The sequence below is a fragment of the Flavobacterium melibiosi genome, from assembly GCF_048158545.1.
GTDB lineage: Bacteria > Bacteroidota > Bacteroidia > Flavobacteriales > Flavobacteriaceae > Flavobacterium > Flavobacterium melibiosi.
In genome coordinates this window covers 288,356-346,026 of the sequence record NZ_JBLNKU010000003.1, presented here as the reverse complement: position 1 = coordinate 346,026, position 57,671 = coordinate 288,356, and the positions used below count along the sequence as shown (strand labels likewise).

General features: G+C 33.5%; 40 protein-coding genes (1 of these 40 cut by a window edge). 31 read left to right on the top strand and 9 right to left on the bottom strand.

Annotated elements, in window-relative coordinates:
* Positions 1 to 59: the 5' end (the start) of an SIMPL domain-containing protein gene (locus ACM55F_RS05510; RefSeq protein WP_416852746.1), read on the bottom strand. It extends 631 nt beyond the left edge of the window; the window shows 59 of its 690 coding nt (coding positions 1-59); it begins with the start codon at positions 57 to 59; the stop codon falls past the left edge of the window.
* Between the two features lie 50 nt (positions 60 to 109).
* A complete protein-coding gene (locus tag ACM55F_RS05505; RefSeq protein ID WP_416852745.1) occupies positions 110 to 748 on the bottom strand; it encodes a rhomboid family intramembrane serine protease in 639 nt (212 codons plus the stop codon).
* Between the two features lie 115 nt (positions 749 to 863).
* Here ACM55F_RS05505 and ACM55F_RS05500 point away from each other — a divergent pair, with 115 nt between their 5' ends.
* A complete protein-coding gene (locus ACM55F_RS05500; RefSeq protein WP_416852744.1) occupies positions 864 to 1,733 on the top strand; it encodes a lysophospholipid acyltransferase family protein in 870 nt (289 codons plus the stop codon).
* Positions 1,734 to 1,849: 116 nt separating this feature from the next.
* Here ACM55F_RS05500 and ACM55F_RS05495 read toward each other — a convergent pair whose 3' ends face one another.
* Positions 1,850 to 3,337, bottom strand: a complete 1,488-nt coding sequence (locus ACM55F_RS05495; RefSeq protein WP_416852743.1) for an aminotransferase class V-fold PLP-dependent enzyme — start codon at positions 3,335 to 3,337, stop codon at positions 1,850 to 1,852.
* 210 nt (positions 3,338 to 3,547) lie between these two features.
* Between ACM55F_RS05495 and ACM55F_RS05490 the strand changes: the two genes are divergently transcribed.
* Positions 3,548 to 4,141: a hypothetical protein gene (locus ACM55F_RS05490; protein WP_416852742.1), complete on the top strand. Its 594-nt coding sequence runs from the start codon at positions 3,548 to 3,550 to the stop codon at positions 4,139 to 4,141.
* A 360-nt stretch (positions 4,142 to 4,501) separates the two neighbouring features.
* Here ACM55F_RS05490 and ACM55F_RS05485 read toward each other — a convergent pair whose 3' ends face one another.
* The 3 genes from ACM55F_RS05485 to glmM all read right to left on the bottom strand — a co-directional run bounded on the left by ACM55F_RS05485 (position 4,502) and on the right by glmM (position 7,681).
* Entirely contained in the window at positions 4,502 to 5,083 is a 582-nt protein-coding gene (locus tag ACM55F_RS05485; protein WP_416852741.1) for a porin family protein, read from the bottom strand.
* A gap of 32 nt (positions 5,084 to 5,115) precedes the next feature.
* Complete coding sequence (locus ACM55F_RS05480; RefSeq protein ID WP_416852740.1) at positions 5,116 to 5,889, bottom strand: zinc metalloprotease; 774 nt, start codon at positions 5,887 to 5,889, stop codon at positions 5,116 to 5,118.
* Between the two features lie 403 nt (positions 5,890 to 6,292).
* The gene (gene glmM / locus ACM55F_RS05475; protein WP_416852738.1) at positions 6,293 to 7,681 is read right to left on the bottom strand and encodes a phosphoglucosamine mutase; all 1,389 of its coding nucleotides are present in this window, start codon (positions 7,679 to 7,681) and stop codon (positions 6,293 to 6,295) included.
* A 272-nt stretch (positions 7,682 to 7,953) separates the two neighbouring features.
* On the opposite strand from glmM, the gene ACM55F_RS05470 reads away from it, so the two are divergent.
* The 7 genes from ACM55F_RS05470 to ACM55F_RS05440 all read left to right on the top strand — a co-directional run bounded on the left by ACM55F_RS05470 (position 7,954) and on the right by ACM55F_RS05440 (position 15,745).
* On the top strand, positions 7,954 to 8,538 hold the full coding sequence (locus tag ACM55F_RS05470; protein WP_416852737.1) for an acyl carrier protein phosphodiesterase: 585 nt from the start codon (positions 7,954 to 7,956) through the stop codon (positions 8,536 to 8,538).
* Entirely contained in the window at positions 8,535 to 10,220 is a 1,686-nt protein-coding gene (ggt, locus tag ACM55F_RS05465) for a gamma-glutamyltransferase (protein ID WP_416852736.1), read from the top strand. The genes ACM55F_RS05470 and ggt (ACM55F_RS05465) overlap by 4 nt, the downstream gene beginning before the upstream one ends.
* A gap of 14 nt (positions 10,221 to 10,234) precedes the next feature.
* Positions 10,235 to 11,920, top strand: coding sequence for a gamma-glutamyltransferase (gene ggt, locus ACM55F_RS05460; protein WP_416852735.1), 1,686 nt, complete (start codon positions 10,235 to 10,237; stop codon positions 11,918 to 11,920).
* Between the two features lie 75 nt (positions 11,921 to 11,995).
* On the top strand, positions 11,996 to 12,664 hold the full coding sequence (locus ACM55F_RS05455) for a DNA alkylation repair protein (RefSeq protein ID WP_416852734.1): 669 nt from the start codon (positions 11,996 to 11,998) through the stop codon (positions 12,662 to 12,664).
* A 42-nt stretch (positions 12,665 to 12,706) separates the two neighbouring features.
* Positions 12,707 to 14,491 carry a chloride channel protein gene (locus ACM55F_RS05450; RefSeq protein ID WP_416852732.1) on the top strand — a complete coding sequence of 595 codons (1,785 nt, stop codon included), beginning with the start codon at positions 12,707 to 12,709 and terminating at the stop codon, positions 14,489 to 14,491.
* 61 nt (positions 14,492 to 14,552) lie between these two features.
* Positions 14,553 to 15,506 (top strand): Fic family protein, encoded by a 954-nt coding sequence (locus ACM55F_RS05445; protein ID WP_416852731.1) that lies wholly within the window; start codon positions 14,553 to 14,555, stop codon positions 15,504 to 15,506.
* A 101-nt stretch (positions 15,507 to 15,607) separates the two neighbouring features.
* Positions 15,608 to 15,745: a hypothetical protein gene (locus ACM55F_RS05440; protein ID WP_416852804.1), complete on the top strand. Its 138-nt coding sequence runs from the start codon at positions 15,608 to 15,610 to the stop codon at positions 15,743 to 15,745.
* Between the two features lie 10 nt (positions 15,746 to 15,755).
* Here ACM55F_RS05440 and ACM55F_RS05435 read toward each other — a convergent pair whose 3' ends face one another.
* Complete coding sequence (locus tag ACM55F_RS05435; RefSeq protein WP_416852730.1) at positions 15,756 to 16,520, bottom strand: HEPN domain-containing protein; 765 nt, start codon at positions 16,518 to 16,520, stop codon at positions 15,756 to 15,758.
* A 67-nt stretch (positions 16,521 to 16,587) separates the two neighbouring features.
* Complete coding sequence (locus tag ACM55F_RS05430; RefSeq protein WP_416852729.1) at positions 16,588 to 18,126, bottom strand: MORN repeat-containing protein; 1,539 nt, start codon at positions 18,124 to 18,126, stop codon at positions 16,588 to 16,590.
* A gap of 265 nt (positions 18,127 to 18,391) precedes the next feature.
* Here ACM55F_RS05430 and uvrA point away from each other — a divergent pair, with 265 nt between their 5' ends.
* The 5 genes from uvrA (at position 18,392) to ACM55F_RS05405 (ending at position 28,377) form a co-directional block, all read left to right on the top strand.
* Positions 18,392 to 21,223: an excinuclease ABC subunit UvrA gene (uvrA, locus tag ACM55F_RS05425; protein WP_416852728.1), complete on the top strand. Its 2,832-nt coding sequence runs from the start codon at positions 18,392 to 18,394 to the stop codon at positions 21,221 to 21,223.
* A 154-nt stretch (positions 21,224 to 21,377) separates the two neighbouring features.
* Entirely contained in the window at positions 21,378 to 21,818 is a 441-nt protein-coding gene (locus ACM55F_RS05420) for a DUF559 domain-containing protein (RefSeq protein WP_416852727.1), read from the top strand.
* Positions 21,819 to 22,114: 296 nt separating this feature from the next.
* Positions 22,115 to 22,843 carry an LOG family protein gene (locus tag ACM55F_RS05415; protein WP_416852725.1) on the top strand — a complete coding sequence of 243 codons (729 nt, stop codon included), beginning with the start codon at positions 22,115 to 22,117 and terminating at the stop codon, positions 22,841 to 22,843.
* A gap of 192 nt (positions 22,844 to 23,035) precedes the next feature.
* Complete coding sequence (locus ACM55F_RS05410) at positions 23,036 to 25,783, top strand: gluzincin family metallopeptidase (protein ID WP_416852802.1); 2,748 nt, start codon at positions 23,036 to 23,038, stop codon at positions 25,781 to 25,783.
* 185 nt (positions 25,784 to 25,968) lie between these two features.
* A complete protein-coding gene (locus tag ACM55F_RS05405) occupies positions 25,969 to 28,377 on the top strand; it encodes an alpha-ketoacid dehydrogenase subunit alpha/beta (protein WP_416852724.1) in 2,409 nt (802 codons plus the stop codon).
* A gap of 135 nt (positions 28,378 to 28,512) precedes the next feature.
* On the opposite strand, the gene ACM55F_RS05400 is transcribed toward ACM55F_RS05405, so the two are convergent.
* Positions 28,513 to 33,420, bottom strand: coding sequence for an HYR domain-containing protein (locus ACM55F_RS05400; protein WP_416852723.1), 4,908 nt, complete (start codon positions 33,418 to 33,420; stop codon positions 28,513 to 28,515).
* A gap of 1,170 nt (positions 33,421 to 34,590) precedes the next feature.
* On the opposite strand from ACM55F_RS05400, the gene ACM55F_RS05395 reads away from it, so the two are divergent.
* From ACM55F_RS05395 to ACM55F_RS05315, 17 genes are all read left to right on the top strand, one after another.
* Complete coding sequence (locus ACM55F_RS05395; RefSeq protein ID WP_416852722.1) at positions 34,591 to 34,854, top strand: hypothetical protein; 264 nt, start codon at positions 34,591 to 34,593, stop codon at positions 34,852 to 34,854.
* 99 nt (positions 34,855 to 34,953) lie between these two features.
* On the top strand, positions 34,954 to 35,631 hold the full coding sequence (locus tag ACM55F_RS05390) for a peptidoglycan DD-metalloendopeptidase family protein (protein ID WP_416852721.1): 678 nt from the start codon (positions 34,954 to 34,956) through the stop codon (positions 35,629 to 35,631).
* Between the two features lie 3 nt (positions 35,632 to 35,634).
* The gene (locus ACM55F_RS05385; RefSeq protein ID WP_416852720.1) at positions 35,635 to 36,111 is read left to right on the top strand and encodes a hypothetical protein; all 477 of its coding nucleotides are present in this window, start codon (positions 35,635 to 35,637) and stop codon (positions 36,109 to 36,111) included.
* A 23-nt stretch (positions 36,112 to 36,134) separates the two neighbouring features.
* Positions 36,135 to 36,665, top strand: coding sequence for a hypothetical protein (locus ACM55F_RS05380; protein WP_416852719.1), 531 nt, complete (start codon positions 36,135 to 36,137; stop codon positions 36,663 to 36,665).
* A gap of 399 nt (positions 36,666 to 37,064) precedes the next feature.
* On the top strand, positions 37,065 to 37,619 hold the full coding sequence (locus tag ACM55F_RS05375) for a helix-turn-helix domain-containing protein (protein ID WP_416852800.1): 555 nt from the start codon (positions 37,065 to 37,067) through the stop codon (positions 37,617 to 37,619).
* A 16-nt stretch (positions 37,620 to 37,635) separates the two neighbouring features.
* Positions 37,636 to 40,902 carry a PAS domain S-box protein gene (locus ACM55F_RS05370; protein ID WP_416852718.1) on the top strand — a complete coding sequence of 1,089 codons (3,267 nt, stop codon included), beginning with the start codon at positions 37,636 to 37,638 and terminating at the stop codon, positions 40,900 to 40,902.
* Entirely contained in the window at positions 40,902 to 41,339 is a 438-nt protein-coding gene (locus tag ACM55F_RS05365) for a response regulator (protein ID WP_416852717.1), read from the top strand. The genes ACM55F_RS05370 and ACM55F_RS05365 overlap by 1 nt, the downstream gene beginning before the upstream one ends.
* Positions 41,340 to 41,432: 93 nt before the next feature.
* Positions 41,433 to 42,257, top strand: coding sequence for a CheR family methyltransferase (locus tag ACM55F_RS05360; protein WP_416852716.1), 825 nt, complete (start codon positions 41,433 to 41,435; stop codon positions 42,255 to 42,257).
* A gap of 2 nt (positions 42,258 to 42,259) precedes the next feature.
* Positions 42,260 to 42,832: a chemotaxis protein CheB gene (locus ACM55F_RS05355; protein ID WP_416852715.1), complete on the top strand. Its 573-nt coding sequence runs from the start codon at positions 42,260 to 42,262 to the stop codon at positions 42,830 to 42,832.
* A gap of 28 nt (positions 42,833 to 42,860) precedes the next feature.
* The gene (locus tag ACM55F_RS05350) at positions 42,861 to 46,574 is read left to right on the top strand and encodes a response regulator (protein ID WP_416852714.1); all 3,714 of its coding nucleotides are present in this window, start codon (positions 42,861 to 42,863) and stop codon (positions 46,572 to 46,574) included.
* A 51-nt stretch (positions 46,575 to 46,625) separates the two neighbouring features.
* The gene (locus ACM55F_RS05345; RefSeq protein WP_416852713.1) at positions 46,626 to 49,049 is read left to right on the top strand and encodes a response regulator; all 2,424 of its coding nucleotides are present in this window, start codon (positions 46,626 to 46,628) and stop codon (positions 49,047 to 49,049) included.
* 132 nt (positions 49,050 to 49,181) lie between these two features.
* Entirely contained in the window at positions 49,182 to 53,372 is a 4,191-nt protein-coding gene (locus tag ACM55F_RS05340) for a CheR family methyltransferase (RefSeq protein ID WP_416852712.1), read from the top strand.
* 230 nt (positions 53,373 to 53,602) lie between these two features.
* Positions 53,603 to 54,436: an ice-binding protein gene (locus ACM55F_RS05335; protein WP_416852711.1), complete on the top strand. Its 834-nt coding sequence runs from the start codon at positions 53,603 to 53,605 to the stop codon at positions 54,434 to 54,436.
* Between the two features lie 320 nt (positions 54,437 to 54,756).
* The gene (locus tag ACM55F_RS05330) at positions 54,757 to 54,951 is read left to right on the top strand and encodes a hypothetical protein (RefSeq protein ID WP_416845900.1); all 195 of its coding nucleotides are present in this window, start codon (positions 54,757 to 54,759) and stop codon (positions 54,949 to 54,951) included.
* Positions 54,952 to 55,330: 379 nt separating this feature from the next.
* On the top strand, positions 55,331 to 55,510 hold the full coding sequence (locus ACM55F_RS05325; RefSeq protein ID WP_416852710.1) for a hypothetical protein: 180 nt from the start codon (positions 55,331 to 55,333) through the stop codon (positions 55,508 to 55,510).
* A gap of 82 nt (positions 55,511 to 55,592) precedes the next feature.
* Positions 55,593 to 56,585, top strand: coding sequence for a 2-hydroxyacid dehydrogenase (locus ACM55F_RS05320; protein WP_416852709.1), 993 nt, complete (start codon positions 55,593 to 55,595; stop codon positions 56,583 to 56,585).
* A gap of 336 nt (positions 56,586 to 56,921) precedes the next feature.
* Complete coding sequence (locus ACM55F_RS05315; protein ID WP_416852708.1) at positions 56,922 to 57,257, top strand: DUF892 family protein; 336 nt, start codon at positions 56,922 to 56,924, stop codon at positions 57,255 to 57,257.
* The last annotated feature ends 414 nt before the right edge of the window (positions 57,258 to 57,671 follow it).

The following is a 57,671-nucleotide window of genomic DNA, read 5'->3' as shown; positions in this document are numbered from 1 at the left end:
TCTTGTCCATAAGACATCGAAATAAATAGAACAGACAGAATCAATAGTGCTTTTTTCATTTTTATATAATTTAATTGTTTGTACTAATTTCTTTTCAAAAGTTATGCCATTATAATTTTCCCATTTTTTCCATCACAAAAAGAATAACTATTGGAATTGCTAGTAATATAACCATTAAAGTGTGATCTACTAACAATTGAGGTTCTTTGATCAGTGTAATCAAATAACCGCCAACAGCACCTCCAAAATGGGCTGTGTGGCCAATATTATCATTCTTGGCTTTCATACCATAAATAGAATACAATAAATAAAGGATTCCAAAAATATAAGCTGGCATTGGGATGATAAAAAAGATTCCCAACATCATATTTGGCTGCAATAATATTGCCGAATACAAAACTCCTGTTACTGCTCCCGATGCGCCAACCGCTCTGTAATTATATTGATTCTTATGGAAAACCATAGTCAATAAGCTTCCAAAAACTAAACTTCCAAAATAAACCAATCCAAACGAAAAATCGCCTAAATAACTAATTACTACAGGTGCAAAAAAATAAAGAGTCAGCATATTGAAAATCAAATGGGTCATATCAGCATGAAGAAAACCCGAAGACACCATTCTTATATGTTCCCCTGCTCGAATACTTCCAACATGGAATTCATATTTTCTAAAAAAAGAAAGGTCATTAAACCCTTTGTAACTAATTAAAACATTTACTACAATTATTGCTATTAAAACGGTATTCATAAAGTCTATTTATTGTGAAATGTAAAGATAGTCATTCTCAAATACCGATACAGTAAGCGGTCAAAATTTATATCAGTCTACATTTTTGACTTATATTTGCAAGAAAAATAACGGCATGCAATTTCTTGTTTTTATCTTAACCTTTCCGTTTTTATGGATTATTTCCATTCTTCCATTCAGGGTTTTCTATTGGTTTTCTGATTTCATCTATTTAATTGTTTATTATATCATTGGCTATCGCAAAAAAACTGTAAAGGAAAATTTAGCTTTAGCATTACCTCATCTTAGTGCCGAAGAGCGTCTTGTAATCGAAAAGAAATCCTATCATCATCTCTGTGATATGTTTTTAGAAATGATAAAAACCATGACAATTTCAGCGGATGAGATGAATAAAAGATTTGTGGTTACCAATATTGAATTGGTAAAAGAATATGAAAAAAAAGGAAAAAGTGCTGTTTTATTAGCCTCTCATTACGCGAGTTGGGAGTGGTTATTGTCTATTAACGAAAAGACAAAATTTAAAGGAATTGGTGTTTATAAAAAAATTGCTAATAAATACTTTGATAAACTAATACGAGATATCCGATCCAAATATAATGCTGAATTAGTGGAAACTAAAAAGGCAATTCCGTTGATGGCAGAAAATCAAAAAAATGGGATTCTTAGTATGTACGGACTTGCCAGTGATCAATCTCCAAAATTAAATAGAGCCTTTCATTGGGATAAATTCATGGGCGTTGAAGTTCCCGTTCATACCGGTGCCGAAATGCTTGCCAAAAAACACGATTTGAATGTTCTTTTTGTAAAAGTAAAAAAAGTAAAAAGAGGTTTTTACGAAGCTACTTTTGTACCTATTACTGATAACCCTAAATCTATTCCTGATTTTGAAATCACCAACACATTTTTACGAGAAGTAGAAAAACAAATTCTTGAAGCTCCTGAATATTATTTCTGGACCCATAAAAGATGGAAACACAGAAGATAGTGATCCGTTAATAGTACTTAGTCACAGTGTTCAGTAAAAAAACAAAAATCACTTATCATAAACAATAGCGTTTATGATAAGTGATTTTTGTTTTAATTCTTTTAAAACCTCAACTTTTATAAAGAAAACCAGTTTTTTACCATTTCATCTTCTAAAGGTTGTACGTTCTTATTAACAAACTCATTCGTAGCCGAATTATAATTATAATCCAAAGCCCAAGTTTTATGATTTTCAGCCAATGCTTTAATTCCGTTACAAACAAATTCAATTTCAGCATTTGTAGTTGTAGGATGAATAGACATTCTAATCCAGCCTGGTTTTCTGATTAAATCCCCCAGCGTAATTTCGTCAATTAATTTATGGGATGTTTCCTGGTCTACGTGCAATAAAAAGTGTCCATAGGTTCCAGCACAACTGCAACCGCCACGAGTTTGAATTCCGAATTTATCATTCAATAATTTCACGCCCAAGTTAAAATGTAAATCTTCAACAAAAAAAGAAATCACCCCTAACCTATCCTGATGCTGTCCTGCAAGGATTTTTATATTGGAAACATTTCCTAATTCAAAGAAAATATAATCTACTATTTCGTGCTCTCTTTTTAAGATATTTTCAATTCCCATTTGCTCTTTCAACTGAATAGCCAATGCGGTTTTTATTACCTGAAGAAACCCCGGAGTACCACCATCTTCCCTATCTTCGATATTATCGATGTATTTGTGTTCTCCCCAAGGATTCGTCCAACTTACTGTTCCTCCACCCGGATTATCGGGAACCAAATTTTGATATAATTTTTTATTAAAAACCAAAACACCACAAGTTCCAGGTCCGCCAAGGAATTTATGTGGCGAAAAGAAAATGGCGTCCAAATAACTTTCAGCATCTTCAGGATGCATATCAATTTTCACGTAAGGTCCTGAACAAGCAAAATCCACGAAACAAAGTCCGTTGTTTTGATGCATTATTTTTGCCACTTCATGATATGGAGTTCTGATTCCTGTAACATTCGAACAAGATGTGATAGAAGCTATTTTAAAAGGTCGTTCTTTATATTTTTCCAATAACAATTCAAGATTTTCTATGCTGAACAATCCGTCTTCTGAAGAAGGAATAACTTCAACATCAGCAATAGTTTCTAACCAAGACGTTTGATTGGAATGGTGTTCCATGTGCGAAATAAAAACAATTGGTTTCTTTTCGGCTGGAATAGTGATGAAATTTTTTAAGTTTTCAGGTACTTTTAAGCCCAAAATTCGTTGAAATTTATTGACAACACCTGTCATTCCTGTTCCATCAGTAATCAAAACATCGTCAGCACTGGCATTTACATGATGCTTGATAATATGTCGTGCCTGATGATACGCTTTAGTCATTGCAGTTCCCGAAACCGTTGTTTCTGTATGCGTATTGGCCACAAAAGGACCAAATTGATTCATTAATTTTTCTTCAATAGGACGATACAAACGACCACTGGCTGTCCAATCCGTATAAATAATTTGTTTTTGTCCGTAAGGTGATTGAAACTCTTGGTTAATTCCTATTATGTTATCGCGAAACTGCTGAAAGTATTGCTCTAATTGTGTTGGCTTTTCGATTGTAGTCATTGCAATTTAATTTGAATCAAAGATATTATTATTTTATGAAATTGAGAATTTGCCAGTTTGTTATTTCTTAGAGCATTTATTTTTTTATGAATTTTTAATGATTTTCACCCCCATTGAGGTTTCCCGTAAAGTAATGCCAAACAAAGGAAATACTTTTGTAAATGATATAGAAATATTTATCTCATTTATAAATTAATACCACATTTTATCATGGATGACAGTATCATTCTAGAAGAAAAATTACATTCCTTCTCTGAAGAAGAATTAACGCAATATATTTATAAAAATGTTGATTCTTTGACAACAATATCCTTTAGTGCTTTAAAAAAGGAAATTGCTATCAGAAAAGATTTACCCAATGAAGTAAAAATGTTGATTGGAAACATTCAAGATTTAAGAAATCAAAATTTTATCAATGAGATATTCCCTTACCTCTATTCTAAAAACAAGAAAATAAAAACTGTTGAAGATTTGATTGCTGATTTGAAAAAAAATGAAATTTGTGAACCCGATATTTATTCATTATTAAGCCAATTACCTAAAATTATTGAAATTAATACTGCCCAATCGAATCCTGAAAATTCATTAAAGATATTTGGACTCTTATTTTGTATTGTTATCACTATAATATCCTTCAATCTTTTCGCAACATCAGGTGTGGTTATTTACATAATTTCTGCTCTTACCGTACTTTACATCATTTTTAATGGAAATGATTATTCTCGTATCAATAAATTAAAAATTAACATCGAATTCTATTTAGCGAGTATAAAACACATTCCCAAAATAGAGTCCGAAGCATAAAACAGTACTGAAAATCTGGGTAAACCATACATTATAAAAGTTTTCTAAAAAATACATTTCAAAAACAAAACCCTTTCAAAGTATTATGCTCTGAAAGGGTTATTAATGACGAGGGTTTAAAGTCTTTTTTTGTGCCGTTAGGCACTAAATATAGGTAGTAATTAGGTTTAAAATTCGTTAGCGTGCCGTAGGTAGGCAACAAAACGATAAATGTTGCGTACCTACGGCACGCTAAATTTGTTCCAATTCATGTTTTCTACCTATATTTAGTTCCTAACGGCACATTCCAACCCTTGATTCGCATTAGTAAGTAAAAAATAGGGGACTATATAACTTACGCTTTTTATTGTATTATCAAGTTTATAAATCAAACCCTAATGAGAATTGCCAAACTCTGTTTTTTGCTTTCCCGTCATCATATAAATCTCCTAAACCTAAATGATAACGCACACCTAAACTGATACCGGAATCCGTTTTAAATCCTCCTCCAAAATTCATTCCCCAATCAAAATTATTAGGATCATACTCTTGTGAACCACTAAAAAGTCCATCATATTCTTCTTTATGCGAAATAGCCAGTCCAATTTGTGGACCCGCTTCCAAAAAGAAATTTTTAGAAGGATAGGCTTTAAGCATTAATGGCAAGTTTATATAATCTAATTTTTGGGTAAAAGTCCCACTGCTATTTGTTATTTTGTATCCTTGCTGTGAATACATTAATTCAGGTTGAATAGAAAAGCTTTCGCTAATAAAAGATTCGCCATAAACTCCTATATGAAAACCGTGTCGTTGTTCAGTTTCTCCATCACCGTCAAAACTTACGGCTGCTAAATTATAACCTCCTTTTATCCCTACATTCGATTTAGGAATAGTATTGTCTTGTGCATTCATTGTTGTTATTACACCAAGGAATAAAGCTATTGTTATCTGTTTTATTTTCATCTTTTTTGTTTTTGATTATTCAAATTATACTTTTATTTTCCTCCATTTGCCCGAAGGTCTGTAATACATTGGTCATCTAATTGTGGAGCTGAACCTCCGGAAACCATATTTGCAATTCCCTTTCCACTTTCAGATGACCAATACATTAGGCAACTTTCTACATTGCAATGTTTGGGATGGGTGCTATCTTCGTGATTGCTTTGTAATGCTGTACCAAGGTTCGTCAATCCTAATATATGTCCAAATTCATGGGTAATTACTGTTGTTTCTAATAAACTTCTGTTGGGTTCAAATGGACTGTCGCTTAAACCTTGAATAGTTTGTTCGAAAATAACAAAAGAAGTATTTCTGTAAGCCGTTCCAAGAATAACTGATGTATCAGTGTCTTTTGAAGATTTCCCATCTGCAAAAAATGCCCAAACAGCTATCTCATCAGAAGTGTTGTATTTTGTTCTGTTAGCATCTTCAATACTTACAATCTCCTCATTGGTATAAGGCGAAATTCCTGGTGATGGTATAGAACGTTTTATAACATTTATGCCATTTGGTTTGTATGTTCTTGCTGTAAGAAAGTTTACAAAATTATTGATAGCAGTACTGCTTGGTTCAAAACCGGCTACATACACTACTTCAATCACCATGCTCTTGAACTTTTTATCAGATAATAAATCGTTAGAAGAACTTCCTGTTTGCTGTTTATTCGTATTAGGATTTACTGCAACTGAGTTATCTATGGGATCATCTTCTTTTGAACAGGATACAAATAGGACAAACCCAACTGTTAGCATTGTAATTATTTTTTTCAAATTTTTATTGTTTATTATTAATTCATTCTTCAGTTTAAAACTCAAATAATTTCATCGGCTAACGCTATCACTTTTTTGACAACACAATGCAACTAAACACCCGTAATTGATTTACGAAAAAAGGCGCTTATTGGATTTAAATCCCAAAAAGTATTTAGAAAATTATTAATTTTCATTACTAGTCAAACTTCAATTTAAAGGAATTAGTATGCTTATGAAGGAATTTTTAAACAAATAATCTCTAATCTACTGACTAAAAATCATTTAGAAATAAGCACGAAACAACTATTCTTTTATTGAATGAATCCTGTTAATTCATTTTCAATAAGTAATCAAGTTTGATAAAACAAAACCCTTTCAAATTCTATTTTGAAAGGGTTCTTTAATATAAAAAATCGTGGTCTTAAATTCCAGCCACCGCTTTTATTTCATCAATGATTCGTAATGCCAAAGCATCTGCTTTTTCTTGAGAAGCCGCTTCGGTATAAATACGAATGATTGGCTCTGTATTTGATTTTCTCAGGTGAACCCAATTTTCAGCAAAGTCAATTTTTACACCGTCAATGGTTGTAATATCTTCATTTTTGTATTTCTCCGTCATGGCAACAAGAATCGCATCCACATCAATTTGTGGCGTCAATTCAATTTTGTTTTTGCTCATGTAATATTCCGGATACGAAGCGCGCAAAGCAGAAACTGTCATTTTTTTGTTGGCCAAATGCGTTAAAAATAGCGCCACTCCCACCAAACTATCACGTCCGTAATGCAGTTCCGGATAAATGATTCCTCCGTTTCCTTCGCCACCAATTACGGCATTATTCTTCTTCATCAATTCCACTACATTCACCTCACCTACCGCACTGGCTTCATAGCTTCCGTTATGCATATTAGTTACATCACGCAACGCACGGGAAGATGACATATTCGAAACAGTGTTTCCTGGTGTTTTACTCAAAACATAATCGGCGCAAGCCACCAAAGTGTATTCTTCACCAAACATTTCTCCGTCTTCGCAAATGAAAGCCAAACGATCCACATCAGGATCAACAACAATCCCTAAATCAGCTTTTTCTTTTACTACCAATTCTGAAATATCAGTCAAATGTTCTTTTAAAGGTTCTGGATTATGAGGAAAATGTCCGTTTGGTTCACAATATAATTCTACTACTTCAACGCCCATTAATTCCAGTAACCTTGGGATAATAATTCCACCCGAAGAATTTACACCATCAACAACCACTTTAAATTTAGCTGCTTTTACAGCATCAACATCTACCAAAGGCAAATTCAATACTTCATCAATATGAATATCCATGTACGCATCGTTAATCATAATGGCGCCTAAATCATCCACATCCGAGAAATCGAAAGCTTCTGCTTCCGCAATTTCAAGAATTTTTAACCCTTCTGCACCATTCAGGAATTCTCCTTTTTCATTCAATAATTTCAAGGCATTCCATTGTTTTGGATTGTGAGAAGCGGTAAGGATAATTCCACCTTCGGCTTTTTCTAACGGAACAGCAACTTCAACAGTTGGCGTTGTCGAAAGACCCAAATCAATCACGTCAATTCCTAAACCAATTAAAGTATTTACCACCAAATTGTGAATCATTGGTCCCGAAATACGGGCGTCACGACCTACAACAACAGTGATTTTTTCTTTTCCAATATATTTTTTCAACCAAGTTCCATACGCTGAAGCAAATTTTACCGCATCAACCGGTGTAAGATTATCACCAACTTTACCTCCTATTGTTCCACGAATTCCTGATATTGATTTTATTAGAGTCATTATGAATTATGATTTTTGATTAACGATTTTTGATTGCAGATTTCCATTTGCAATTTATATCTTGATTTTTTTTATGATGACAAATATAAAAAAGTTTCTGTCTTTATTAAAAAGTAAATTGCAAAAAGGAATTGGATTTTGAGTTGCTAATTGTTTCAATAAAAGGTTTGGTGTTTTTTTATATCTTTATCAAACGAAGACAGACACAAACATCTTCAGACTTGATTTCAAATCAAAAATCAAAAATCGTTAATCTTCAATCTAAAATCCCAATGAATTTCCTAGCCCACATCTATCTTTCCGGTGACAATGATTTAATCAAAATTGGCAATTTCATGGCCGATGGAATTCGTGGAAAACATTTTGAAAGTTATCCTTTAGAAATTCAAAAAGGTATCATTCTGCATCGTGCCATTGACACTTTTACCGATGCACATCCCATTTTTAGACAAAGCACCAAAAAACTGCATGAAAAATACCATCACTACGCGGGTGTAATTGTTGATGTTTTTTATGATCATTTTTTAGCTAAAAACTGGAATAAATATTCTGATGAAAAACTTAACCTTTTTGTAGCACGCTTTTACCAATCTTTACAGGATAACCATATCATTCTTTCGGAAAGAACCAAAGGAATGATGCCCTACATGATTGAACACAATTGGCTGGTTAGTTATCAAACAGTCGAAGGAATTAATCGAATTTTGACGCAAATGGATCAACGTACCAAAAACGAATCTAAAATGCGATTTGCTACTAATGAACTTTCCGAATTTTATCCAGAATTTGAAGATGAATTCACCGATTTCTTTCAAGAATTAATCCTATTTTCGAATACTAAAATAATTACTTTATGAAAAAAATACTTTTTCTACTTGCCTTTGCAGTTTTAGGTTGCAAATCGAATGAAAAAACTGTTGAACCAACTGGTTTAGTAACTTCAAAAGCTATGGTAGTTTCAGCTCGTGAAGAAGCTTCGCAAATAGGAGTTGAAATCATGAAAAAAGGCGGAAATGCTTTTGATGCCATGGTTGCCACGGAACTGGCTTTGGCAGTTTCACATCCACAGGCTGGAAATATTGGTGGTGGTGGTTTCATGGTTTTCAGAAAAGCCAATGGCGAAACGGGAGCTATCGATTACAGAGAAAAAGCACCTTTGGCAGCATCTAAAGATATGTTTCTAGACGCAAAAGGAAATGTAATAGAAGGAAAAAGTAGGGAAACCGCTTTGGCTTCCGGAATTCCGGGTACCATTGCAGGAATATTTGAAGTACACAAAAAATATGGTTCTTTCCCCATAAGTGAAATTCTGAAACCAGTAATTGCCTTAGCCGAAAGAGGCGTTATTGTCACTAAATTTCAAGCCGAAAGTTTGGCTTATTACAGAGCTTCCTTTATAAAAAGTAATGGTAAGAATAGTTTGTTTTCTAAAGCATATAAAGAAAATGACACGATCAAATATACTGCTTTGGCATCAACATTAAAACGAATTGCCTTAAACGGTCGTGATGAGTTTTACAAAGGAGAAACGGCTCAAAAGTTAGTTACTTTTCTTGCTAAAAAAGGCGGAAATGCAACATTAGAAGATTTGAACAGTTATAATGCCAAATGGAGAACTCCAATTACTTTTCAGTATAAAAATTTAAAAATTACTTCGATGTCTCCACCAAGCAGTGGTGGAATTTGTTTGAATCAAATCATGAAAATGATTGAGCCTTTCAACCTTTCACAAATGGGACACAACAGCGTAAAAACAATTCAAGTAATTACAGAAGCAGAACGAAGAGCCTATGCCGACAGGAATTACTTTTTAGGTGATCCAGATTTTGTAAAACTCCCTATAAAAGAATTACTAAATCCATCCTATTTAGAAAAAAGAATGAGTAATTTTTCATTCGATAAAGCTTCTAAATCCTCTGATATTGCTCATGGAGCAATCAAAGGATATGAAAGTAACCAAACTACGCATTATTCTATTGTAGATTCAAAAGGAAATGCAGTTTCGGCAACGACCACTTTAAATGACAATTATGGTTCTAAAATATATTGTGATGAATTAGGTTTCTTTTTGAATAATCAAATGGATGATTTCAGTGCCAAACCGGGAGTTCCAAATTTATACGGATTGACTGGAAGTGAAGCTAACAGCATTGCTCCCGGAAAAAGAATGTTGAGTTCCATGACACCAACGATTGTAGAGAAAGACAATAAACTTTTCATGGTTGTAGGTACGCCGGGAGGTTCCACCATTATCACATCAGTTTTACAAACGATTTTAAATGTGTATGAATTTGATATGAGCATGCAAGAAGCGGTAAATGCTCCTCGTTTTCATCATCAATGGTTACCCGATGAAATTACTTTTGAACCTAATTCATTCGATAAAGAATTATTAACCAATTTGAAGAAAAAAGGATACATCATCAATGAAAAAAACAAAGAAATAATTGGTGAAGTTGATGCTGTTTTGATTTTACCCAATGGAAAATTGGAAGGTGGCGCAGACAAAAGAGGTGATAATAAAGCCGTTGGTTTTTAAATTTTAATATTCGAATGAAAAAAATTATTATTCTATTGAGTGTTCTTTCTATTGGTTGTAAAACCCAAAATGTAATGGTTCAACCCACTGGACTTGTTGCTAATGAAGCAATGGTAGTTTCGGCACGTGAAGAAGCTTCCAAAATTGGAGTTGAAATCATGAAAAAAGGCGGAAATGCTTTTGATGCGATGGTGGCAACCGAATTGGCTCTTGCAGTGGCTTACCCGTTTGCAGGAAATCTTGGCGGTGGCGGTTTTATGGTGTATCGAAAAGCAAATGGCGAAATAGGTTCTTTGGATTACCGAGAAAAAGCACCATTGGCAGCCACAAAAGATATGTTTCTGGACGAAAAAGGAAATGTTATAAAAGGAAAAAGTACCGAATCTCCTCTTGCTATTGGAGTTCCCGGAACGATTGCCGGTGTATTTGCAGTTCATGAAAAATTGGGTTCATTACCTATAGAAGAAATTCTGAAACCTGTAATTGCATTAGCTGAAAGAGGTGTCATTGTTACCAAAAAACAAGAAGACCGATTGGCTGCTTATCGAGCGAAAATCATAAAAGTAAATGGTGACAAAACGTTATTTGCAACTGCTTTCAAAGAAAATGATGTTATAAAATATCCTGCTCTGGCAGCTACATTGAAAAGGATTTCAAAAAATGGCAAAGATGAATTTTACAAAGGAAAAACTGCTGAAATATTAGTTAAATATCTTCAAGAAAAAGGAGCAATAATCACCTTGGAAGATTTGGCTAAATACGAAGCCAAATGGAGAACGCCACTCACTTTTGATTACAAAGATTTAAAAGTGATTTCTATGCCTCCACCTAGTAGTGGCGGAATTTGTCTCGCTGAAATTTTCAAAATGATAGCGCCTTTCGACTTGGCTAAAATGGGACATAACTCAACGGAAGCCATTCAAGTTATCGTAGAAGCCGAAAGAAGAGCCTATGCAGACAGAAGTTATTATCTGGGCGATCCTGATTTTGTAAAAATCCCTTTGAAAGCCTTAATGGCAGATGATTATTTAAAACAAAGAATGTCGAATTTTAGTTTTGAAAAAGCCACTTTATCATCGGAAATAAAAGAAGGACAAGTAAATTATAATGAAAGTACAGAGACTACCCATTATTCAATTGTGGATCAGTTTGGGAATGCGGTTTCGTCAACTACAACATTAAACGATGGTTATGGTTCTAAATATTATTGTGATGAATTGGGCTTTTTTCTAAACAATGAAATGGATGATTTCAGTGCCAAACCAGGAGAACCGAATATGTTTGGGTTAGTAGGGAATGAAGCCAACAGTATTGCGCCACAAAAACGAATGCTGAGTTCGATGACTCCAACTATTGTAGAGAAAAACGGAAAATTATTTATGGTCGTGGGTTCTCCGGGAGGTTCTACAATAATCACATCGGTATTGCAAACGATATTAAATGTTTACGAGTATCGTTTGAGTATGCAAGAAGCGGTAAATGCACCTCGTTTTCACCACCAATGGTTACCGGATTTAATCACATTTGAGCCTAATACTTTCGATACAAAAACCTTTGAAAACTTGAAATCAAAAGGATATATCATTAATGAAAAAACGACACCTGTAATAGGAAAAGTAGATGCTATTTTGGTTTTACCAAATAAGAAACTCGAAGGTGGCGCTGATTTTAGAGGAGATGATAAAGCGGTTGGATTTTAGGTTATGGGTTATCGACTATGTTAAGCATTTTAAATTGACATTGTTATTGAATTTTGCCATTGAAATTTACTATTTATGAACTTTATACTTGCCTTAGAAAACGCTTTTGCAGCAAATAAAAATCCTGAAAATGCTTTTGCGATGGCAAAATACATGAAGAATAACTTTCCTTTTTTTGGAATAAAAACTGAGGAACGAAGACGTATTTTCAAGGAAATTTGGAAAGAAAACAAGCCAGAAGTTTCAATAAACGCAAGAGCAATTGCATTGGATTTATATTCAAAGCAAGAACGGGAATTTCATTATTGTGCGATTGAAATTTTGATAAAAGAACTCAAGGGGAATTATAAAAAGGAAGATATTCAACTGATTGAAAAACTGATACTAAATAACTCTTGGTGGGACAGCATTGATACGATTGCGAAGTACATTTTGGGTGAATATCTATTGGAATTTCCATTAGAAACCAAAAATGTAATAGAACGATTTTCAAATTCTGAGAATATGTGGTTGAACCGAAGTGCTATTTTATTTCAATTGGGTTACAAACAAAAAACGAATGCTGATTTTTTATTTTCAGAATGTCTTAAACAAGCTCATTCTAAGGAATTTTTTATTCAAAAAGCAATTGGCTGGGCGTTACGGGAATATGCAAAGTCAAATCCCGAAATTGTGAGACAGTTTGTAGAAAACAGTAATTTAAAACCATTAAGCACAAAAGAAGCGTTGAAAAATATTTGTTGAAATTAAAATAATAGTAGTTTTGCACCCCTTTTAAAAATTATCATGTTCAAAAAATATATTTCGAAATTAGAAACCATAATCGCTTTTGCACAATCCATGTTGACGCCAAAGCAGTTTATATTTTTATCAGCGGTTTTGGTTGGTATTTCTGCCGCTTTTGCTGTTATCGTTTTAAAAACTTTTGCGCACTGGGTATTTTCTTTTGCTACATATGTCAGTGGAATTTTAAAATTGGGATTCATCAATAGTATTTTGCCTATAATTGGTATTTTGCTTACTGTTTTTGTTGTCAAAAGAGTTTTAGGAGGAACAATCCAAAAAGGGACTTCACAAATTTTATATGCAGTAGCTAAAAAAGCAAGTATTATTCCAAAAAAACAAATGTATGCTCAAATAGTCACAAGTTCCCTGACAGTTGGTTTAGGAGGTTCTGCAGGTTTAGAAAGTCCTATTGTAATTACCGGTGCCGCTTTTGGATCTAATTATGCCCAGAAATATAAATTAAGCTATAAAGACCGAACTTTATTGATTGGTTGTGGTGTTGCCGCCGGTATTGCTGCAGCTTTTAATGCTCCTATTGCCGGAGTTTTGTTTGCCATTGAAGTCTTGTTGGTAGATGTAAGTATTTCAGCATTCACTCCCATCATGATTGCAGCAGCGACTGGTGCTTTAGTCTCTGTTATAGCCTTAGACGAGACCATTTTATTGTCTTTTAAACAACAACAAACTTTTAATTACCATAACATTCCATTTTATGTGCTTTTAGGTTTGTTTACCGGATTTATTTCTGTTTATTACTCCAGAAATTTTGAGAGAGTAGAACATTTTTTTCACCGACTTAAATTTTCTCCTTATAAAAAAGCATTCTTTGGGGCTTCTGTTTTGGCGATTCTAATTTTTATTTTTCCGACGCTTTTTGGAGAAGGGTATGAAAGTATTAAAACATTATCAGAGAATGATCCTGGACAATTATTGGAAAATACGCTATTTGAGGGATTTAGAAATAACAGCTGGGCACTTTTGGCTTTTGTTGGTATAACGATGATGGTGAAAGTTTTTGCCACGGGAATTACGCTGGGCTGTGGTGGCAATGGTGGTAACTTCGCTCCTTCCCTATTTTTAGGCTCCTATGTTGGTTTTTTCTTTTCTAAATTTCTAAATCTTACCGGATTGACAAAATTACCAATTAGTAATTTTACTATGGTAGGAATGGCTGGAATATTAAGTGGATTATTTCATGCGCCACTAACGGCAATTTTCTTAATTGCGGAGATTACAGGAGGATATAATTTAATGATTCCTTTAATGATCGTTGCTTCTATCAGTTTTGCCATTTCAAAACGATTTGAAAAACATTCCATGGACGTGAAAAATTTAGCCAAAAAAGGACATGCTTTCACCAGCAATAAAGACACTAATGTACTCTCTACATTAGTCACTAACGCGATCATTCAAACGGATTATTTAACCGTTTCTCCTGATGAAAATCTAGAAAAATTAGTTGATTTAATTTCACATTCCAATCAAGTTATTTTTGCTGTCGTTGATAAAGAACTAAAAATGGTAGGAATCGTTCATTTTAATACCATCAGAGAAATTATATTCAACCCATATCGGGTAAAATATACTTTGATAAAAGAAGTTATGATTCCACCAATAGAAACAATAGCTCCCGAGGATAGTATGGAAACTGTAATGAATAAATTTGAAAAAGCAAAAGTTGTTTTTCTACCGGTAATCAAAGAGGGCAAATATTATGGCTTTATTTCCAAATCTATCGCTCTTGAGGCCTATAGAGCCAAACTAAAATCGATGACGATAGAATAAATTAATATCGGATAGATATAAAATTTTTTATTATCCGATATTAAGCAGTACATTTGTGGTTATGTGGAAGATAGACCTAAACTACCGAGAAGAATTTCAAACAAGTTTTGAAAGATTGTATGAAAAAAAGCAAGTTCTGCAAACCAGCAGACCATTGCCAAATATTGCTTTACATAAAATCAAAGAAAGTCTCTCCATTGAGTGGACTTATAACTCTAATAGTATTGAAGGAAATACAATGAGCCTTCGAGAGACACAAATGGTTATTCAAGAAGGTATTACCATAAAAGGTAAATCGCTTCGGGAACATTTTGAAACTCACAATCACGATAAAGCAATTGACTATTTATATTCTATTGTAGATGAAGATTATAATTTACAGAGTATAGATATTTTGTCTTTACACGGATTGGTTTTACGTTCTATAGAAGATGACTTTGCTGGACGTATTCGTAATGGAGGTGTTCGCATTACTGGCGCTAATTTTACCCCGCCAAATGCAAATAAAGTTCCGGATTTATTGGATGAACTAATTGATTTTATAAATACAAATCCATTAGAACTTAATGATATTGAGCTAGCAACCGTTTTTCATCATAAATTAGTATGGATACATCCTTTCTTTGATGGAAATGGTCGTACGGTTCGGTTGGCAATGAATTTATTACTGATGCGTTCCGGTTTTCCGCCTGCCATAATCTTAAAAAATGACAGAAAGAAATACTACGAAGCACTGAATCAAGCAAATGGTGGTAATTATCAAAAATTGACCTTGTTGATGTGTCAATCATTAGAACGTACTTTGAATATTTACATTAATGCATTGCCTGGAAATGACAAAGAATATGTAGCAATTTCAAATTTAGTTCAAGAACCTAATATGCCATATGGCCAAGAATACATCAGTTTATTGGCTAGAACAGGAAAGATTGATGCCTACAAGGAAGGTCGGAACTGGCTAACTACCAGAGAAGCCGTAGAAGATTATATGGCAACCAGAAAAAGAAAACGCTAACTTAGGTTGGCGTTTTTTTATATCCCATTTTAACATAAACTTCTAAACTGTTCTATCGAAAGAATAAATCAAAATGGTAACTTTGCTTTTTTGCAAGAATTATGTTAGACAAAGACAATACCATTGAAGTTCAAGGCGCTTGCGTTCACAATCTTAAAAATATAGGCGTTTCTATTCCGAGAGAAAAACTGGTAGTCATTACTGGTCTTAAAACTAAAACGAAATCTCAATCCATGTAGTTAGATTTTTTTATTTTACAAATGAACTCGCTGGCCACTTTTCTAATACTCTGGAATCCCATTCCTTTAAATATTTTGTGAAATCATCAATAATTTCAAGTAGTGAAATTGAAAAGTTTAAATATTCTTTTTTTTGTGGTTCATTATTTAAAATTATTAATCCTTTTGGAGTAGAAATTTCAAATATTTTGATAAATCCTTTATTTGAATGTGCTATTTTATTTCTCAACTCCCATAGAGAATCTAAACTTTTGAATAATTCAGTTTGTATAGAAGATATGTCAATAGACAAAAAAGATGTTGCCTTTTTAAATTTCATACTAAATAATTCACCTTTTGATTGTTCTGCGGATATTATCTTAAAAATTCTTTTTTTTATATCATTTAATGATAAATCCTCTTCCAGTTCCAATGCTGATATTTTGCAATTACTAAAAGCTTTTTTTCTTAGACTTGAGTTTCTTTTTAAACTAAGTTCAATCATATCTTTAATATAATGCTCAGTAGTTGAGGTAAAATTAATAACAGCTGAAGAAATTGAACTCAAACGTAATTCATTCAACATAAAAAACGGTGCTTCTTTTAAGCGGCCTAATATTTCATCATTTACAATTTCGAAGTTTGTTTCGGCCAAATCTATTCTTAACGATTTTTCCCAATCAAGACATTCTTGGTCTGTAAATTGGGTTGAAATCATAAGTTGTAATCTTAAGACAGAGACCGTTGTCAGATAACTAGCATATGGTCCGGAAAAAGGCATTTTTTTATCTTGCATAATTTACGTTTATTACAATATTCAATCAAAATATTTGAAAATTATTTTCTGGTGCTATTCCATAGTTTTATTTATCACCCTCAAAAACGCCATCTTTGAAATACCCAAATTGTGTCTTACCTTTTGGTGTAGTTAACGTTCCATAACCGTTATATTTTCCATCTTTAAAACCTCCTATATACTTATCACCATTTGATAAAGTTAATGCTCCATTTCCATTAAATGAGTTATCTTTTAAATCTCCAACGTACTTATTACCATTTTTAAAAGTATATGTTCCGATACCATTTATTTCACCATTTTTAAAATTCCCAACATACTCGCTCCAATCTTGAAAAGTTAATGTTCCTTCACCATTATATTTGTCATCTTTGAAATCGCCAATATATTTAGCACCAGTAAAATAAGTATATACTCCTTTTCCGCTACATTTACTATCTAAAAAGTTTCCAATGTAAATATCACCATTTGGATATGTTAGTGTTCCAATTCCGTTAAATTCACCATCTTTAAAATCTCCTAAATATTCTTTGCCATTTTGGAATGTGTAAGTTCCTTTACCGTATTTAAAACCATCTTTAAAACTACCAATATACTTATCACCATTTAGAAGAGTTAATGTACCGTTTCCATTAAATGTGCCATCAATAAATTCTCCAATATACTTATCACCATTTTGAAAGTTATATGTACCTTTTCCATTTATATTACCATCTTTAAACTCTCCAACATACTCATCTCTATTTAAAAAAGTAAATGTTCCATTTCCATTTTTTTTATCATCTTTAAAATCTCCAACGTACTTATTACCATTTGAAAAAAATAATGTTCCTTTTCCATTTTTTTTATCATCTTGAAAAATTCCAATATACTTATCTCCATTTGGAAAGGTAAATGTACCATTTCCGCTAAATTTGTCATCTTGAAAATCTCCAATGTACTTAGCACCATCTGAAAAAGTATATGTTCCTTTTCCATTCTTACTACCATCTTTAAAATCTCCAACGTACTTAGCACCACTTGAAAAAGTATATGTTCCTCTTCCGTTAAATTTTCCATCTACAAAATTTCCAATGTATTTTTGACCTCCTTTAATAGTTTTTGTTCCAAAACCATTAAAACAGTCACCATTTATACAGCCATAATAAAAACTATCCACATTGCCATCAAAAATAACAAGTGTGTTTTTTGAATAATCAAAGTAAAATTTTCCCAATTTCTCCAATGCTGATTGTCCGAGTAAAAGAGGAGCATTTGAATTGTGAATGATACTAGCTTGAATATTATGTAATTGATATCCTCCAATTTTAATATTTCTAATTAATATTTTGGTTCCTTTTTGAATATCACCATTAGCAATTTGATAATACTCTGTTCCAATCAAGTCATTTTTAGATAAATATCCGTTTTTTAACATAAATAGAGCTTCTGTCGATGAAATTGTAACATCACTTGCTCCTGTATCAAAAATGAATTTCATATTCAATCCATTCACTTTACAAGGCACAAAATAAACACCATTCTTTTTCTCTAAAACAATTGATGTCTGAGATATTGCCGTAAAGCAAAATCCAAAAAAGAGTATAAATAATTGTACTTTTTTCATAATTATTCTTTCTTAATGCACTAAAAATTACTGTGATTTGAGAAGTTTATATCTTAAAAAACTTCTTATTCTCCCGCTAATGTATAACTATTTTATTACAAATCATCAGCTCAACTTTTTTATCATTTCAATATTTCTGCAATGGTAGCTTTGCAAAAAAAAGTTAATACCTATCCTAATTTAACATAAACTTCTAAAGTGTTGTATCGAAAGAATAAATCAAAATGGTAACTTTGCTTCCGACCATTCGGAATTTACAAAAATTATGTTAGACAAAGACAATACTATTGAAGTTCAAGGCGCTCGCGTTCACAACTTAAAAAACATAGATATTTCCATTCCTCGTGAAAAACTGGTCGTAATTACTGGTCTTTCCGGTTCTGGGAAATCCTCTTTAGCTTTTGATACCATTTATGCCGAAGGGCAACGCCGTTATGTAGAAACTTTTTCTGCTTATGCGCGTCAGTTTTTGGGTGGTTTGGAGCGTCCCGATGTTGATAAAATCGACGGACTTTCTCCAGTAATTGCCATTGAACAAAAAACGACCAGTAAAAGTCCGCGTTCCACTGTGGGAACTATCACTGAAATTTATGATTTTCTGCGTTTATTGTACGCGCGTGGTGCTGATGCATACAGCTACAATACCGGCGAAAAAATGGTTTCCTATTCTGATGAACAAATCAAAGATTTGATAATTCAGGACTTTACAGGTAAACGAATCAATATTTTGGCACCAGTTATTCGCGCTCGAAAAGGGCATTATGCGGAACTTTTCCAACAAATTGCCAAGCAAGGATTCCTTAAAGTTCGTGTCAATGGCGATGTGCTGGACATTACTCTGGGAATGAAATTAGACCGTTACAAAACACACGACATCGAAATTGTTGTGGACCGAATGGTGATTGAAGATACGCCAGATAACGAAAAACGCTTGACAGAAAGCATTAACACCGCCATGCATCATGGGGAAAATGTATTGATGGTTTTGGACCAAGATTCTAATGAAGTACGTTTTTTTAGCAGGAATTTGATGTGTCCAAGTACTGGAATTTCCTATCAAAATCCGGAACCGAATTTGTTCTCTTTCAACTCACCAAAAGGCGCTTGCGACCATTGTAACGGATTAGGAACGGTAAACGAAATCAATACTAAAAAGATTATTCCAAATCCGAAATTATCTATAAAAGCAGGTGGTTTTGCTCCAATAGGCGAATACAAATCATCCTGGATTTTTAAGCAATTAGAAATCATAGGCGAAAAATATGGATTCAAATTGACTGATGCCGTGGAAACTATTCCGCAGGAAGCGATGGAAATGATTTTGAATGGCGGAAAAGAAAAATTCACCATCAACTCCAAAGATTTAGGCGTTGCTCGAGAATACAAAATTGATTTTGAAGGGATTTCCCATTTCATAAAAAATCAGCATGACGAAAGCGGTTCCACAACTATAAAACGTTGGGCAAAGGAATTTATGGACGAAATAAAATGTCCTGTTTGTGAAGGTTCCCGTTTGAAAAAAGAAGCGATGTTCTTTAAAATTAATGAAAAAAATAGTACCGAATTGTGCGATATGGACATTTCGGATTTAACCGCTTGGTTTCTTGATTTAGAAAACCATTTATCTGATAAACAAAAGATTATTGCTACTGAGGTAATCAAAGAGATTAAGGACCGATTGAACTTTTTGATGAATGTAGGTTTGGATTATTTGGCTTTAAGCCGAAGCTCAAAATCACTTTCGGGTGGTGAAGCACAACGAATCCGTTTAGCAACACAAATTGGTTCGCAGTTGGTTGGTGTTTTGTATATTTTGGATGAGCCGAGTATTGGTTTACACCAAAGAGACAATGACAAATTGATTCATTCTCTGGAACAATTACGCGATATTGGAAACTCCGTAATTGTGGTGGAACACGATAAAGATATGATTGAACGTGCGGATTATGTGATTGATATTGGACCAAAAGCAGGAAAATATGGAGGCGAAATTATCAGTAAAGGGACGCCTGCCGAAATCCTGAAACATCATACTATTACAGCGATGTACATGAATGGCGAGATGAAAATTGAAGTTCCAAAAAAACGTAGAGAAGGAAATGGAAAATTCCTAAAACTGACCGGAGCAACAGGAAACAACCTGAAAAATGTTTCTATAGAATTGCCTTTGGGTAAAATGATTTGCGTAACGGGAGTTTCGGGAAGTGGAAAATCAACTTTGATTAATGAAACGCTCTATCCTATTTTGAACGCTTATTATTTCAATGGTGTCAAAAAGCCGCAACCGTATAAAAAAATTGAAGGATTGGAACATATCGATAAAGTGATTGATATTGACCAAAGCCCGATTGGGAGAACACCGCGTTCGAATCCGGCAACATACACCGAAGTTTTCACCGAAATCAGAAATCTGTTTACGATGACTTCCGAAAGTATGATTCGGGGATATAAAGCGGGACGATTTAGTTTTAATGTAAAAGGCGGACGTTGCGAAACCTGCGAAGGTTCTGGTGTACGAACGATTGAAATGAACTTTTTACCGGATGTGTATGTAGAATGTGAAACGTGTCAAGGGAAACGTTTTAACCGAGAAACATTGGAAATTCGATACAAAGGAAAATCAATTTCGGATGTGTTGAATATGACGGTTGACGAAGCGGTTCCGTTTTTTGAAATGATTCCGAAGATTTACAGAAAAGTAAAGACCATTCAGGATGTTGGTTTGGGCTATATCACGCTTGGCCAACAAAGCACAACGCTTTCCGGCGGTGAAGCGCAACGCATCAAACTGGCTGGAGAATTATCCAAAAAAGATACTGGAAATACGTTTTATATTCTGGATGAACCCACAACCGGATTGCATTTTGAAGACATCAGAGTATTGATGGAAGTGATTAATAAACTGGTAGACAAAGGGAATACGATATTGATTATCGAACATAATATGGACGTGATTAAACTGGCCGATTATATTATAGACATTGGTCCTGAAGGTGGAAAAGGCGGCGGACAGCTTATTGCCAAAGGAACTCCGGAAGAAATTATAAAAATTAAGAAGAGTTATACGGCGCAGTTTTTGAAAAAAGAATTGACTTAAATTCCCCTCCTCTGGAGGGGTGCCTGAAGGGCGGGGTGGTTTTTATTTACTTTCATTTTCGCTACAATTGATATTTTTTTGTAAATTCAATCCTAAAAATCACCCCGTCATAAATGACAATACATCCAAAGGAGAGGAATAAAAAGCAAATCGTATGGAAAACAATGGCGAAATAACTGCTTATATAAACACGCAACCTATTTATAGAAATTACATTGAAAACTTACCTTACAACATAAAACTAAAAGCAAGATCACGAGCATTACGCAAAGCAGGTGTGCTATCAGAAGTCATTTTTTGGTTGCAAGTACACAAAGGAATGTTCTGGAAAATAGATTTTGACAGACAAAGAATCATTGGTAATTTTATCGTAGATTTTTATGTAAAAACTTTAGGATTAGTAGTCGAAATTGAAGGTTCAAGCCATGATAACAAAGAAGCGTACGACCAAAAAAGAGAAGATTATCTCGTTTCTTTAGGGTTAAAGGTTTATAGTATCTCTGATTTAAGAGTAAAACATGATTTGAATAATGTGATGATGGAATTAGAGAAATATATTATTGTAGAATTTGGAAATAAAGCGACTACTATCTGAAAATTTCGACAATAAAACCACCCCGCCCTCTGGGCACCCCTCCAAAAGAGGGGAAAAGCAGGCAGAATAATTGTAACTAAAGAAACTCCGGAAGAAATTATAAAAATTAAAAAGAGCTCTACGGCGCAGTTTTTGAAAAAAGAGTTACTTTAGTATTTTGGGAGCCCTAGCCCTGATGGAAGCGGCATCCTTTCTAGTCCTGAACTTGTTTCAGGATTCTGAAACAAGTTCAGGACTAGAAAGATAAAGCGGACAGCAGGAAATAGCTTCAAAAAATAAGATTTAAAATAGAAAATATGAGATTAGAAGATTTTGATAATGACGAGGATAAAGTAATCCAAGACAGACTGAAAAGAAAAACCTGGAACGAAATAAGAACTAATGACAGTTGGGCGATTTTTAAAATCATGGCCGAATTTGTGAATGGTTATGAAAGCATGGGACGCATAGGTCCGTGTGTGACTATTTTTGGCTCGGCTAGAACGAAACCAGAAGATAAATATTATTTACTTGCCGAAAAAATTGCTTACAAAATCAGTAAAGCCGGTTATGGCGTGATTACTGGTGGTGGTCCGGGAATTATGGAAGCTGGAAATAAAGGCGCACATCTGGGTGGAGGAACATCGGTGGGATTGAATATTGAGCTGCCTTTTGAGCAACATTTCAACCCGTATATTGACAGCGATAAAAACTTAAATTTTGATTATTTCTTTGTTCGAAAAGTAATGTTTGTCAAATATTCCCAAGGATTTGTGGTGATGCCGGGAGGTTTTGGAACGATGGATGAATTGTTTGAAGCGATGACTTTGATTCAGACAAAAAAAATTGCGAGATTCCCAATAATATTGGTGGGGACTAGCTTTTGGGCCGGATTGATCGAATGGATAAAAACGGTTTTAATAGAAAAAGAAGGTACTGTAAGCGCAGAAGACATGAATTTATTTAAAATAGTTGATACCGAAGATGAAGTCGTTGATGTATTAGATAAATTCTATAAAAAATATGATTTAACTCCGAATTTTTAATAAAAAAGCTGTCTAATCAACAGCTTTTTTTTATGTTAATTAGGCAGTTTTTATAGTGTTTTATTCTAAAAAAAAGTATATTTATTTTTTTAATAAAATCAATACCGGAATTTGAACTCATTCTTTAAAATTACGTTTTATACTCTTGTTTTATTACTTTCAATAAAACAATATGGACAACATCATTCTGATATAACAGCTGAGTTAAATACGGAGAATAAAACTTTGAATATTCAACAACAAATTACTTTTTTTAATCAGTCAAACGATACGTTGTCAACAATTGTTTTGAATGACTGGAACAACGCCTATTCTGATAAAAATACGCCATTGGCCAAACGTTTTTCGGATGAATTTTATAGAGGCTTTCATTTGGCTAAAGAAGAAGAACGAGGAAGTACGAAAAATTTAACTATTATTGATCCCAATCAATTATTCCTTTCATGGCAAAGAACGGAGAAAAACCCTGATTACATTGAAGTTAAATTAAAAGAAAAATTACTTCCAAACCAGAAAATCACTTTACATCTAACCTATATTGCTAAAATTCCCAGTGATAAATTCACTAAATATGGCTATAATAATAACGGAGAAATGAATCTTAAAAACTGGTTTCTTACTCCTACACGTTATGAAAATCATAATTTTATTACCTACAGCAACAATAATTTGGATGATATTGCCAATGCGGTTTCTAATTTTTACATTGACCTGAAAATCCCAGAAAATTTGGAAATCACTTCTGATTTGAATAGCAGTTTACCAAATAAGACTGGGGATTTATCAAGCTATAAATTGTCTGGAAATAACCGAACTGATTTTAGTCTTTTTGTAGAACCAAAATCCAGTTTTATTAGTTTTAAAAATAATGCAAACGAAGTACTGACTAATCTCAAAGAAAATAAAATAAGTGCCATTCAAAAAGCAGTTATTGTGGATCGGGTGATGAATTATGTAGATACTCTTATCGGTAAATATCCTCATGAAAAAATAATTGTTTCCCAAACAGATTATGAAAGAAATCCTTTTTATGGCCTGAATCAATTGCCATCTTTCTTAAGTCCATTTACAGATGAATTTATTTTTGAGATTAAGTTTTTGAAAACCTACCTGAGTTCCTATTTAAAAAATAGCTTGCGTTTAAATCCCCGAAAAGACAACTGGATTTATGATGGAATTCAAGTTTACGCGATGATGAAATATATTGATGAAAACCATCCAAACACGAAGATGTTTGGCAGCGTTTCCAAACTTCGATTATTAAAAAGCTATAACTTAACTAATTTAAATTTTAATGAGCAATACAGCTATTTTTATATGCTGATGGCTCGGAAAAATTTAGATCAGCCACTTGGTGATCCGAAAAATAGTTTAATAAAATTCAATGAACAAATTGCCAGTAAATACCGCGCCGGATTGAGTTTTAGATTTCTGGACGATTATCTGGAGCACAATGAAGTAAACAATAGCATTCGTCAATTTTACACTGAAAATAAGGAAAAACAAGTTTCGAGAACTGATTTTGAAACCATACTAAAATCAAATACCTATAAAGACATTGACTGGTTTTTTAAAACAATAGTTGGTTCACGCGAAATCATTGATTACAAATTTACTAATGTTACAAAAACGAAAGACAGCATTACTTTTTCAGTAAAAAACAAAACTAATGTTTTGGTGCCAATTCCTGTTTATGGAGTAAAAAAAGGTGAAGTAGTTTTTAAGAAATGGCTTGATGCCAATGAAATGGACAGTGCTTTTACAATTGAAAGAAAAAATGCCGACAAAATTATTTTAAATTACAAAAACGAAGTTCCTGAATATAATTTAAGAAATAACTGGAAAAAATTAGAAGGTTTTTTTCCAAATAATCGTCCGGTAAAATTTGTCTTTATGAAGGATTTGGAAGATCCATATTACAATCAAGTTCTATACGTGCCTACGCTGACTTATAATTATTATGATGGACTTAGTCCAGGATTAAGGCTTCATAATAAAACTATTTTAGATAAGCCGTTTACATTTGATATCAATCCATCCTATTCAACTAAATCAGATAATTTATCTGGATTTGCTTCTTTTGTAGTTAATAAAAATTACAGAAATAGTACTTTATACAATGTAAAATATTCTGCCACTGGTTCCTTTTTCCATTATGCACCAGATGCGACTTATCTAAAAATAAACCCTACAATTCTAATGCGGATTCGCCAGGAAAGCTTTAGAGACAATAGAAAACAGGCTATTCTATTACGTCAAGTATTGGTAAACAGAGAAATGAGCAATTTTATTACTGATAATTCTACCGAAAATTATTCGGTTTTTAACGCCAAATATTTCAACACCAGAACAGAAGTTACCAATCATTTTAATTTCATTTCTGATGTCCAAATATCAAGTAAATTTGGAAAAATTGCGACCGAATTAGAATATAGAAAACTCTTTGAAAATAATTTTCAAATAAATTTACGATTGTATGCCGGAAGTTTTTTGTACAATAGATCCGAATCCGATTTTTTCAGTTTTGCATTAGACCGCCCAACGGATTATCTATTTGATTATAACTATTATGGAAGATCTGAAAGCAAAGGTTTTTATAGCCAACAATTTATATTAGCTGAGGGTGGTTTTAAATCAAAACTAAATACCCCTTTTGCCAATCAATGGATTACCACTTTAAACGGAAGTTTTAATATTTGGAACTGGATGGAAATATATGGTGACATAGGTCTTATTAAAAATAGAACCCAAAATGCGAGATTCGTATATGATAGCGGAATTCGTCTGAATCTAGTAACGGACTATTTCGAATTGTATTTTCCAATTTATTCCAACAATGGATGGGAAATTGCACAAAATAACTACAACGAAAAAATTCGATTTGTGGTTACATTCTCACCAAAAACATTAATCAATCTTTTTAATCGAAAATGGTTCTAATCCAACATAAAAACTGACATTAATTACATTATTCTCTAAAATAGAGTTATTAAAATATGTATATCAAAATAATACATCTGCTAAATACAAATTAATTACTAATAATTAAATTATATTTCTTTTAATGAATTATGAAAATAGCTAGTTTTTAATTAAATTTGCAGCACAAAGTTATACTTTCAATTATGATAAAAGAAAAAATCAATACTACCCTGACATTTGAAGATTTCAAAACTGAAGTATTAAGTGACTATAAAATAGCCACAATTAGCAGGGAATGTAGCCTGTTAGGACGCAAAGAAGTATTGACTGGAAAGGCTAAATTTGGAATATTTGGCGATGGAAAAGAAGTGCCTCAGTTAGCTATGGCAAAAGCGTTCAAGAATGGAGATTTCCGTTCCGGTTACTACCGTGATCAAACTTTTATGATGGCCATTGGTGAATTAACCATGCAGGAATTTTTTGCAGGCTTATATGGACATACTGATATTGTACAAGAACCAATGTCTGCAGGAAGACAAATGGGCGGCCATTTTGCAACGCATAGTTTGAATGAAGACGGATCTTGGAAAGATTTAACCAAACAAAAAAATTCAAGTGCTGACATTTCTCCTACTGCAGCACAAATGCCGCGATTACTGGGATTAGCACAGGCATCAAAAATATACCGCCAAGTTTCAGGAATTGCCAATGCAGCAAATTTTTCTGTAGATGGTAATGAAATAGCTTGGGGAACAATAGGAAATGCAAGTACCTCTGAAGGATTATTCTTTGAAACTATAAATGCTGCCGGTGTTTTACAAGTGCCTATAGTGATGAGTGTTTGGGATGATGAGTATGGAATTTCTGTTCATGCAAGACATCAAACAACTAAAGAAAGTATCTCAGAAATTTTAAAAGGATATCAAAGAGAAAGTAATACTAATGGTTTTGAAATACTAAAAGTAAAAGGTTGGGATTATGCCGACTTAGTTGCTACTTATGAAAAAGCAGCTACTATTGCTCGTGAAAAACATATTCCGGTTTTAATTCATGTAAACGAATTGACACAACCGCAAGGACATTCCAGTTCAGGATCTCATGAGAGATACAAAGACTCAAATCGATTAGCATGGGAAAAAGATTTTGATTGTCTCCGTCAAATGAAACTATGGATGATTGCCATCAATATTGCATCTCCGGAAGAAATTGAAGCGATTGATCTACAAGCTAAGAAAGACGTTTTTGAAGCTAAAAAAGCCGCATGGAATGCTTTTATTGAACCTATAGTTGAAGAACAAAAAGAGCTTGTTTCTTTACTACAAAAAACAGCCGAAACAAGCAAAAACAAAGAAAGAATACTAAAACTGATTACCGATTTAAACAGTATAAAATCGCCTTTGAAAAAAGAGATTCTTGTAACTGCTCGAAAAGTATTACGTTTAGTAATGAATGAAACCGGTAAAGAAGAACTATCACTTTGGATCACTTCGTACACCAATAAAACGCAACAGACATTCAGCAGTAACTTATTCTCAGAAACTGATTTAAATGTGTTTTCAGTAGAAAAAGTTTTACCTGAATATTCTGAAAATGCAAAAGAAGATACGGATGGTCGCATGATTTTACGTGACAACTTTGATGCTATTTTTACAAAATATCCTGAAACACTAATTTTTGGTGAAGATGCAGGAAACATTGGCGATGTAAATCAGGGTTTAGAAGGAATGCAGGAAAAATACGGAGAACTTCGTGTTGCCGATGTAGGAATTCGTGAAGCAACGATCATTGGTCAGGGTATTGGAATGGCTTTAAGAGGCTTACGCCCTATTGCCGAAATTCAATATTTGGATTATTTGCTGTACGCTATCCAGATCATGAGTGATGATTTAGCGACATTGAGATACCGTACAGTAGGCAAGCAAAAAGCACCTTTAATTATAAGAACACGTGGTCATCGTTTAGAAGGAATCTGGCATTCAGGATCTCCTATGGGAATGATAATAAATGCCATAAGAGGAATTCACGTTTTGGTTCCAAGAAATATGACACAAGCAGCTGGTTTTTATAACAGTTTATTGGAATGTGATGAGCCTGCTTTAGTAATCGAATGTTTGAATGGATACCGTTTGAAAGAAAAAATGCCATTGAATTATGGCGAATTCAAAACACCAATTGGAGTTATCGAAACTTTGAAAGAAGGTACTGATATTACATTAGTTTCTTATGGTTCCACTTTAAGATTAGTGCAACAAGCAGCCAAAGAATTACTTGAAGTTGGCATTGATTGCGAGATTATCGATTTACAATCATTGTTGCCTTTTGATGTTAACCAAGATGTGGTAAAAAGTATTGCCAAAACGAATCGTCTATTAGTAATTGACGAAGATGTTCCGGGTGGTGCTTCGGCTTATATCTTACAACAAATTATAGAACAACAAGACGCCTACAACTATTTAGACAGTAAACCACAAACCTTGGCTGCAAAAGCGCATAGACCAGCTTATGGCACAGATGGTGACTATTTTTCAAAACCATCTACTGAAGATATTTTTGAAAAAGTATATGGGATGATGAATGAAGTAAATCCAGTTAAATATCCAAGTTTGTATTAGAAAAATCTTAAATCATTAAAAAGCCAGACAAAAAAATAATTTTGTCTGGCTTTTTTGTTGTGGTTTTTACATAATAAAAAGCCACCCCGAACTTAATCGAGATGGCTTTGATTTAAAATCGTTATTACAAAAACATCATTCCTGTTTTATCAGTTTGACCGTCTGTTGGTTAACACCCTGTTTTACTATGGCAGTATAATAACCTCGCGGCAGTTTTTCACCAAACTGAATGGGTTGTCCATTACTTTTTTCAATGTGATTCACCATTCTACCAAATATATCATACACCGTGACGTCTATTTTTTCAGTACTGCCACCTTCAATTACCAAAGTAAATTCATGATTGGTTGGATTAGGGTAGGTTTTCACATTGAATAGAGATGACTCCTCAGGTTTACTAACTTCAGCTGTTTTCGCAGTAATTCCAGCAGAGGTCGATGAATTACGAACTTGGATTTTACCTCCATTTAAAGTCTGCCATACCGTTTTACCGCCAGACCAATTACTGGAGAACAACAATCCAACACTTCCAGCACCCGATAATTGTACTCCTACTCTATCCAATACACCCGTATTTACGGTAGTAGATTCCCAGGCTGTCATGACTAAACTGAGATTACCTCCTAATGAAATGGGACTTAATGGATTTGTAATGTCATTCAAATTGGCTTTAGTACTAATAGTGGCTCTTCTAAAAGTTATGGCTGAACCTGAAGCTGTGCCTCCTGAATTATTAACATTCTCAACCACTAAGGATCCAATTGATGTGCCTTTGATTTGGTAAATCCTTTGCACACCATTTACCATTCTTCTATAAATAACATTTACTTTACCCTGCAAATTCTTACCACTTGGATTCCATTTCATTACAAAGCCAAAGTTCATTCGTTTGCCGGCTGTCCCAGCATAAGTACCCGCAGAATTATTCCCGAATACTATATAACCACCACCGGTAACAAAATCCTGTCCTGGCAAAGCCAGTGTTACAGGAGTAGGGCCGTCTGTACCGCAATAATAATTATTCAAACCAGAATAAACATCATAAATTCTGCCGCCACCACTTGCTTCGGCACTGCTTAATACAGTATTTAAACTTGTTGTTACAAAACCTTCCTGTTTATTTAGCGGATTCACTAAACCAACAGGAGTACTGGCTGTACCTAAAAGAGTACCATTGATTGCACCATTCCAGAATGTAGCGGTAGCATTCCTGATATCTCCTCTTGCTCCACTAGGGGTATCATCTCTATCAAGAACATAATCAGACAATACTAAAGTACCCGATAAGTTATTAGGATTAACGGTGAAATATGTCTGGCCATTATAGGTGACATCTGCATTCTCACAAGTTACCGTAAGCGGAGTTGTTGGATTACTTACCATATAATCCGAATCAGTTCCAGTATAGTAGGCTGTGACTGTTTTAGATCCTGGTTTCAAGGGTCCGTCTGTCGGATTAAGCGGATCATTCAGATTGGAGTCATAAAGCATATCTTCCAATAATGGAATGTTTGAAAGAGTAGCTATCCCATTAGCATAGATATTCGCTTCACCCATCACTAAATCTCCAATTTTGAAAGTTACTTTTCCTCCAATAGTTCCCGCACCAGTACAATTGTAAGGCGTAACTGTGGCAACAAAGCTAACTTTATCACTGTATTGTTGTGAAATTGGAGTTACAGTAACTGTTGTCGTCGTTGATACTTTATTTACATTTACTGTGATAGAACAAGTAGATTCATTACCTGCTGTGTCCGTTGCAGTCCATGTTATTGTATTTAAACCAAAATTCAAATCGACACCAGCCATTGAACCATTGCCACTATTTGTTGTAGCACCTGTTGTAGTCCATGAAAGAGATACTGTTGTACAATTATCGGTTGCCGTTGCATCGAACTCAGTACTATCAACCTTATAAGTACACAGACCCGCATCTGTATTATGGTTTGTATATACAGCAATAGGACAAATGATTACTGGTGGCTGGTTATCTAAAACCGTAACCGTAAAGCTGCAGACCACCGCTGTGGTCACACCATCAGTCGCTGTCCAAGTTACTGTTGTAATTCCTTTATTGAACACTACACCAGCTAACGTTGAACCTGTTCCTGTTGTTACTCCGGTTAATGCATAGGTCAGCGATGTTACTGCGCAGTTGTCCGTCGCTGTGGCATTGAACTCTGTCAGCACTGCTGTATATCTACAAACTCCTGCATCTGCATTGCGATTTGCATTCACGGTTACCGGACATGTGATTACCGGCTGCTGGTTATCTAAAACCGTAACCGTAAAGCTACAGACGACCGCTGTGGTTACACCATCAGCCGCTGTCCAGGTTACTGTTGTAATTCCTTTATTGAACACTACACCAGCTAACGTTGAACCTGTTCCTGTTGTTACTCCGGTTAATGCATAGGTCAGCGATGTTACTGCGCAGTTGTCCGTTGCTGTGGCGTTGAACTCTGTCAGCACTGCTGTATATCTACAAACTCCTGCATCTGCATTGCGATTTGCATTCACGGTTACCGGACATGTGATAACCGGCTGCTGGTTATCTAAAACCGTAACCGTAAAGCTGCAGACCACCGCTGTGGTTACACCATCAGTCGCTGTCCAGGTTACTGTTGTAATTCCTTTATTGAACACCACACCAGCTAACGTTGAACCTGTTCCTGTTGTTACTCCGGTTAATGCATAGGTCAGCGATGTTACTGCGCAGTTGTCCGTCGCTGTGGCATTGAACTCTGTCAGCACTGCTGTATATCTACAAACTCCTGCATCTGCATTGCGATTTGCATTCACGGTTACCGGACATGTGATCACTGGCTGCTGGTTATCTAAAACCGTAACCGTAAAGCTGCAGACCACCGCTATGGTCACACCATCAGTCGCTGTCCAGGTTACTGTTGTAATTCCTTTATTGAACACTACACCAGCTAACGTTGAACCTGTTCCTGTTGTTACTCCGGTTAATGCATAGGTCAGCGATGTTACTGCGCAGTTGTCCGTTGCTGTGGCATTGAACTCTGTCAGCACTGCTGTATATGTACAAACTCCTGCATCTGCATTGCGATTTGTATTCACGGTTACCGGACATGTGATTACCGGCTGCTGGTTATCATTTACTGTCACCGTAAAACTACATGTACTTGAATTACCCGCAGCGTCAGTTGCTTGTATAGTATTTGTAGTTATACCTACCGGAAAACAACTTCCGCTTGGCAATCCTGCAATCTGAGTGACTGTGATTGGGCCTATACAATTATCGCTTATTAAATACCCGTTTACTCCATTTATCTCAAATTCTAAAATCATTGTTTGTGATGGGGCATTACAATTTGCACCAGCAAGCCCTCCCCAATTTGGATCTCCCCAGTTTGGTCTCATAATCATACTTGAAGTGCATGCACAATATGATGGATTATCTATACTAACCTCAACACTGGGTACACCCGGTACGCAACCACCACATTGTCCACTACTAGTAACATACCAGGTATGACCCAAATCACTAACAGAGCCATTTGTTCCGGTTCTAATCAATTGAGCTAATTGAGCAATCGCTGTTGGATTAGTCATACTTACACCTGTAGTATTTAAGGAGCCTTTCATAGTAACCTTAGTATAAGGGTTTGGAACAAGTTGGCTTCGAAAAGTATTCCAAGTTGTACATGCAGTTGAGGAAGCCGTTTGACCTTGTACAAAACTTTGATTATAAATGATAGTATTCATTTGCTGAAAGTTTACAACAGTGCAACATTGACCTAAACTAGCATTAACATTGATATTTGCTGGACAAGTAATTGTTGGAAGCTGATCATCATTTACCGTTACCGTAAAACTGCATGTTGTTGCCGTATTTGTTCCATCGGTTCCACTTAATGTTACCGTTGTAACGCCTTTGTTGAAAGATACCGTTCCGCTGCCTGTTCCATCGGCAATACCTGATACTGTACCTGTAGTTGCACCGCTTAATGCATAACCCCAGATTGCAGCTGTACAATTATCTGCTATAGGATCAGCAATAGTGTAGTTTGCTGCGCAGGTATTTGTTATAGTATTTAACGTTTGATTACCAGGACACGTAATTATGGGTTTCTCATTATCATTAACCGTTACATTAAATGTACAGGAATCAGTACCGCAATCATTAGTTGCTGTCGCTGTCACTAAAGTCGTACCCACAGCAAAGAAACTTCCCGAATCCAGAGAATACGTTATTGTCGGCGAAGTTCCTGTTGCAGTGGCTTCATTGGTGCCCGTGAATGAAACATTTGCTCCGCATTGTCCTGTATCGTTATCTACCGTAAAATCCGAGGGGCAGGTTATGATTGGCGCTAAACACTGATTTGAAGAAGCAACAATAAAAGGGAATCCGTTTGCGGCAAGAGCAATGGCATTTAAAGATCCAGGATATCCACCAAATTGGCAATGAGATGTGCATCCTGACCCGACACCAGAATTTGTTATTCCACTCATTATTGGATGGCTTGGCTCAACTATAGCATATGGGGAGGGACAGTTACTTCCAACCGAATTCACGGAAATTACATTCGAAAGAAAATTGATAGGTACATTGTAATTGTTATAAAAAGTACAACTTGCAGAAAAGAATAATCCAGTACCAGAACCATCGGCAATAAAGTTGATAGTGTTTGTGATAATCTCTTGATACTGCCCATCCCTATGTAAAAGGTAATCAGCACCTATCAAACAAATTCTTCCCGTAACTGCCGGAGACCAAATACTTTTATTAGCATTTAAAATCATTAAATTACTATCACTATTACCACCACTACCTCTACACGCATTATCAGGAATAATTATTACATCATATGACGCAAATTGTGCAGTTGTCATTGTATTCCATTGTGCTGCTGTAACAACTGTTACTGTATGCCCAGCTGCCACAGCTAAAGTTTGCTCGTTTGGGGATGGTGATAACATTGGTCCATATATTAAAACATTTCCTGCCATACAATTAAAAATGCAGAATAATAGTAATGTAATTGAACTCATTATTTTAAAGTATACTGTTTTCATTTTAAAAATTTTAAATTAATAAATACTTTCATTTTTCAAATTTTGGAAATGATAAATTAAGACGTACCGAGTATTTATTTCAATTAACTTCATTCCAAAAAAACTGGAATTATATACCGTCAAAAACATATTATACCGTTTGTTATTTCAAATTAGTCCAATAAAAATTGAACTAAATGAGATATGCAACAGTATTATACCTGAACGATAAACTAAAATATAATTAGCATTGGTATTATTTTATATTTCTAATTGGTATTAGGTTTCGATAAAAGACAAGAATAGCCACAAGAGAAATTAAATTCGTTTCTCTATATACTTTCTATAAAAAAAATGAGGGATAGTTTTTTCCTTTGCTAAAAAAGTTGTTGTTTTCCATAGACGCCTTGTTTTAAATTACAATTTTAAAATCGGCATAAAATACAGCCGGTTACCGTCGGTTCGAAACTAATTCGAATGACCATAAATCAATTAAAAATATAGTAGGTGGGGCGTTTAATTATGGTAAATAACCAGTATTCAAATGAATCGTTCCTTTGTAATCCAAATATAACAGGAATAATTTTAAAAAAGAATACCTACAATTGGGTATTTTTAAGTTTTTATTTTCAATCGGTTGAAAACAAAAACAGTACGGATTTATCATCCTCTTTCATAGACGCCCTGTTTTAAAATTACTGTTTTAAAATCGACATAAAATATAGCCGGCTACCGTCGGTTCGAAACTAATCCGAACAACCTTAAATTAATTAAAAATGCAGTAAATGGAGCGTTTTATTATGGTAAAATTGTTGGATTTAAAACTATATCAAAATTACAAAACAATAGTACCGTTAATTTATTTTTAACTGTAATTAACTTAAAATCATGTATTTACATTTATTATTTTTGATGTTTATAAAAAAATACTGACTTGCATATTGAGCAGCAAGCGACTATTTCTCTAAACCCTCTTCAGAAGACATTTTCGAAAAAGTATACGGAATGATGAATGAGGTAAATCCAGTTAAATTTCCAAGTTTGTATTAAAACTTAATTATTTATAAATTGAAATTCCAATCTTATAGGTTGGGATTTTTTTTAAATTCTATAGAATAGTCCGTTATAAAAATTAAATCAGTAAATTGTAAATCAATTAATTAGCTAACAACTATAATAAAAAAAAGTAAAATGAGAAAAACAACCCTGTTTTTAGGAATATTGTCAATGATTACAATTGCTTCCTGTAAAGAAAAAGAAGAAACTACTACTGTGCAAACTGAAACTTCAAGCGAAACAACAACTACTGAAGCTGCAGCAGTTTCTGGAGAAGCGAAAGATAGTACGTCTATAAAAGTAGGTACAGATGGTGTAAATGTTACCACTAAAGATGGCACTACTAAAACCAGTGTCGATGTTTCCGGTGGTGAAGCAAAAATTGAGATTAAAAAATAACATTCATTTATTCTCTTAATTAAAAGTTATAATGCCAATGTAAATTTTTTATGTTGGCATTTTTTATTTTAATTTAAACTTTATTAAAAATAATCGAAAATGAACACTTTAGAAACCATTTTAAAAAGCATACAAAATGTCAAAGTGATAGATGATTCTATAGATTATAAAAACTATATTCATTTAGATTTATCAACTCTCAATATTGAATTATCAAAATTGGATGTTAGCAATGCAATTGATTTCGATATATATATTGAAAATTATTTAACGGCAAGTAAAAAAAAAGTAGTTTTTGGAGGATATAATGAAGAACGCAATTTGTACAAACGAAGTGCTGTTTTTAATGATCCTAAAACAGAAGAACGTAATATTCATATTGGATTAGATTTATGGATAAAAGCTGGAACTCTTGTATTAGCTGCGCTTGACGGAACGATTCACAGTTTTAATTACAATGCTGGCTTAGGAGATTATGGTCCAACCTTAATTTTAGAACACAAAATAGAAAGTCAGATTTTTTATACTTTATACGGTCATCTTTCGTTAGAAAGTATTACTGAAATTGAAATTGGAGATATTGTTAAAAAAGGACAACAAATAGCAACTTTAGGGAATTCAGCAATTAATGGAGATTATTCCCCACATTTACATTTTCAAATTATAAAAAACATTGGAGCTAATTTTGGAGATTATCCTGGAGTTTGCAGCAAAAGTGATTTGGATTATTATCTAGAAAACTGCCCAGATCCGAACTTATTATTAAAAATTACATAAATTATGAAAAAAATAATTCTTATTCTAGGCATCATTTTGCTTATTGGTTGTAAATCTAAAACTGTTGTTACCGCTCCTATACTTGAAGAAGCCAAAATAGTTAAACTAGCATTTTCTGAAGTCAGCGTATCTCAAAAAGACAAAGCCTACGAATTAGGAAAAAGGGTTTTAATGACGTGTAACACTTCTAAGTTTAAACCTTTTAACGAAAGTGAAGCAACAGCTTCGGTAATTAAAAATACAACTGAGGAAAGATTAACAAAAACTTGTACCAGATTCCGTCAATATTACGGCACGTTCAAAGACCTGCAATTAGTTGAAATCTATAAAAACAATAGCGATCAAACTACTATTTTTCGTTACAAAGCATTGTACTCAAAGAAAGTTGCCAATAAAGAGCTTCGGGTTTCAATGAATCAAGAAAATAAGGTTTCATCTATTAAATCATTGGATTGGATAGATACTTTTCAAAACAAATAACCTCCAGTAATAGAACTGAATTAATGAATCAAAAAGTCCGGCTTTTTTTATTATTTATCGCAACCATTTCTGCAACAAGTCAAGAAACATTGAGTTTTAAAGGCTCTAAACCCTATCGAGCTACGAACTCTTGGAATTTTATTTGTGAAAACTACGCATTGACTGGAGCTGCAGCTATTCAAATTGCAAAAACAGAAAAAGGCGGAATCCTGAAATTAAGCGTTGAAACTACAAACCCGGCATTCAATATTGCAGGAATCGTTTATGTTTATTTGACTGATTATAGTATTATTACATGTTCGGATAAAGGAATTAGGGGAAATAATGGAAATCAGATTGTATCGTATTACTCCTTTTCACCTTTAGAAATGAATAAAATAAAAACTACTGATATTCAATCCATTCGTTTTAACATTAAAGGAAACGCTAATAAATTTAGTAGCCAAATAGGTAATTTTACAGCTTTTAATCGAAAACCATACTTTTCTACAGCAGCAGATAAAACCAAAAAAAGCTACCCTACGGCTGCAGAAATAACAACTTTATATCAATAGCAATTTAGACCCAAAACTAATTGTCTAAATAATTTCTCAGACCTTTTCTGCCTAAATAATTCTGATGAATCTGGGCGTCAATCTCTTTTGGATTATTTCAAGAAAGGTACTATTTCACAACAGGGTATTACTTTTATTAAATACTCAAATACTACCTTTCTCGGAGTTTATTCGTAAATTTATACTATTAAAAAATAGTAACTGCGTGTATCTGTCATAAAAACAAGCTGCATTTAATTACTTTTTTTCTCAGAACTCACATTATTAAAGGTACATTGAAATTAATAATGTGTGAATTATATAACTTTATTCGTAAGTTATATAAGTCCTTTTAAATGTATTTATTCGATTTTTACATAATCTGTTAAAAAAAATAATTTGAAACTATATATCAAATACATGGTCAGTAATCGCTGTAAAATGGCGGTAAAAGAAGAATTAAAAAAACTAGGACTACACTTCATTGTTGTAGATTTAGGCGAAGTCGAAATTATGGAAAATATTTCTATGGATCAAAGAGGAAAACTTAAATTGGCACTATTAGATTCAGGGCTTGAATTAATGGATGATAAGAAAGCCATGCTTATTGAGAAAATAAAAAATGTGATTATTGAAATGGTCCATCATTCCACTGAAAATATAAAAGTAAATTTTTCTGATTATTTGAGTGAAAAATTAAATCACGATTACACCTACTTGTCCAACTTATTTTCGGAAGTACAAGGAACAACTATCGAGCAATTTATCATCTCCCATAAAACGGAACGAATAAAAGAATTAATTATCTATGGCGAATTAAACATTACCGAAATCGCTTGGAAAATGAATTATAGCAGTGTTGCTCATCTCTCTAGTCAGTTTAAAAAAGTTACGGGGCTCTCCCCTTCTCATTTTAAACAATTGAAAGATAAAAGACGAAATCCAATTGAAGAAATTGGAAATATAACTGAATAAATTGTAAGGTACCAGTATGCACAAATCTCAATATACCAGAAATTTAATTGAAGCCAATTTTGGTCCTTTCGTTACTATTAGTTCCGAAGGGAAAATTACTGATGTTAATGAGGCATCAATAAAATTTACTGGAGTTTCACGAGAAGCATTAATAGGTACTGACTTTTCTGATTATTTTACTGAGGAAAAGAAAGCAAAAAAAGGCTGTCAGCAAGTTTTTGAAAAAGGATTTATTGCAGATTATCCGCTGACAATGAAACATAAAAACGGAAAATTAACCGATGTGTTATATAATGCTTCCGTTTATAAAGATGACGAAGGAAATGTTCTTGGAATTTTTGCAGCAGCAAGGGATATTACAGCTGAAAAATTAGCTTCACAATATCCACTAAGTCTGATTGAAGCAAGTCTTGATCCATTGGTTACCATAAATACCGAAGGCAAGATTACTGATATGAATGAGGCATTAGTAAACATTACAGGTATCTCACGAAAAGAACTTACGGGTTCTGATTTCTTTGCTTATTTTACCGAAAAACAAAAAGCACGTGAAGTCTATCTGGAAGTATTTGAAAAAGGATCTGTAGCTGATTCTCCGCTTACTCTTAGACATAAAAATGGAAAATTGACCGATGTATTATTCAATGGTTCCGTTTACAAAGACAATCAGGGAAATGTATTGGGAGTCGTTATTGTTGCAAGAGATATTGCCGGACAAAAATGGGCATTAGATTTACAAATTGCGAACAAAGAGCTTGCTTTTCAAAATAAAGAAAAAGAAAAACGCGCTGCTGAACTAATCATTGCTAATCATGAGTTATTATTTCAAAACAATGAGAAAGAAAAGCGCGCTGCAGAATTAGCAATAGCGAATAAAGAACTTGCTTTTCAAAACGATGAAAAAGAAAAACGAGCTAACGAATTAATCATTGCCAACAAAGAGCTTTTATTTCAAAATGATGAAAAAGAAAAACGAGCAGCTGAATTAGCTATTGCTAACAAAGAACTTGCTTTTCAAAACGATGAAAAGGAGAAACGAGCTAACGAATTAATCATCGCCAATAAAGAGCTTTTATTTCAAAATAATGAAAAAGAAAAACGGGCTGCTGAATTAGTTATCGCTAATAAAGAACTTGCTTTTCAAAACGATGAGAAAGAAAAACGAGCTGATGAATTAATCATTGCCAACAAAGAACTACTCTTTCAAAATAAAGAAAAAATTAAGCGGGAAATTGCAAATAAAGAACTGGAAGAACTGAGCTATACTGCAAAATTAGCCTCACAATATTCTCTTAGTTTGATTGAAGCAAGCCTCGATCCTTTAGTAACCATAAATACCAAAGGGAAGATTACCGACATGAATGAGGCTTTGGTAAATATTACAGGCATCAATCGTAAAGTATTGATTGGTTCTGACTTTTTTGATTATTTTACTGAACCACAAAAAGCACGTGAAGTTTATCAAGAAGTATTTGCTGAAGGTTCCGTTGCTGATTCTCCGCTTACACTTCGTCATAAAGATGGTAAATTAACGGATGTATTGTTCAACGGTTCCGTTTATAAAGATGATCGAGGAAACGTACTTGGTGTAGTGATCGTTGCCAGAGATGTAACGGATCAAAAAAGAATTGCCACAGAATTGGTCGAGGCGAGAGTATTTGCTGAATTAGCCACTGAAATTGCTGAAGAAGCAAAAATAAATGCTGAAAGTGCCACTATTATAGCTGAGAATGCAGTAAAGGCAAAACAGCAATTTTTGTCCAATATGAGTCATGAAATTCGTACCCCGATGAATGCGATTATTGGATTTACAAAAGTGGTATTAAAAACAGATTTGTCAAGCAAACAAAAAGAATATTTAAACGCAATAAAAATGAGTGGTGATGCATTAATCGTGCTCATCAACGACATACTTGATTTGGCAAAAGTAGATGCAGGTAAGATGACATTTGAGAAAATACCTTTCAAAATGAAGTCTTCCATTTCTGCCATGCTTCATTTATTTGAAACAAAAATTCAAGAGAAAAATTTAAGTTTGGTTAAGGAATATGATAGTGAAATTCCCGATGTTCTAATAGGTGACCCGGTTCGTTTACACCAAATTATTTTAAATCTGGTAAGTAATGCTGTAAAATTCACTACAGAGGGAAAAATTACGGTAGGTGTTCATTTACTGCATGAAGATGAAGATAAAGTAGTTATCGAGTTTGCCATAACCGATACAGGAATTGGTATTCCCGAGGAAAAAATAGAAAAAATATTTGATAATTTTCAACAGGCCTCCAGCGGAACTTCAAGATTATATGGAGGAACAGGATTAGGTCTGGCCATTGTAAAACAGTTAGTAGAACCACAAGGAGGCAGTATTCGTGTAAAAAGCAAGGTCAATGAGGGTTCCACATTTAGTTTTACTTTAAGTTTCCAAAAAACAAATGCCGATGCTGAATTAGAAAATGAGCTGATGGAATTAGACACTGAAATAAAAAACATAAAAGTATTAGTAGTTGAAGATATTGCGCTCAATCAATTATTGATGAAAACACTATTGGATGAATTTGGTTTTGATCGTGATATTGCCGAAAACGGAAAAATAGCCATAGAAAAACTAAAAGAAAAAGACTACGATATCATTCTGATGGATTTACAAATGCCAGAAATGAATGGATTTGAAGCCACAGAATACATTCGTAAAACAATGAATTCTAAAATCCCAATTATTGCTTTAACTGCTGATGTCACTACTGTTGATTTAGCAAAATGTAAGGCAGTGGGAATGGATGATTACCTTGCAAAACCAATTGACGAAAAACTATTGTATAGTAAGATAGTTGGTATCTTAAAGAAACCAAAACTTGCAAAACTTAGTGCAAAACTTAATGAAAAATTAGAAGAGAAATTGGAAGAAAAAGATAATACTAAGAAAAAAATAAAATGTATTGATCTGGTGTATTTAAATCAAAGAACAAAATCTAATCCAGCTTTAATGATGGAAATGATTTCACTATATTTAGCACAAACCCCCCCTTTAATTGACACAATTAAACAAAGTTTAGCAGATCAAAATTGGTCTTTATTAGGTGCCGCAGCACATAAAATGATTCCGTCTTTTTCAATAATGGGAATCAGTCCTAACTTTGAAAACATGGCAAAAAAAATACAGGAATTTGCAAGCGCACAAGAAAAATCAGAAGGAATACACGACTTAGTTCTCCAACTTGAAGAAGTTTGTTTACAAGCCTGCACTGAATTAGAAGAAGAACTTAATATAATTAAAAACACATAATGATAAAAAACGAAACAAAAATAAAAATTTTCCTGGTAGATGATGATGCCTTATTTTTAAAATCTTTAGAAATTGAATTCATGGAAAATGGGGATTTTGTAATCGAAACCTATCCAACTGGGGAACTCTGTATTGCAAATTTATCTCATAATCCAGATGTAGTAATATTAGACTATCAACTTGATGGTATTGTAGAAAATGCCATGAATGGTCTTGAAACTTTGGATAAAATAAAAGAATTCAATCCACAAATTCCAGTTGTAATGTTGTCTTCGCAAGATAAAATTGAAGTGGCCATAAACTGTATGCATCACAAAGCATTTGATTATGTAGTGAAAAGTGAAACTGCATTTGTTCGCCTGCAAAAAATAATCACTACCATTTTTAAATACCAAAAAATGGAAAAAGAATTAAGTTGGTATATGGATCGTATGTAATCCATTTTAGACAATTATGTTGTTTAAATTTCATCAATAGATACTATTAATCACTCCTGATTTGGTCAAAATCACCAAATTTATTATAAAAAAATGCGGTATAAAGACACATCAGATCTGGAAATTTCATTGCTATTGGAAGCTGTCTATCGGAAATATGGGTATGATTTCAGACAGTATTCTCAAGCTCATATCCGACGCAGGATTATGAACAGAATGGCAATTTCGGGATTCGAAGATGTTTCTCAAATACAATCTAAGGTTCTAAATGATGAACCATTTGCTTCCGAACTTTTACAGGATTTATCTATAACAGTAACCGAAATGTTTCGTGATCCTGCTTTTTATAGATCATTACGTGAAAAAGTTATCCCTATTTTAAAAACGTATCCCTTTATAAAAATATGGCATGCCGGCTGTGCTACAGGAGAAGAAGCCTATTCGATGGCTATCCTTTTGCAGGAAGAAGGCTTGTATGACAGGACTACCATTTATGCTACTGATTTTAACCAACTGGCTTTAAACCGTGCAAAAGAGGGTATTTTTTCGAACAAAATGATAAAAGAATACACTACAAATTATCAATTGTCGGGAGGAAAAGAATCTTTTTCGAGTTATTATACTTCCAATTATGATAACGTGATTATGAATCAATCATTGAAAAAAAATATTGTTTGGGCCAATCATAATTTGGTAACCGATAGTGTATTTGCTGAAGTACACTTAATATTATGCCGAAATGTGCTGATTTATTTTGATAAAAATTTACAAAACAAAGTCCAATCTCTTTTTTATAATAGCCTCATTAATGGTGGTGTTTTATGTTTGGGATCCAAAGAAAGCTTACGGTTTACCGATTTTTATGAAGAATATATTGAGTTGGATACAAAGCAACGAATATTTAAAAAGAAATATTGAAAATGCAATATGAAGCAATTGTAATAGGGGTTTCTTCCGGCGGTATGAATGCTTTGAAAATTATATCCTCCGCCTTACCGGTAAATTTCAGTACCCCGATTATAATAGTGCAGCATTTAAGTGCTCATTCCGATAGCCATTGGATAAAGTTATTAAATGAAAAAAGTCTTCTTGATGTAAAAGAAGCAGATGAAAAAGAGAAAATAGTAAAGGGTACAATTTATATTGCTCCTCCTAATTATCATTTGCTAATCGAAAAGGATAAAACCTTTTCCCTTACCATAGACGAACGCGTAAGTTTTGCAAGACCATCAATTGATGTATTGTTTGAATCGGCTGCCGAAGCCTATAAAAATAAACTAATTGGAATTGTACTCACAGGATCTAATCATGACGGGACAAAAGGTATAAAACGAATAAAGGAATGTGGGGGTCTGGCCATTATTCAGGACCCAAAAACAGCAGAATCCGCCTATATGCCAAAATCAGCAATTGATGCTATTGAACCTGATTATATTTTATCATTGGAGAATATAGTCGAGTTACTGATAAAAATTGATCAACAAAAAGAATAATTTCAATAAACTTTACAAATATTATAGAATGGAAATGACCCTTGGTAGAAAAATAGTATTAGGATTTCTTGCTTGTGCCTTGGTACTTTTAGGAGTTGCGATTTTCTCTTTTAAAAACAGTGAAAAATTTGTTGCTTCAAATGCCTTGGTAAATCATTCCAATCAGGTATTATATGAATTAGAACAAATACTGATGTCTACAATTGACGCAGAAACGGGCGTACGAGGCTATGTCATTACGGGTGATGAAGTTTTTTTGAAACCTTTTAGATCTGCTAATACAAAAGCAATCGAACAACTTGATAAAGTAAAAGAATTAACAAAAGACAATCCCAATCAGCAGAAGAACATCAAGGAACTTGCAAAAATGCTCAAAATGCGGTTTGATAATTTAAACAAATGCATTACTCTTCGCAAAAAAGATTTTGAAAAAGCAAGAGAATTTGTTGCTTCAGGGGAAGGAAAACAATTACAGGATGAAATAAGAAAAATAATTGCTAAAGCACAGGAATCAGAACAAATTTTACTTACTGAAAGAATACAAACCAGTGAAGATGATGCAAGCATGTTTAATATAGTTTTTGCTGTTTTATTGTTCATCATTGTTTTGATTCTTGTCGTTGTATATACTATAGTGGCAGAAAATTTAAAAGCTCTTAATAGGTCCGAATCAGAAACTGCCAGCAAAAACTGGTTGCTTACAGGCAACTCCGAACTTAATGAAAAATTAATAGGAGACCAAAGTATAGTAGAGTTGGCAAACAGCACGATTAGTTTTTTATGTACCTACCTGAACGCTAATATAGGAGCTGTTTACCTATTTAATGACAAAGAAAATACCCTAACACTCAGTGGTAAATTTGCCTTTTCGTCTGCTAAAGACACTAAAGAAAATTTTAAATTAAATGAAGGATTAATTGGTCAAGCCGCTTGGGAACAGAAACAAATTTCTTTAAGCGATATATCCGAAGATCAAATACGCATTACTTCATCTGTACTGAATGCAAAACCAAAAAACTTGCTCATTACTCCTTTTCTTCTTGAAGGTAAAACGATTGGTGTAATAGAAATAGGTAAGCTTACTGATTTCAATGAAACGGAGAAGGAATTCATCAGTGTTTCTATGAATAGTATAGCGATTAGTGTTAACACTGTTCAACAAGCTGAAGAAAAAGAAAAAAGAGCTGCTGAATTAGCCATTGCTAATAAAGAACTCGCCTATCAAAATGATGAGAAAGAAAAAAGAGCAGCAGAGCTAGGAATTGCGAACAAAGAACTCGCCTATCAAAATGATGAGAAAGAAAAAAGGGCAGCAGAGCTAGGAATTGCTAACAAAGAATTGGCGTATCAAAACGACGAGAAAGAAAAAAGGGCTGCAGAGCTGGGAATTGCTAACAAAGAACTTGCCTATCAAAATGATGAGAAAGAAAAAAGAGCAGCAGAGCTAGGAATTGCTAACAAAGAACTAGCCTATCAAAATGAAGAGAAAGAAAAAAGAGCTGTAGAGTTAAGTTTTGCGAATAAAGAGCTTTCGAATCAAGCAGAAGAACTGCAAATACAACAGGAAGAACTGAGACAACTGAATGAAGAATTAGAACAACAGGCGCAAAATCTAAAACAACAGCAAGAGGAATTGCAAATGACCAATGAAGAATTGGAAGAGCAAACCCAATCATTAGAAGAAAAAAACAAAGAAGTTGAGGCTTCAAAAAATGATATTGAACAAAAAACAAAACAACTTGAGATTAGCAGCAAGTATAAATCGGAATTCCTTGCGAACATGTCCCATGAGTTGCGAACACCACTGAATAGCTTGCTCATTCTGTCCAAAGATTTATCAGAAAACAGAAAAAAAAATCTAGACGATGTTCAAGTCGAAAGCGCAGAGATAATCTATAAAAGTGGTCATGACCTTCTTATATTAATTAATGAAGTGTTAGACCTCTCCAAGATTGAAGCAGGGAAAATGTCTATAAATGTTGAAAAAATAGCATTAAAAAATTTCACAGATAATCTACTTCGCGATTTTAGACATCAGGCGCAACAAAAAGGATTAAAGCTTGTTTGCCAATTGGCGGCAGCTTTACCTGAATTTATCTATACTGATTCGCAACGTTTGAATCAGATATTGAAAAACCTCCTTTCCAATGCTATAAAATTCACCGAAAAAGGAAGTGTAACGATACGCATTGACCCAAATACAGAAACTACATTGAACATTTCTGTTACCGATACAGGTATTGGAATATCAGAAGACAAACAAACAGCCATATTTGAAGCTTTTCAGCAAGCCGAAGGCGGTACTTCCAGAAAGTATGGCGGTACAGGCTTAGGACTTTCTATTTCTCGTGAACTTGCAAAATTATTAGAAGCAGAAATTAAGGTAAGCAGTGAATTAAATCAAGGATCTACTTTTTCTCTTATTATTCCGCTTGAAATACATCGGGAACAAGAATCTGTCAGTACAGTTAAGGTAGAACCAGTTTTGTATACTCCACGTTCCGAAAATGACTCAACCTTTCTGAATTACTCCACCATAGAGGATGATAGAACTTCAATAAACAGCAATGATAAAGTAGTTCTTATCATTGAAGATGATAGGAATTTTGCCGCTATTCTTTTAAATCAAGCCAACAAAAAAGGATTCAAATGCTTGTCGGCAGCAACCGGAGAAGATGGTTTATTGCTTGCTTCAAAATACAAACCCCAAGCAATCATTCTTGATATGGGTCTGCCGGGGATCAAAGGGCAGCAAGTATTGCATGAGTTAAAAGCAAATCCATCTGTAAGACATATACCGGTTCATATTATTTCGGCTAATGATCGTTCGTTGGAACCAATTAGAGAGGGAGCGGTAGAATATCTGATGAAACCGATATCTAAAGATGGTCTGGAAGAAGCTTTTAACAGAATTGAAAATTTTGTCAATAGAAAAATAAAAAACCTGTTGATTATAGAAGACAATGAAAATTCCAGAAAAGCAATAAAAATACTCATTGGTACTGGTGATGTAAAATGTTTTGAAGCCGCAACCGGTAAAGAAGCTTTGGAATTGTATGAACATAATAACATCGATTGTATTATATTGGATATTGGTTTACCAGACATTAGCGGATTTGACCTAATCCATAAATTGGAAGATGTAAAAGGACATAACATGCCACCTATTATAATTTATACTGGAAAAGAACTTACAAAAGAAGAAAATGATTTGCTTCATAAATATGCGGAGAGCATTATCATCAAAGGTATAAAATCCGAAGAACGATTATTGGATGAAACGGCTCTTTTCCTTCACCGAACCATCAGCAATTTACCTAAATCGAAACAAATGATTATAAATAATTTGTACGATAAAGAAGCTATATTTCATTCCAAAAAAATAGTATTGGTAGACGATGATATGCGGAATGTTTTTGCTTTATCCAAAATATTACAAGAGCGAGGAATGGAAGTCATAAAATCAGAAAACGGAAAAAATGCATTGGAGATGTTAGATAAACATACTGGAATTGATCTGGTATTAATGGATATTATGATGCCGGAAATGGATGGTTACGAAGCAATGAAACGAATACGATCTCAAGTAAAATTCAGAAACTTACCTATAATTGCCCTTACGGCAAAAGCTATGAAAGACGATAAACAAAAATGTATTGATGCTGGCGCCAATGATTACATCACTAAGCCTATTGATGTTGAACGGCTGTTGTCACTGATGCGCGTATGGTTAAGCAAATAACAGAACGTCATATCCCCTTCATTAAGTTAAACTTTTATTTTACAATTGAAAATGAAAATAAATAGCCCTGTTAAAGTTTTATTAGTCGATGATTTACCCGAAAATTTGTTTGCCTTAGAAGTAATTCTTTCTAATGAAAACTATTTATGTGTAAAAGCAAATTCCGGCAATGAAGCTTTGAAAATTCTGCTCCATCAACAAGATTTTGCCATCATATTAATTGATGTGCAAATGCCAATGATGGATGGATTTGAAACTGTAGAACTAATTCGTCAAATCGAAAAACTAAAACATGTTCCGATTATTTTTTTAACGGCCAGCATGGATAATTCCCAACAAATTTTCAAAGGCTATCAGGCTGGTGCTGTTGACTATATGATTAAACCGCTTTCGCCTGAAATATTGAAAGCAAAAGTGGCTGTTTTTGTGGATTTACATAAGAAAAATCAAGAATTGTTAGTTCAGGCAGAACAACTGAAAAAACTTAACACTGATCTTACAGCCCAAAAATTACTTTCTGAATATTCACTTAGTCTTATTGAAGCAAGTCATGACCCATTGTTTGCAATTAGCCCTGAAGGAAAAATAACCGATATGAATAATGCATCGGTAAAAGTAATCGGTTTAGCACGCAAAAAATTAATTGGAACCGATTTTTTTGATTATTTCACTGAACCACAAAAGGCTCGTGAAGTGTATCAAAAAGTATTTGAGAAAGGATCTGTTGCCGATTCTCCACTAATACTTCGCCATAAAAAAGGCAAGTTGATTGATGTATTATTCAATGGTTCAGTATATAAAGACGATAAAGAAAATGTGCTGGGAGTAGTAATTGTTGCAAGAGATGTTACAGAGCAAAAAAGAATTGCCACTGAATTAATTGAGGCTAAAATTTTTGCTGAATTAGCTACAGAAACGGCAGAAGAAGCAAAAATAAATGCAGAAAATGCCGTAAAAACAAAACAGCAATTCTTATCAAATATGAGCCATGAAATTCGTACACCAATGAATGCAATCATCGGATTTACAAAAGTGGTCATGAGAACGGATTTGACCAATAAACAAAAAGAATATTTAAACGCAATAAAAACAAGTGGTGATGCATTAATTGTGCTCATTAATGATATTCTAGATTTGGCAAAAGTAGATTCCGGTAAAATGACATTTGAGAAAACTCCTTTCAAAATGAAGTCTTCCATCTCAGCCATGCTACATTTATTTGAAACAAAAATTCAGGAAAAAAATTTAAAATTAGTTAAGGAATACGATAGTAAAATCCCTAATGTACTTTTAGGTGACCCAGTTCGTTTACACCAAATTATTTTAAATCTGGTAAGCAATGCCGTGAAATTCACATCAAAAGGAAAAATTACAGTGAACGTTGATTTATTGCATGAAGATGATGATAAAGTAATTCTCAAATTTGCTGTAACAGATACCGGAATTGGTATCTCCAATGAAAAAATTGGAAGCATCTTTGAAAATTTTCAACAGGCAACCAGCGAAACTTCAAGATTATATGGTGGAACTGGACTAGGTCTTGCTATCGCAAAACAATTAATAGAACCACAAGGAGGTAATATTCAGGTAAAAAGCACTATCAACGAGGGTTCCACATTTAGTTTCACATTACCTTTTCAAAAAACAAATGCCGATACAGAATTGGAAAAAGAATTAATAGAATTAGAAACCGAAATAAAGAACATTAAGATATTAGTGGTTGAAGATATTGCTCTCAATCAATTATTGATGAAAACACTTTTGGATGATTTTGGATTTGCCCGTGACATTGCCGAAAATGGTAAAATAGCTATCGAAAAACTTAAAGAAAATGACTATGATGTCATTCTCATGGATTTGCAAATGCCGGAAATGAATGGATTTGAAGCTACAGAATATATTAGAAAAACCATGAATTCCACAATTCCTATTATTGCATTAACCGCTGACGTAACTACTGTTGATTTAGCAAAATGCAAAGCAGTGGGAATGAATGATTACCTTGCTAAACCAATTGACGAAAAACTATTATACAGTAAAATAGTTGGTGTCCTAAACAAACCTAAACTTACAAAAATCAATCAAATTTTGGAAGAAGAGGCGCATACAAAGAAGAAAATAAGATGCATTGATCTGGCGTATTTAAATCAAAGGACAAAATCAAATCCAACTTTAATGATGGAAATGATTTCGCTTTATTTAGCACAAACCCCTCCTTTAATAGATACAATTAAACAAAGTTTTGCGGAACAAAATTGGTCTTTATTAGGAGCCGCAGCACATAAAATGATTCCGTCTTTTTCAATAATGGGTATCAGTCCTGGTTTTGAAAATATAGCAAAAAAAATTCAGGAATTTGCGACAGCACAAGAAAAAAATGAAGAAATACATGACTTAGTACAACAACTTGAAGAAGTTTGTTTGCAGGTATGTACCGAATTAGAGGAAGAACTTCAAATAATTAAAAATTCATAAAACATATTTTCTTACTTTTAATCAAATATTTGTAATACATTCTAATTATAAGGTTTCATGAAGTCATGGATGTAACAAAAAAATTATAGTCAATCCTTTAACTATAAATTAAAAATACCCGTTTAATATATTATGAAATCAGCTAAAAAATCAACTCCGAACAAATTGACTCCAGAAAAAGAAGGCAAAAAAAACGCTTTTACTGTGGTAGCAATCGGCGCATCAGCCGGAGGACTCGAAGCTTTTAGCCTTTTATTAAAAAAATTACCATCCGATACTGGTATGGCGTACATTTATGTCCAACACCTAAGCCCCGACCATAAAAGTTTACTGACTTCCATTCTTTCTAAGATTACTAAAATGAAAGTCCAGGAAATTGATAATATGGAAAAAATGGAACCCAATAATGTTTATGTAATTCCACCAAATAAAGTAATTGAGGTAATTGACGGACACATTCGATTGCTTCCCCGCATTAAAAATAACATTCCTAATCTAACCATAGATCTTCTTTTTTCCTCACTTGCCGAAACCCATAAAGAAAATGTTATTGGTGTAGTACTTTCCGGTTATGCCAGCGATGGTATGATTGGGCTCAAAGCTATTAAAGATGCTGGTGGAATAACCTTTGCACAAGATGATACAGCTCAAGCGAGTAGTATGCCAAATTCAGCTATTTCTTCAGGTGTAGTGGACTTTATTTTATCCCCAGAGGAGATTGCCGCCGAATTAGTTCGCCTCAGTAAAAATGGTGTTCCTTTAAATAATGGTAAAGAAGATGCTAAAGAAAAGGAGCATACAAAAGAAATTACTGTTACCAATAATAACTATGACATAAATACCATTTTTGAACTATTACTCAAAGAAACTGGTGTGGATTTTAGCCATTATAAAATCCCAACCATAAAAAGAAGAATAAATCATAAAATGCAGCAACATGGAATAAAAACATTACAGGAATATGTAAAGCTTTTACTCGAAAAAAATAATGAAATTGAAATTCTCTATACCGACTTATTAATTAATGTGACTAGTTTTTTTAGAGAAACAGAAACTTTTAAATTTCTGAAGATCAATCTCCTAACAAAGCTTATAAAAAATAAATCCCCTGAAGAAACCCTAAGAATATGGGTTCCAGCTTGTTCAACAGGACAAGAAGCTTATTCTATTGCAATGATTATTGCCGAATTGCAAGATAATAAAACGGATAAAATACCGGTGCAGATTTTTGCAACTGACCTAAGTGAAGAAGCAATAAGAGAAGCTCGTAATGGAGAATATTCTCAAAGTGATGTAGAATCAATTCCAAAAAAGTATTTATCTCGTTTTTTTACAAAAATAGGGGAGAATTATCGTATCGCGAAAGAACTTCGTGAAATGTGCATATTTGCACCTCACAATATTTTACGTGACCCTCCTTTTTCGCGGATGGATTTTGTCAGTTGCTGCAATCTCCTTATTTATTTTGATTCAGCCGCCCAGAAGAAAGTCTTTGCATCGTTACATTTTGCGTTGAATGATACGGGATATTTAATGCTTGGCAAAGCAGAAAGTATTGGGACATCATCACAGCTTTTCACGCTAATAAATAATAAATTTAAAATCTATTCCCGAAAAAATAATTTGGGAGTGAGAAAGATACTTGAATTAACACCTCGCTTTACACGTACAACTATGTCCAGTAAAAAAATAAATGCGCCTTCTAAAAGCATAAGTGTAAATCAGGAAAGTCTAGAAAACGCTATTGATTCCACACTTCTTTCCAGTTATATGCCGGCATGTGCGGTAGTCAACAAAGACATGGAAATTCTCCAGTTTAGAGGTCCGGTTTCCTCCTACCTTGAGCATGCATCAGGTAAAGCCAGCCTTAATATTTTAAAAATGGCACGACCGGAATTTGCTTTTGAACTCCGTAATGCAATTAATAAAGCACTAGAAACAAAGCAATCCGTGCACAAATCGGGTATTGAAATAAAAATTGAATCCGTTTTACGATTAATGTCTTTTGAAGTTTGTCCACTTAAAATTGAATGGGATGAACCTCTTATGCTTATCGTTTTTAAACCACAGGAACAGGTAGATAAATTTATTGAATCTGATTCCAATAAAAATAATACAACCCTCAAAGATTTAAAAATAAAAAAACTGACTGAGGAACTGAATACTACACGCGCCGAGATGATTACTATTATTGAAACGCAAGAAAATATTTATGAGGAACTACAGGCAGCAAATGAGGAAATTGTTTCCTCAAATGAAGAATTCCAGACCTTGAATGAAGAACTGGAGACGTCAAAAGAAGAAATAGAAGCCACTAATGAAGAGCTTATTTCTACCAACCAAGAATTACAAATGCGCCATGATTTATTAATAGAATCACATGAATATTCAGAAGCTATTATTGCTACGGTTCATGAACCAATGCTTATTCTGAATAAAAATTTTCATGTAATATCAGCCAATAAATCTTTTTATAAAAAATTCCTGGTTGATAAAGAAGAAACAGAAGGGAAATTATTATTTGATTTAGGAAATAAACAATGGAATATTACAAAACTCCGTGAAGTTCTAAATGATATCCTTTCCAAAAATACCAGTTTTGAAAATTTTGAAGTTACACACACTTTTTCTGGAATTGGAGAGAAAATAATGTTGCTTAACGCGCATTTGATTATTCAAAAAACAAATAGTGAACCGCTAATTCTTCTTGCGATTGAAGACATAACAGATCGTTCTCGTTATTATCTCAAAGAAAAATATTCCCTTAGCCTTATAGAAGCGAGCCTAGATCCTCTAACAACGATAAATAATGAAGGCAAGATTACGGATATGAATCGGGCAACTGTGAATATCACCGGGCTATCGCGCGAAAAATTAAAAGGATCCGATTTCTTTGGATATTTTACGGAACCCGATAAAGCCCGTGCTATTTATAAGGAAGTATTTGCCAAAGGTTTTATCACCAATTCTCCACTTAAACTGCGTCATAAAAGCGGTAAACTAACTGATGTGTTATTAAACGGATCTGTTTACAAAGATGATAGAGGAAATGTTTTGGGTGTAGTTATTGTTGCCCGAGATGTAACTGATCAGAAAAGAATTGAATCAGAATTAATAGAAGCAAAAGTATTAGCAGAGTTGGCCACTTTAATAGCGGAAGAAGCAAAAAATAAAGCGGAAGAAGCCACAAAAACTGCGGAAGATGCGATGAAAGCAAAACAACAATTTTTGTCAAATATGAGTCATGAAATCCGAACTCCTATGAATGCAATTATTGGATTTACCAGAGTGATATTAAAAACAGATTTATCAGATAAACAAAAAGAATATTTAAACGCAATTAAATTGAGTGGTGATACCTTAATTGCATTAATCAATGACATACTTGATTTAGCAAAAGTGGATGCCGGTAAAATGATTTTTGAAAAAAAACCATTCAAAATGGCTGTTTCCATAACTTCAATGCTTCAATTATTTGAAACAAAAATTCAAGAAAAAAATTTAAAATTAGTCACAAATTATGACAAAAAAATACCTGATGTTCTTTTAGGAGACTCCATTAGATTACACCAAATTATTTTGAATTTAGTAAGTAACGCAGTAAAATTTACTTCGGAAGGACAAATTGCGGTTAATATCAATTTATTGTTTGAAGATGAAGATAAAGTAATTATCGAATTTGAAGTTACTGACAGCGGAATTGGCATTCCAGAGGATAATATCGATTTAATATTTGAAAACTTTCAACAGGCTACTAATGGGGCTTCCAGTCTTTATGGAGGAACAGGTTTAGGACTGGCTATTGTTAAGCAGCTAGTAACATCACAAGGAGGAAGTATTCGTGTTAAAAGTAAAATTAATGAAGGATCTACTTTTAGTTTTACTTTGCCTTTTCAGAAAACAAAAAACGCTGCTGAATTAGATACTAATCCAAACGAATTACATATATCCCCAAAAAATATAAAAGTATTAGTTGTAGAAGACATGGCGCTTAATCAGCTATTAATGAAAACAATATTAGATGATTTTGGGTTTGAACGTGACATTGCTGAAAATGGAAAAATTGCCATCGAAATGCTACAAACCAAATCCTATGATATCATTTTAATGGATCTGCAAATGCCTGTAATGAATGGATTTGAAGCTACAAAATACATTCGTGACACTTTGAATTTAAATATCCCAATTATTGCTTTGACTGCTGATGTTACAACAGTTGATTTGGAAAAATGTAAAGCTGTGGAAATGAATGATTATATTGCTAAACCCATTGATGAAAAATTATTATTCCATAAAATTGTTGAGTTAACTAAAAAAGTATAACTAAAACCGTGTCTAACGCATATAATAGACGTAAATTTATAAAAACCCCTGCCCTATTAATCTTCATATCAACAGCCTGTAAATACTACTTTCGATTATAAATAATCCATTTCTTTTTTTAACAAAAGGTTAATGCTATAACATATGTCAGTAATCTTATAACATATTTAAAGATCAAGAGTTCATCTTTGTTTAGTGATAAATAAGTCACTAATTAAACAAACAAAGTTATGAAATTTAAAAGTGCATTACCTACTCTAGCCTTACTACTTGTAGTTTTTATGTCTAGTTGCAATAACGATACGGATGAGGATTTAACCTCTGATATGTCTGCAGTTGGAAAATCAGATAGTTCCCCTTCTGATATATATGCAGTTAATGAAACTTATAATATAGAGCCAAAAATTGGTTCACTGACTGGAGTAAATCTTGGTATTGCAGGAGATTTTGCGATTCTATCAAAAACAGGAATTACAGATGTGTACAAATCAACTATTACAGGTGATATTGGTTCAAGCCCAATAACTGGTGCTGCCATATTAGTTAGATGTACAGAAGTAGTAGGAACAATATACACAGTTGATGCTGCAGGTCCTCTTCCTTGCAGTGTAACCAATGCTACAAGATTAACAACAGCGATTGGTGATATGCAAACCGCATATACTGATGCAGCCGGAAGAACTAATCCTGATTTTCTAAATTTAGGTGCTGGAAATATTGGTGGAAAAACACTTACACCTGGTTTATATAAATGGACAAGTGCCCTTAATATTCCAACTGATATAACTATTTCCGGTAGTCCAACTGATGTTTTTATTTTTCAAGTAGCCGGAACTCTTAAATTGAGTTCTACTGCTAGAATGACGTTAACAGGAGGAGTACAAGCCAAAAATATTTTCTGGGTAGTTTCAGATGCGGTTACCTGTGGAACCACTAGTCATTTTGAAGGAAACATATTAGGAATGACCGGTATTAATTTACAGACGGAAGCAACAATAAACGGAAGGTTGTTAGCACAAACAGCAGTAACGCTGCAAATGAATGCCGTTACACAACCACAATAAATTAAAAAAAATTAATTTTCAAAGAGGCTCTCCATCAGGACAGCCTCTTTTTTTATTGAAAAAAAACAGTATAAAAATGACTAGGTGTGAATAATATAAGTCTTTTACAAAATCATATAACTTCTATACTACACAATCATCTTACTTTTGATTAGGTTTTAAATCACTTAATATGTGCATTTTAATTTTTTTTGAGTCCAATTCTAAAAAAACACTTGTTTAAATTATCAACGTGTCTTTAAGCTAGATGCCCCTCAAAAAAATTAACCAAGCAAAAAAAAACATACATTAAACTTAATAAATTTCTAAAACTAAAAATTATGAATCTTAAAAGAATCTTTGGAGCGTTACTTACTGCTCTTGGAATAGGTGGACTTATTTACACGGCGGTATTATTTTCCGGTACATCGGGCGAAATGAGAGATGTTAAATCACTAATCATTTACGGTGTGCTTGGTATCATTTTCTTCGTTTCTGGTATCAGCCTTGTTCGTACAACAAAAGACGAATCATAAATTTCAACCTATCTTGTTGTTCTATTAATGCAAAACGTATTTGAGCAGACCAGCATAAAAAATTTCCTATTATAATCTTAGAAAGAACTCCTTCTATAGACTAATGAAAGCTAGTTTGTCTCGGTTATATAGGCTTTATAATACTAAATAAATCTCTCTGAACCTTTTTAAAATTCAGAGAGAATTTATTTATAGTTTGATTCTTTATCAAATTTGATTACTGAAACTTCATTTTTCTATACCTTTTTTATTTTTGAAACTTAACTTAAATAAAAAAACGCATCAATCAAAAAAACGTGAATATTGTAACTCTTTTTAACTATTACATAATACATTTTATGTAAAAATTTCCCACCTTAGTATCCTCAAAACTAAGCTAATGAAAAAAACTATCAACATTCCAAAAATAAACATCATTAAGGTTAAGAAGAGAGAAAAAAATAATTTTAAGGGTTATCCTATTTACACTCCAACTGAAGATATTTACAATAAAATCCAAAATAAATTAATATTGATCCAGAGGATGTTTCAAAATAAAAAAAACAATTTAAAGAGATGAAATTTGTACATCTAATGTAGAATTTACAATTTACAGGCCCCAGAATTAGACAAAAAAAGAGAATAAATATATAATTATAACCATGAAAATAGCAGTATTCAGTACAAAACCCTATGACCGCGAATATCTGGATAAGTTTAATCGAGACAATAAACACGAACTGATTTATTTTGAAGCTCCTTTAAATATTGACACTACAAATTTGGCTATAGGATTTGAAGGTGTTTGTATATTTGTAAATGACAAAATTGATAAAAAAACTATAGATAAATTATCCGAAATTGGAATTAAACTCATCGATTTGCGTTGTGCTGGATTCAATAATGTAGACATTGGAGCCGCAGCAAAACAAAAGATTAAAGTCATGAGAGTTCCTGCGTATTCTCCACAAGCCGTTGCGGAACATGCTGTAGCCTTAATTTTGACTTTGAATAGGAAAACGCATAAAGCCTATAATAGAGTTCGAGAAAGTAATTTTTCTTTAGAAAATCTTACCGGTTTCAATCTTTACGGAAAAACGGTAGGCGTAATTGGAACAGGAAAAATAGGTACCGCTTTTTGCCAAATAATGTTAGGCTTTGGATGTAAAGTAATTGCTTACGATGTTAAAGAATCGGAAAAATTAATTGCAAAAGGGGTTGAATATCAAACATTGGATGAAATATTTAAAAACTCCGATGTTCTCTCTCTCCACTGCCCTCTTAACGTAAATACAAAACATCTTTTTGACCGCACAGCATTTTCTAAAATAAAAAAAGGAGCTATGCTTATTAATACCAGCAGAGGTGCATTAATTAAAACATCACATGCAATTGAAGCATTGAAAAATGAACAATTAGGCTATTTAGGAATTGACGTTTATGAACAAGAAGAAAATCTGTTTTTTAAAGATTTGTCTGAAAGTATTATTCAAGATGACTTAATAGAAAGATTAATGGCTTTTCATAATGTTTTGATTACACCACATCAGGGCTTTTTTACCAATGAAGCATTAGACCAAATTGCTTTAACAACTTTGAAAAATTTTACCGATTTTGAAAATGAATTACCATTAGTAAATGAGGTGAAACTATAGTTTACGATTAATTATTAAAATCTCAGTACGATTATTATTGAGAAAATAGAATACCTTTTAATTTAAAAGAGGTTGTTTAAAAAAGGAATTTGATCCCGAAATAATAATGTAATGGAATAGTTTATTACTGTTTTTTTTAAATAAAAATCAGCAAAATGTAAACTTTACGAATGACAGCGATTTATTTAGGATTAAAAATCAAATTCTTTTTTTAGAACCTTTTTTTATGCAAACATGTGAAAGTTGTAAGTCATACTATAAATTGTGTAAGAGATTAAAAAGTATTAAACCGCAACTTTACATTATTAAATTTATTCAACAATTAAATAGATACTGATGAAAAGTACAGCCACCAAAACCAATAAAAAAGTAAAGTTGCAAGAAGGTAAAGGAAATTCAGAAAATACTATATCAGAAACAAAACAAGGTTGTCGCAATATTTTTGTAGAGGAACTAAAAGAAATTTACTTTTCTGAAAAAGCACTAATGATCTCCATTCCCATAATGATTAAAAATGCAGCTACAGATGAATTAGTGGATGCCCTCAAAGTACATCTGCAATTTACACAAGAACATATAGAACGCTTAGAATTTTTCTTTACTTCGATTGGCGAAGCTGATATTATGCTAAAATACGAAGCAATGTATGGGTCAATAACGCCAGGGAAATAAAACAAATCGAATATATTTATAAACAGCAAAAAAAATGCCTGTAAAACCCAATGATATATAACTGGGAATGGTTTCGAATCAACAACCTTAAAATTTTGTTAGGTAACATTTTTCTGATTTGCCAGATTGGCGTAACGGCATCAAGAACATAGGGGTTTTCCAATCTTCCGCCTATGATCAACGAATTGGTACACGAGCTTGATAACCGTTAATCAGGACATTAAAAAAATAATGTTATCTAACTTAATTTTTTGAGGCAATATTTATTATTGAATGCTTAAGGGATCTCGCTTAAAAATAATTTTACTAACCAGAGGTATGCTGAGGCAAGGCTTCATCGTTAGTAATTACCAAGCGAGTTTCCTGAAAGTATTAAAAAATACTCATACAAATAGGTAATAGAATACGCCACAT

Excerpts from the sequence above, each read along its gene's own strand:
- ACM55F_RS05350 (WP_416852714.1), top strand. The coding sequence starts at position 42,861 with ATGGAAATGACCCTTGGTAGAAAAATAGTATTAGGATTTCTTGCTTGT.
- ACM55F_RS05490 (WP_416852742.1), top strand. The coding sequence starts at position 3,548 with ATGGATGACAGTATCATTCTAGAAGAAAAATTACATTCCTTCTCTGAA.
- ACM55F_RS05405 (WP_416852724.1), top strand. The coding sequence starts at position 25,969 with ATGATAAAAGAAAAAATCAATACTACCCTGACATTTGAAGATTTCAAA.
- ACM55F_RS05355 (WP_416852715.1), top strand. The coding sequence starts at position 42,260 with ATGCAATATGAAGCAATTGTAATAGGGGTTTCTTCCGGCGGTATGAAT.
- ACM55F_RS05455 (WP_416852734.1), top strand. The coding sequence starts at position 11,996 with ATGAACTTTATACTTGCCTTAGAAAACGCTTTTGCAGCAAATAAAAAT.
- ACM55F_RS05440 (WP_416852804.1), top strand. The coding sequence starts at position 15,608 with ATGTTAGACAAAGACAATACCATTGAAGTTCAAGGCGCTTGCGTTCAC.
- ACM55F_RS05340 (WP_416852712.1), top strand. The coding sequence starts at position 49,182 with ATGAAATCAGCTAAAAAATCAACTCCGAACAAATTGACTCCAGAAAAA.
- ACM55F_RS05415 (WP_416852725.1), top strand. The coding sequence starts at position 22,115 with ATGAGATTAGAAGATTTTGATAATGACGAGGATAAAGTAATCCAAGAC.
- ACM55F_RS05385 (WP_416852720.1), top strand. The coding sequence starts at position 35,635 with ATGAAAAAAATAATTCTTATTCTAGGCATCATTTTGCTTATTGGTTGT.
- ACM55F_RS05470 (WP_416852737.1), top strand. The coding sequence starts at position 7,954 with ATGAATTTCCTAGCCCACATCTATCTTTCCGGTGACAATGATTTAATC.
- ACM55F_RS05445 (WP_416852731.1), top strand. The coding sequence starts at position 14,553 with ATGTGGAAGATAGACCTAAACTACCGAGAAGAATTTCAAACAAGTTTT.
- ACM55F_RS05500 (WP_416852744.1), top strand. The coding sequence starts at position 864 with ATGCAATTTCTTGTTTTTATCTTAACCTTTCCGTTTTTATGGATTATT.
- ACM55F_RS05360 (WP_416852716.1), top strand. The coding sequence starts at position 41,433 with ATGCGGTATAAAGACACATCAGATCTGGAAATTTCATTGCTATTGGAA.
- ACM55F_RS05435 (WP_416852730.1), bottom strand. The coding sequence starts at position 16,520 with ATGCAAGATAAAAAAATGCCTTTTTCCGGACCATATGCTAGTTATCTG.
- ACM55F_RS05335 (WP_416852711.1), top strand. The coding sequence starts at position 53,603 with ATGAAATTTAAAAGTGCATTACCTACTCTAGCCTTACTACTTGTAGTT.
- uvrA (WP_416852728.1), top strand. The coding sequence starts at position 18,392 with ATGTTAGACAAAGACAATACTATTGAAGTTCAAGGCGCTCGCGTTCAC.
- ACM55F_RS05485 (WP_416852741.1), bottom strand. The coding sequence starts at position 5,083 with ATGAAAATAAAACAGATAACAATAGCTTTATTCCTTGGTGTAATAACA.
- ACM55F_RS05325 (WP_416852710.1), top strand. The coding sequence starts at position 55,331 with ATGAAAAAAACTATCAACATTCCAAAAATAAACATCATTAAGGTTAAG.
- ACM55F_RS05505 (WP_416852745.1), bottom strand. The coding sequence starts at position 748 with ATGAATACCGTTTTAATAGCAATAATTGTAGTAAATGTTTTAATTAGT.
- ACM55F_RS05375 (WP_416852800.1), top strand. The coding sequence starts at position 37,065 with ATGGTCAGTAATCGCTGTAAAATGGCGGTAAAAGAAGAATTAAAAAAA.
- ACM55F_RS05345 (WP_416852713.1), top strand. The coding sequence starts at position 46,626 with ATGAAAATAAATAGCCCTGTTAAAGTTTTATTAGTCGATGATTTACCC.
- ACM55F_RS05400 (WP_416852723.1), bottom strand. The coding sequence starts at position 33,420 with ATGAAAACAGTATACTTTAAAATAATGAGTTCAATTACATTACTATTA.
- ACM55F_RS05450 (WP_416852732.1), top strand. The coding sequence starts at position 12,707 with ATGTTCAAAAAATATATTTCGAAATTAGAAACCATAATCGCTTTTGCA.
- ACM55F_RS05370 (WP_416852718.1), top strand. The coding sequence starts at position 37,636 with ATGCACAAATCTCAATATACCAGAAATTTAATTGAAGCCAATTTTGGT.
- ACM55F_RS05330 (WP_416845900.1), top strand. The coding sequence starts at position 54,757 with ATGAATCTTAAAAGAATCTTTGGAGCGTTACTTACTGCTCTTGGAATA.
- ACM55F_RS05390 (WP_416852721.1), top strand. The coding sequence starts at position 34,954 with ATGAACACTTTAGAAACCATTTTAAAAAGCATACAAAATGTCAAAGTG.
- ACM55F_RS05320 (WP_416852709.1), top strand. The coding sequence starts at position 55,593 with ATGAAAATAGCAGTATTCAGTACAAAACCCTATGACCGCGAATATCTG.
- ACM55F_RS05365 (WP_416852717.1), top strand. The coding sequence starts at position 40,902 with ATGATAAAAAACGAAACAAAAATAAAAATTTTCCTGGTAGATGATGAT.
- glmM (WP_416852738.1), bottom strand. The coding sequence starts at position 7,681 with ATGACTCTAATAAAATCAATATCAGGAATTCGTGGAACAATAGGAGGT.
- ggt (WP_416852735.1), top strand. The coding sequence starts at position 10,235 with ATGAAAAAAATTATTATTCTATTGAGTGTTCTTTCTATTGGTTGTAAA.
- ACM55F_RS05495 (WP_416852743.1), bottom strand. The coding sequence starts at position 3,337 with ATGACTACAATCGAAAAGCCAACACAATTAGAGCAATACTTTCAGCAG.
- ACM55F_RS05380 (WP_416852719.1), top strand. The coding sequence starts at position 36,135 with ATGAATCAAAAAGTCCGGCTTTTTTTATTATTTATCGCAACCATTTCT.
- ggt (WP_416852736.1), top strand. The coding sequence starts at position 8,535 with ATGAAAAAAATACTTTTTCTACTTGCCTTTGCAGTTTTAGGTTGCAAA.
- ACM55F_RS05315 (WP_416852708.1), top strand. The coding sequence starts at position 56,922 with ATGAAAAGTACAGCCACCAAAACCAATAAAAAAGTAAAGTTGCAAGAA.
- ACM55F_RS05395 (WP_416852722.1), top strand. The coding sequence starts at position 34,591 with ATGAGAAAAACAACCCTGTTTTTAGGAATATTGTCAATGATTACAATT.
- ACM55F_RS05420 (WP_416852727.1), top strand. The coding sequence starts at position 21,378 with ATGGAAAACAATGGCGAAATAACTGCTTATATAAACACGCAACCTATT.
- ACM55F_RS05430 (WP_416852729.1), bottom strand. The coding sequence starts at position 18,126 with ATGAAAAAAGTACAATTATTTATACTCTTTTTTGGATTTTGCTTTACG.